General features: G+C 33.8%; 60 protein-coding genes. 48 read left to right on the top strand and 12 right to left on the bottom strand.

The annotated features are described in order from the left end of the window. Positions 1–96: 96 nt before the first annotated feature. The 5 genes from trmD to FLACOL7796_RS14695 all read left to right on the top strand — a co-directional run bounded on the left by trmD (position 97) and on the right by FLACOL7796_RS14695 (position 6,553). On the top strand, positions 97–777 hold the full coding sequence (gene trmD, locus FLACOL7796_RS14715) for a tRNA (guanosine(37)-N1)-methyltransferase TrmD (RefSeq protein WP_072956684.1): 681 nt from the start codon (positions 97–99) through the stop codon (positions 775–777). An 87-nt stretch (positions 778–864) separates the two neighbouring features. Next, the gene (locus FLACOL7796_RS14710) at positions 865–1,722 is read left to right on the top strand and encodes an AraC family transcriptional regulator (RefSeq protein WP_173971521.1); all 858 of its coding nucleotides are present in this window, start codon (positions 865–867) and stop codon (positions 1,720–1,722) included. 68 nt (positions 1,723–1,790) lie between these two features. Further along, entirely contained in the window at positions 1,791–2,912 is a 1,122-nt protein-coding gene (locus tag FLACOL7796_RS14705) for an agmatine deiminase family protein (protein ID WP_173971520.1), read from the top strand. A gap of 206 nt (positions 2,913–3,118) precedes the next feature. Continuing rightward, the gene (rplS, locus tag FLACOL7796_RS14700) at positions 3,119–3,469 is read left to right on the top strand and encodes a 50S ribosomal protein L19 (RefSeq protein WP_173971519.1); all 351 of its coding nucleotides are present in this window, start codon (positions 3,119–3,121) and stop codon (positions 3,467–3,469) included. Positions 3,470–4,330: 861 nt separating this feature from the next. Next, on the top strand, positions 4,331–6,553 hold the full coding sequence (locus FLACOL7796_RS14695) for an NADP-dependent isocitrate dehydrogenase (protein WP_173971518.1): 2,223 nt from the start codon (positions 4,331–4,333) through the stop codon (positions 6,551–6,553). Positions 6,554–6,688: 135 nt separating this feature from the next. Here FLACOL7796_RS14695 and FLACOL7796_RS14690 read toward each other — a convergent pair whose 3' ends face one another. Continuing rightward, entirely contained in the window at positions 6,689–7,645 is a 957-nt protein-coding gene (locus FLACOL7796_RS14690) for a helix-turn-helix domain-containing protein (protein ID WP_173971517.1), read from the bottom strand. A gap of 102 nt (positions 7,646–7,747) precedes the next feature. Here FLACOL7796_RS14690 and FLACOL7796_RS14685 point away from each other — a divergent pair, with 102 nt between their 5' ends. The 11 genes from FLACOL7796_RS14685 (at position 7,748) to uvrB (ending at position 19,418) form a co-directional block, all read left to right on the top strand. Continuing rightward, positions 7,748–8,968 (top strand): macrolide family glycosyltransferase, encoded by a 1,221-nt coding sequence (locus tag FLACOL7796_RS14685; RefSeq protein WP_173971516.1) that lies wholly within the window; start codon positions 7,748–7,750, stop codon positions 8,966–8,968. A gap of 109 nt (positions 8,969–9,077) precedes the next feature. Further along, complete coding sequence (locus FLACOL7796_RS14680) at positions 9,078–11,459, top strand: TonB-dependent receptor (RefSeq protein ID WP_173971515.1); 2,382 nt, start codon at positions 9,078–9,080, stop codon at positions 11,457–11,459. Positions 11,460–11,494: 35 nt separating this feature from the next. Then, positions 11,495–12,316, top strand: a complete 822-nt coding sequence (locus FLACOL7796_RS14675) for a DUF4249 domain-containing protein (RefSeq protein WP_173971514.1) — start codon at positions 11,495–11,497, stop codon at positions 12,314–12,316. A gap of 8 nt (positions 12,317–12,324) precedes the next feature. Further along, complete coding sequence (locus FLACOL7796_RS14670; protein ID WP_173971513.1) at positions 12,325–12,807, top strand: GyrI-like domain-containing protein; 483 nt, start codon at positions 12,325–12,327, stop codon at positions 12,805–12,807. Between the two features lie 4 nt (positions 12,808–12,811). Further along, positions 12,812–13,252: a DinB family protein gene (locus FLACOL7796_RS14665; protein ID WP_173971512.1), complete on the top strand. Its 441-nt coding sequence runs from the start codon at positions 12,812–12,814 to the stop codon at positions 13,250–13,252. 169 nt (positions 13,253–13,421) lie between these two features. Beyond that, positions 13,422–13,880: a RidA family protein gene (locus tag FLACOL7796_RS14660; RefSeq protein ID WP_173971511.1), complete on the top strand. Its 459-nt coding sequence runs from the start codon at positions 13,422–13,424 to the stop codon at positions 13,878–13,880. A gap of 273 nt (positions 13,881–14,153) precedes the next feature. Further along, the gene (locus FLACOL7796_RS14655; RefSeq protein ID WP_173971510.1) at positions 14,154–14,816 is read left to right on the top strand and encodes a thiamine diphosphokinase; all 663 of its coding nucleotides are present in this window, start codon (positions 14,154–14,156) and stop codon (positions 14,814–14,816) included. Between the two features lie 145 nt (positions 14,817–14,961). Continuing rightward, a complete protein-coding gene (gene rlmF / locus FLACOL7796_RS14650; RefSeq protein ID WP_173971509.1) occupies positions 14,962–15,909 on the top strand; it encodes a 23S rRNA (adenine(1618)-N(6))-methyltransferase RlmF in 948 nt (315 codons plus the stop codon). Positions 15,910–15,987: 78 nt separating this feature from the next. Beyond that, the gene (locus FLACOL7796_RS14645; RefSeq protein WP_173971508.1) at positions 15,988–16,224 is read left to right on the top strand and encodes a uroporphyrinogen decarboxylase; all 237 of its coding nucleotides are present in this window, start codon (positions 15,988–15,990) and stop codon (positions 16,222–16,224) included. An 82-nt stretch (positions 16,225–16,306) separates the two neighbouring features. Then, positions 16,307–17,248, top strand: coding sequence for an alpha/beta fold hydrolase (locus tag FLACOL7796_RS14640; protein ID WP_173971507.1), 942 nt, complete (start codon positions 16,307–16,309; stop codon positions 17,246–17,248). Between the two features lie 178 nt (positions 17,249–17,426). Further along, complete coding sequence (gene uvrB / locus FLACOL7796_RS14635; RefSeq protein WP_173971506.1) at positions 17,427–19,418, top strand: excinuclease ABC subunit UvrB; 1,992 nt, start codon at positions 17,427–17,429, stop codon at positions 19,416–19,418. Here the strand turns inward: uvrB and FLACOL7796_RS14630 are convergent. Then, entirely contained in the window at positions 19,415–19,816 is a 402-nt protein-coding gene (locus FLACOL7796_RS14630) for an excinuclease ABC subunit B (protein WP_173971505.1), read from the bottom strand. The genes uvrB and FLACOL7796_RS14630 overlap by 4 nt on opposite strands. Before the next feature lie 55 nt (positions 19,817–19,871). Here FLACOL7796_RS14630 and FLACOL7796_RS14625 point away from each other — a divergent pair, with 55 nt between their 5' ends. From FLACOL7796_RS14625 to FLACOL7796_RS14610, 4 genes are all read left to right on the top strand, one after another. After that, the gene (locus FLACOL7796_RS14625) at positions 19,872–20,672 is read left to right on the top strand and encodes an alpha/beta hydrolase (protein WP_173971504.1); all 801 of its coding nucleotides are present in this window, start codon (positions 19,872–19,874) and stop codon (positions 20,670–20,672) included. 22 nt (positions 20,673–20,694) lie between these two features. Further along, on the top strand, positions 20,695–21,705 hold the full coding sequence (locus FLACOL7796_RS14620) for a dipeptide epimerase (protein ID WP_173971503.1): 1,011 nt from the start codon (positions 20,695–20,697) through the stop codon (positions 21,703–21,705). Between the two features lie 5 nt (positions 21,706–21,710). Next, complete coding sequence (locus FLACOL7796_RS14615) at positions 21,711–22,736, top strand: aminotransferase class I/II-fold pyridoxal phosphate-dependent enzyme (protein ID WP_173971502.1); 1,026 nt, start codon at positions 21,711–21,713, stop codon at positions 22,734–22,736. Between the two features lie 168 nt (positions 22,737–22,904). Beyond that, positions 22,905–23,369 (top strand): DUF1456 family protein, encoded by a 465-nt coding sequence (locus tag FLACOL7796_RS14610; RefSeq protein WP_173971501.1) that lies wholly within the window; start codon positions 22,905–22,907, stop codon positions 23,367–23,369. 223 nt (positions 23,370–23,592) lie between these two features. On the opposite strand, the gene FLACOL7796_RS14605 is transcribed toward FLACOL7796_RS14610, so the two are convergent. The 3 genes from FLACOL7796_RS14605 to FLACOL7796_RS24810 all read right to left on the bottom strand — a co-directional run bounded on the left by FLACOL7796_RS14605 (position 23,593) and on the right by FLACOL7796_RS24810 (position 25,536). After that, positions 23,593–24,297, bottom strand: coding sequence for a LytR/AlgR family response regulator transcription factor (locus FLACOL7796_RS14605; RefSeq protein WP_173971500.1), 705 nt, complete (start codon positions 24,295–24,297; stop codon positions 23,593–23,595). Between the two features lie 4 nt (positions 24,298–24,301). After that, on the bottom strand, positions 24,302–25,342 hold the full coding sequence (locus FLACOL7796_RS14600; protein WP_173971499.1) for a sensor histidine kinase: 1,041 nt from the start codon (positions 25,340–25,342) through the stop codon (positions 24,302–24,304). Positions 25,343–25,410: 68 nt separating this feature from the next. Next, positions 25,411–25,536, bottom strand: coding sequence for a hypothetical protein (locus tag FLACOL7796_RS24810; protein ID WP_262889165.1), 126 nt, complete (start codon positions 25,534–25,536; stop codon positions 25,411–25,413). 26 nt (positions 25,537–25,562) lie between these two features. Between FLACOL7796_RS24810 and FLACOL7796_RS14595 the strand changes: the two genes are divergently transcribed. Then, on the top strand, positions 25,563–26,366 hold the full coding sequence (locus FLACOL7796_RS14595; RefSeq protein ID WP_173971498.1) for a DUF5694 domain-containing protein: 804 nt from the start codon (positions 25,563–25,565) through the stop codon (positions 26,364–26,366). Between the two features lie 404 nt (positions 26,367–26,770). Here the strand turns inward: FLACOL7796_RS14595 and sucC are convergent, their stop codons facing one another. Further along, positions 26,771–27,964, bottom strand: coding sequence for an ADP-forming succinate--CoA ligase subunit beta (gene sucC, locus FLACOL7796_RS14590; RefSeq protein ID WP_031453708.1), 1,194 nt, complete (start codon positions 27,962–27,964; stop codon positions 26,771–26,773). Between the two features lie 415 nt (positions 27,965–28,379). Here sucC and gltB point away from each other — a divergent pair, with 415 nt between their 5' ends. The 3 genes from gltB (at position 28,380) to lysA (ending at position 35,972) form a co-directional block, all read left to right on the top strand. Then, positions 28,380–32,897, top strand: coding sequence for a glutamate synthase large subunit (gene gltB, locus FLACOL7796_RS14585; protein WP_173971497.1), 4,518 nt, complete (start codon positions 28,380–28,382; stop codon positions 32,895–32,897). 95 nt (positions 32,898–32,992) lie between these two features. Continuing rightward, a complete protein-coding gene (locus FLACOL7796_RS14580; RefSeq protein ID WP_173971496.1) occupies positions 32,993–34,447 on the top strand; it encodes a glutamate synthase subunit beta in 1,455 nt (484 codons plus the stop codon). 301 nt (positions 34,448–34,748) lie between these two features. After that, positions 34,749–35,972, top strand: coding sequence for a diaminopimelate decarboxylase (lysA, locus tag FLACOL7796_RS14575; RefSeq protein WP_173971495.1), 1,224 nt, complete (start codon positions 34,749–34,751; stop codon positions 35,970–35,972). Between the two features lie 332 nt (positions 35,973–36,304). Here the strand turns inward: lysA and aac(6') are convergent, their stop codons facing one another. Further along, positions 36,305–36,760, bottom strand: coding sequence for an aminoglycoside 6'-N-acetyltransferase (gene aac(6'), locus FLACOL7796_RS14570; protein ID WP_232067382.1), 456 nt, complete (start codon positions 36,758–36,760; stop codon positions 36,305–36,307). 275 nt (positions 36,761–37,035) lie between these two features. On the opposite strand from aac(6'), the gene FLACOL7796_RS14565 reads away from it, so the two are divergent. From FLACOL7796_RS14565 to FLACOL7796_RS14470, 20 genes are all read left to right on the top strand, one after another. Further along, positions 37,036–37,572, top strand: coding sequence for a hypothetical protein (locus FLACOL7796_RS14565; RefSeq protein WP_173971494.1), 537 nt, complete (start codon positions 37,036–37,038; stop codon positions 37,570–37,572). A gap of 59 nt (positions 37,573–37,631) precedes the next feature. Beyond that, on the top strand, positions 37,632–38,237 hold the full coding sequence (locus FLACOL7796_RS14560; protein ID WP_173971493.1) for a hypothetical protein: 606 nt from the start codon (positions 37,632–37,634) through the stop codon (positions 38,235–38,237). Between the two features lie 138 nt (positions 38,238–38,375). Next, a complete protein-coding gene (locus FLACOL7796_RS14555) occupies positions 38,376–38,711 on the top strand; it encodes a hypothetical protein (RefSeq protein ID WP_173971492.1) in 336 nt (111 codons plus the stop codon). A 38-nt stretch (positions 38,712–38,749) separates the two neighbouring features. Continuing rightward, the gene (locus FLACOL7796_RS14550; protein ID WP_173971491.1) at positions 38,750–39,199 is read left to right on the top strand and encodes a hypothetical protein; all 450 of its coding nucleotides are present in this window, start codon (positions 38,750–38,752) and stop codon (positions 39,197–39,199) included. Positions 39,200–39,289: 90 nt separating this feature from the next. After that, positions 39,290–39,670, top strand: a complete 381-nt coding sequence (locus FLACOL7796_RS14545) for a hypothetical protein (protein ID WP_173971490.1) — start codon at positions 39,290–39,292, stop codon at positions 39,668–39,670. A 75-nt stretch (positions 39,671–39,745) separates the two neighbouring features. Further along, positions 39,746–40,108, top strand: coding sequence for a hypothetical protein (locus FLACOL7796_RS14540; protein WP_173971489.1), 363 nt, complete (start codon positions 39,746–39,748; stop codon positions 40,106–40,108). 75 nt (positions 40,109–40,183) lie between these two features. Next, positions 40,184–41,227: a hypothetical protein gene (locus FLACOL7796_RS14535; protein WP_173971488.1), complete on the top strand. Its 1,044-nt coding sequence runs from the start codon at positions 40,184–40,186 to the stop codon at positions 41,225–41,227. Between the two features lie 52 nt (positions 41,228–41,279). Further along, the gene (locus FLACOL7796_RS14530; protein WP_173971487.1) at positions 41,280–41,747 is read left to right on the top strand and encodes a DUF1572 domain-containing protein; all 468 of its coding nucleotides are present in this window, start codon (positions 41,280–41,282) and stop codon (positions 41,745–41,747) included. Positions 41,748–42,095: 348 nt separating this feature from the next. Continuing rightward, entirely contained in the window at positions 42,096–43,181 is a 1,086-nt protein-coding gene (locus FLACOL7796_RS14525) for a DUF6688 domain-containing protein (RefSeq protein WP_173971486.1), read from the top strand. An 18-nt stretch (positions 43,182–43,199) separates the two neighbouring features. Continuing rightward, positions 43,200–43,919: a PA3715 family protein gene (locus FLACOL7796_RS14520; RefSeq protein ID WP_232067381.1), complete on the top strand. Its 720-nt coding sequence runs from the start codon at positions 43,200–43,202 to the stop codon at positions 43,917–43,919. 36 nt (positions 43,920–43,955) lie between these two features. After that, positions 43,956–44,327 carry a DUF5071 domain-containing protein gene (locus FLACOL7796_RS14515; RefSeq protein WP_173971485.1) on the top strand — a complete coding sequence of 124 codons (372 nt, stop codon included), beginning with the start codon at positions 43,956–43,958 and terminating at the stop codon, positions 44,325–44,327. Between the two features lies 1 nt (position 44,328). Then, complete coding sequence (locus FLACOL7796_RS14510; protein WP_173971484.1) at positions 44,329–44,775, top strand: DUF3592 domain-containing protein; 447 nt, start codon at positions 44,329–44,331, stop codon at positions 44,773–44,775. Between the two features lie 90 nt (positions 44,776–44,865). Further along, entirely contained in the window at positions 44,866–45,255 is a 390-nt protein-coding gene (locus FLACOL7796_RS14505) for a VOC family protein (protein ID WP_173971483.1), read from the top strand. Positions 45,256–45,494: 239 nt separating this feature from the next. Then, the gene (locus FLACOL7796_RS14500; protein ID WP_173971482.1) at positions 45,495–46,682 is read left to right on the top strand and encodes a hypothetical protein; all 1,188 of its coding nucleotides are present in this window, start codon (positions 45,495–45,497) and stop codon (positions 46,680–46,682) included. Between the two features lie 170 nt (positions 46,683–46,852). Continuing rightward, positions 46,853–47,563 carry a M949_RS01915 family surface polysaccharide biosynthesis protein gene (locus FLACOL7796_RS14495; protein WP_173971481.1) on the top strand — a complete coding sequence of 237 codons (711 nt, stop codon included), beginning with the start codon at positions 46,853–46,855 and terminating at the stop codon, positions 47,561–47,563. 170 nt (positions 47,564–47,733) lie between these two features. Continuing rightward, positions 47,734–48,060: an ArsR/SmtB family transcription factor gene (locus tag FLACOL7796_RS14490; protein WP_173971480.1), complete on the top strand. Its 327-nt coding sequence runs from the start codon at positions 47,734–47,736 to the stop codon at positions 48,058–48,060. Continuing rightward, on the top strand, positions 48,050–48,550 hold the full coding sequence (locus FLACOL7796_RS14485; protein WP_173971479.1) for an SRPBCC family protein: 501 nt from the start codon (positions 48,050–48,052) through the stop codon (positions 48,548–48,550). Before FLACOL7796_RS14490 ends, FLACOL7796_RS14485 begins: the two co-directional genes overlap by 11 nt. 52 nt (positions 48,551–48,602) lie before the next feature. Then, complete coding sequence (locus FLACOL7796_RS14480; RefSeq protein ID WP_173971478.1) at positions 48,603–49,094, top strand: SRPBCC family protein; 492 nt, start codon at positions 48,603–48,605, stop codon at positions 49,092–49,094. 211 nt (positions 49,095–49,305) lie between these two features. After that, positions 49,306–50,175 (top strand): alpha/beta hydrolase, encoded by an 870-nt coding sequence (locus FLACOL7796_RS14475; RefSeq protein WP_173971477.1) that lies wholly within the window; start codon positions 49,306–49,308, stop codon positions 50,173–50,175. Positions 50,176–50,192: 17 nt separating this feature from the next. After that, a complete protein-coding gene (locus FLACOL7796_RS14470; RefSeq protein ID WP_173971476.1) occupies positions 50,193–50,879 on the top strand; it encodes a GNAT family N-acetyltransferase in 687 nt (228 codons plus the stop codon). 57 nt (positions 50,880–50,936) lie between these two features. On the opposite strand, the gene FLACOL7796_RS14465 is transcribed toward FLACOL7796_RS14470, so the two are convergent. From FLACOL7796_RS14465 to nrfH, 4 genes are all read right to left on the bottom strand, one after another. Continuing rightward, positions 50,937–51,740 carry a cytochrome c biogenesis protein gene (locus tag FLACOL7796_RS14465; protein ID WP_173971475.1) on the bottom strand — a complete coding sequence of 268 codons (804 nt, stop codon included), beginning with the start codon at positions 51,738–51,740 and terminating at the stop codon, positions 50,937–50,939. A gap of 54 nt (positions 51,741–51,794) precedes the next feature. Beyond that, complete coding sequence (locus FLACOL7796_RS14460; protein WP_173971474.1) at positions 51,795–53,042, bottom strand: cytochrome c biogenesis protein ResB; 1,248 nt, start codon at positions 53,040–53,042, stop codon at positions 51,795–51,797. A gap of 110 nt (positions 53,043–53,152) precedes the next feature. Then, complete coding sequence (gene nrfA / locus FLACOL7796_RS14455; RefSeq protein ID WP_197913329.1) at positions 53,153–54,619, bottom strand: ammonia-forming cytochrome c nitrite reductase; 1,467 nt, start codon at positions 54,617–54,619, stop codon at positions 53,153–53,155. Positions 54,620–54,678: 59 nt separating this feature from the next. Beyond that, positions 54,679–55,299, bottom strand: a complete 621-nt coding sequence (gene nrfH, locus FLACOL7796_RS14450; protein ID WP_173971472.1) for a cytochrome c nitrite reductase small subunit — start codon at positions 55,297–55,299, stop codon at positions 54,679–54,681. Positions 55,300–55,536: 237 nt separating this feature from the next. Between nrfH and FLACOL7796_RS14445 the strand changes: the two genes are divergently transcribed. From FLACOL7796_RS14445 to FLACOL7796_RS14430, 4 genes are all read left to right on the top strand, one after another. Further along, on the top strand, positions 55,537–55,902 hold the full coding sequence (locus tag FLACOL7796_RS14445) for a hypothetical protein (protein WP_173971471.1): 366 nt from the start codon (positions 55,537–55,539) through the stop codon (positions 55,900–55,902). A 25-nt stretch (positions 55,903–55,927) separates the two neighbouring features. Then, positions 55,928–56,296, top strand: a complete 369-nt coding sequence (locus tag FLACOL7796_RS14440) for a nuclear transport factor 2 family protein (protein ID WP_173971470.1) — start codon at positions 55,928–55,930, stop codon at positions 56,294–56,296. A 53-nt stretch (positions 56,297–56,349) separates the two neighbouring features. Then, positions 56,350–56,586: a hypothetical protein gene (locus tag FLACOL7796_RS14435; protein ID WP_173971469.1), complete on the top strand. Its 237-nt coding sequence runs from the start codon at positions 56,350–56,352 to the stop codon at positions 56,584–56,586. 99 nt (positions 56,587–56,685) lie between these two features. After that, positions 56,686–57,384 carry a DUF1963 domain-containing protein gene (locus tag FLACOL7796_RS14430; RefSeq protein ID WP_173971468.1) on the top strand — a complete coding sequence of 233 codons (699 nt, stop codon included), beginning with the start codon at positions 56,686–56,688 and terminating at the stop codon, positions 57,382–57,384. 54 nt (positions 57,385–57,438) lie between these two features. On the opposite strand, the gene FLACOL7796_RS24690 is transcribed toward FLACOL7796_RS14430, so the two are convergent. Continuing rightward, positions 57,439–57,671 (bottom strand): hypothetical protein (locus FLACOL7796_RS24690; RefSeq protein ID WP_232067380.1); only part of this gene is annotated, 233 nt, incomplete at its 5' end.

Genomic DNA, 57,671 nt, shown 5'->3' with positions numbered 1-57,671 from the left:
TTAATTATTCGTCAAGATTCTTCATTTTCTAAAACTTTAAATTTCTCAAAAATTAACTTTGTATCTTTGCCGCTTAGAACTATTTGAAGAAAAAAAATGCGAATTGACATTATAACGATTTTGCCTGAATTATTAAGAAGCCCTTTTGAGGCTTCGATTATGAAACGTGCCATAGACAAAGGCTTGGTCGAAGTACACTTTCATAATTTACGTGACTATACTACAAACAAACAAAAAAGCGTAGACGATTATCCTTTTGGAGGTGGCGCCGGAATGGTAATGACTGTTCAGCCTATCGATGCGTGTATAACACATTTGAAAAGTGAACGCGAATACGACGAAATCATTTATATGTCGCCTGATGGAGAAACGCTAAATCAAAAAATGGCCAATACCATGTCGATGTATGAAAATATCATCATTTTATGCGGACATTATAAAGGTGTAGATCAGCGAGTTCGTGATCATTTTATTACCAAAGAAATTTCGATTGGTGACTATGTTTTATCCGGAGGAGAACTGGGAGCTTTAGTTTTATCTGATGCTTTAATCAGACTTATCCCTGGTGTTTTAAGTGATGAAACTTCAGCACTAACAGATAGTTTTCAGGATAATTTACTTTCAGGACCTATATATACAAGACCAGCAGATTATAAAGGATGGAAAGTTCCTGAAGTTTTAACCAGCGGCCATTTTGCAAAAATCGACAAATGGCGCGAAGATATGGCGTATGAACATACCAAAAACAGACGCCCAGATTTGCTTGAAGGACATTAAGAAAGTTTTCAGTATTCAGTCTCAGTTTTCAGTCTCAACGTTCTGAAAAGTGTGATTCTAAACTGGGACTGAATACTAGATAAAATAATGAGTGATTTTAATCTAAAACGTATTTATAATACACGGAATTTCATTGAGATGAATTACAATCAAATCATCTCAATAAATTCTCTTGAAGATATTTCCAGCTATTCCTACAGAAACCTACAGCGCGTTTTTTATTCTTTATTTAAAGAAACAATTGGCGCTTACCAAACCCGACTGAAAGTCGAAAACGGATACAAGAAACTTTTGTATTCTAATGCACAAATTTCAGATATTGCGCTTGAAGTGGGATTTGCAGATGTACAATCTTTCTCGAAAACTTTCAAGAAACATTTCAATTGTTCGCCTTCTGTTGCGCGAAATCAAAAAGAAGCTTTACTTAATGACATTCATCCGCAGGAAACTATTTCCAGCAATCTCAAACCTGAAATTCTTTTTATTCCCGAAATAACAGCTTATTATTCGAGCTGTAAAACTTCGTATATCAATCCTGAAATCGAAGATCTTTGGGATGCATTGTTAGAGAATGAAATAACCACTATTTCGGACTTTTTTGGCATTATTACAGATGATCTCGTGATTACCGAAAAATCGAAATGTACTTATGAAGCTTGCATTGTTACCGAAACTGTAATTAAAAATCTTCCTTCAAAAAAGCTTTTTGGCGGTAAATACGCTCGATTTCTTCATTACGGAAGTTATGAAACGTTAGAAGATACTTACCAGCAAATCTTTGGCGCATGGTTTCTTAATAATGATATCGAAATATCGCATTTGCCCGTTATTGAGCAGTATATAAAAAACGATTCAAATTGTAGTACATCAGCCGATTATCTTACGGCGATTTTATTTCTCTTATTTAATTTGTCCATTTTGGACAACTACGCAATTATGCTTTAGAAATACATTTGTACCGTCAAGTTATCGATACAAAATGACGCTAAACATTTACAATTAAATCAACTAAGATGAAAAATCTATTTCTAACATTATTATTCCTTCCTCTTCTTTCCTCTTGTCAGGGAGATGAAATAAACGCGATTACAGACGAATTAAAAACTACCGAAGTTATGTATACAATGCCCGAAGAATCTGCTCCGCATGAAGGAACGTGGTTGCAATGGCCGCACCAATATCAATACGGAATTGATCATAGAAACGATTTAGATGCTACATGGATTGCCATGACTAAATCCTTAATACAAGGCGAAAAAGTATTCATTATTACTTACGACGCCGTTGAAAAAAACAGAATTAAAACCTTATTACAAGAATCGGGAATTTCTTTATCTTCTATAGAATTTAAAATATATAAAACCGATGATGTCTGGGTACGAGACAACGGACCTATTTATGTCAAAGACAAAAACAATCAATTAGTGATTCAGGATTGGGGATTTAATGGCTGGGGTAAAAAAGCTGATTTTTTAAATTGTAATACAATACCTATGCAAATTGCAAAAGATCAAAAAATCAAGGTTTTAGATTTAAATACCACTATGATTAATGAAGGCGGCGCTGTAGAAATAGACGGAAACGGTACTTTGATGGCGACAAAAAGTTCGATATTAAATTCGAATCGCAATCCCGGAATGACGCAACAGCAAGCCCAAGCGTATTTTAAAAAGTATTTAGGAACAACAAATTTTATTTGGCTTGAAGGAAAAGCAGGAAGAGAAATCACCGATATGCATATTGATGGTTTTGCACGTTTTGGCAACACAAATACTATTGTAACCATGAACGAAAATGATTTGTTGTATTGGGAAGTTCCGCAAAATGATATTACTACTTTATATAATTCAAAAGACAAAAACGGAAAAAATTATACTTTTCTAAAACTGCCTTTATCTAAAAACAATGTAGTAACCACTTACGGCAAAAAATTGGGTTATAAAGGCTCGTATGTTAATTTTTATATAGGCAATACAGTTGTTTTGGTGCCTAACTATAATGATCCAAATGATATCGTTGCTAATAATCTGATTCAGAGTTTATATCCATCCAGAAAAGTAATTGGTATTGATGTTCGTAATTTATATGCCAATGGAGGAATGATTCATTGCGTTACGCAGCAGCAACCGAGATAAGTAAAACAAATTCCAAATTCTACAAATTCCAAATCACAACGTATCAACCAGTTACACAATTGGAATTTGGAATTTATTCTCATTAGAATTTGATTTTAATTTATTGGAATTTAATTTATTTTAATTACATTTGCACCCGAATTAGACTAACCTCTGGCGAGATCCGTGAATGTTGCTCTATATAAAAAACATAATTACAAGATATCATGGCAGATTTATTAAAATTCGTTCAAACCGAATTAGTTGCTAAAAAAGATTTCCCTGTTTTCGGAGCTGGAGATACTATCACAGTTTACTACGAAATTAAAGAGGGTGAAAAAACAAGAACTCAGTTTTTCAAAGGAGTTGTTATTCAAAGAAGAGGTTCTGGTAACACAGAAACTTTTACTATCCGTAAAATGTCAGGTGCAATTGGAGTTGAGCGTATCTTCCCAGTAAACTTACCAGCTTTACAGAAAATTGAAATCAACAAAAAAGGAGCTGTACGTAGAGCTAGAATTTTCTACTTCAGAGAACTTACTGGTAAAAAAGCTAAGATTAAAGATAAAAGAAGATAATCATTTATCTAAATGTTATAAAAAACTCGTTTCAATTGATATGAAACGAGTTTTTTTTATGCCTGTTTTTAAAATTTTCAGAAGCTAGATTTCCACTTCTATCGTGGCTAGGACAATCGTTTTCATAAGAGCTTTTAGTTTACTTTTGGCTTTCTTGTTCTGTCAAATACAACTGTAGATACCCTTGTCAAAATTTAAAACTTTGACAAGGGTTTAGGTTATCTAATATTCGCAATCTTGAATTCGCAATCTTGTCATTTCGACCGATGGGAGAAATCACACTAGAAAATCCGCAATCAAAACCGCCAATCTTTGCCGAATCCCGCGTGTGATTTCTCGCTCCTCTAAATAACAAACTCTACGGATTACTTTCCAGCTTCGGAACGCAATCAAAATCGTCAATCTTTGATGAGTTTCTTACGAAGAGTTCTCGTTCGAAATGACAAGATTGCGAGATAATTATGCTTAATAACCCAAAAAATATTGTTATACCGTTTGCGTGAGGGATAGAAGTGGAAAGACGGATAGCCCGACCCGGAGGAATACGCCCAAAATAAAAAACCGACATTCATAAAGCATCGGTTTGTATTTTAATGAAAAATTGGTGTTCTATTTTTTCAATAGTTTTTCGAAATGTTCTGCTTTTACTTCTGATTCATCAAAACTGTAATTTTTTAATACCAAAATCATCGATTTGATAATTTAAAGACCTCGAAATAACAATCTGATAATTTCGGCATTTCTCAGGAAAACTACACCGTTTTCGGACTGTTTTTATTATATTTGCTCCGCTCATTCTGAGCCGACTATACCTTTTACATCGCTGCATCCTGGCGATACGATTATAAAAAAAAAAAAAAAATGACACAGAATTCAAAAATCTATTACACCTTAACTGATGAGGCGCCATTATTAGCGACTTATTCTTTTTTACCTATTGTTCAGGCATTTACTGCTACTGCTGGTATTGCAATTGAAACTAGAGACATCTCTTTGGCAGGTAGAATTTTATCAAATTTTCCTGAAGTCTTAACAGATGCTCAAAAAACAGGAGATGCTTTGGCTGAACTGGGTCAATTAGCTACACAGCCTGAAGCTAACATTATCAAATTACCAAACATTTCTGCATCAGTACCTCAATTAAAGGCAGCTATTGCTGAATTACAATCTCACGGTTACAAAATCCCTGATTTTCCGGAAGATCCTCAAAACGATGCTGAAAAAGAAACTAAAGCTAAATATGCTAAAGTTTTAGGTTCTGCTGTAAACCCGGTTTTACGTGAAGGTAACTCTGACCGTAGAGCACCAAGAGCAGTTAAGAACTTCGCAAAAGCAAATCCACACTCAATGGGTCCATGGTCTGCTGATTCTAAAACTAAAGTAGCTTCTATGCCAAATGGTGACTTCTATGGAAGTGAAAAATCACTTACAGTTGCAGAAGCTAATGATGTAAAAATCGAATTCATAGCAAAAGATGGTACAACGACTGTTCTTAAAGCAAGTACTCCGCTTAAAGCTGGTGAAATAATAGACAGTTCTGTATTGCACTTAAAAGCATTAAAAAGCTTTGTTGCTGATGCAATCGCTGATGCTAAAAAAGAAGGTGTTTTACTTTCTGTGCACTTAAAAGCTACAATGATGAAAGTTTCAGATCCAATTATCTTTGGCGCTATCGTTGAAGTATATTTTGCTGATCTTTTCAAAAAATATGCAACTTTATTTACTGAATTAAACATTGATACAAGAAACGGTTTAGGTGATATCTACGCAAAAATTGCCGGAAGACCTGAACAAGCTGAAGTTGAAGCTGACATTACGAAAGCTATCGAAAACGGACCAGCTCTTGCAATGGTAAATTCTGACAAAGGAATTACAAACTTACACGTTCCGTCTGATGTTATTGTTGATGCTTCTATGCCGGCAATGATTCGTACTTCTGGACAGATGTACAATAAAGAAGGAAAACAACAAGATACTCTGGCTGTTATTCCGGATCGTTCTTACGCTGGAATTTATACTGCAACTATCGATTTCTGTAAAAAACACGGTGCTTTTGATCCTAAAACAATGGGAAGTGTTCCTAACGTAGGTTTGATGGCTCAAAAAGCAGAAGAATACGGATCTCACGACAAAACTTTCCAGATGAAAGCTGATGGAGTTGTTCGTGTTGTAGACAACAAAGGAACAGTTTTAATGGAGCAAAACGTTGAAGCAAACGACATTTTCAGAATGTGTCAGGCAAAAGACGCTCCTATTCAGGACTGGGTTAAATTAGCCGTAAACCGAGCTCGTTTATCTGATACTCCTGCTGTTTTCTGGTTAGACGAAAACAGAGCGCATGACAGAGAATTGATCGTAAAAGTTCAAAAATATTTAAAAGACCACAATACAACGAATCTTGATATTCGTATTTTAAACCCTATTGCTGCAACTGAATTTACTTTAGACAGAATCATCAAAGGCTTAGATACAATCTCTGTAACAGGAAACGTTTTACGTGATTATTTAACTGATTTATTCCCAATTTTAGAATTAGGAACTTCAGCTAAAATGTTATCTATCGTTCCGTTAATGAATGGTGGTGGATTGTTTGAAACTGGTGCCGGAGGTTCTGCTCCTAAACACGTTGAGCAATTTACTGAAGAAGGATATTTACGTTGGGATTCATTAGGAGAATTTTTAGCTCTTGGTGCATCTTTAGAGCATTTAGGACAAACTTTAGACAACTCTAAAGCAATTGTTTTATCTGAAACTCTAGACGAGGCTAACGATAAATTCCTTGCTAACGATAAATCTCCAGCTCGTAAAGTTGGTCAGATTGATAACCGTGGTTCTCATTTTTACCTTGCTTTCTATTGGGCACAAGCATTAGCTGCTCAAAATAAAGACGCAGAATTAAAAGCAATCTTTACTCCAATTGCTGCTCAATTTGAAGCTAACGAAGCTAAAATCGATGCTGAATTAATTGGTGCACAAGGAAAACCTCAGACTCTTGGTGGTTACTACCAACCAACTCCTGAGTTATTAAGCAAAGCAATGCGCCCAAGTGCAACATTTAATGCAATTATTGCTGAAATAAAATAATATAGAATTTGATAAGGACTCAAATAAATACGCACTAACTGTGCGTGTCTAAAGAGAAACCTTTGAATCTTTGAGTTTTAAAACCTCAGAACCTTTATAAAAAAGATAACTTTAAACGGTTGTCTTTTTTTTGTTTTAAGAAGTAGAAACGGCAGAATATTTTTTAGGTTTAAGACCAATATGTTTTTCAAATATTCTGGAAAAATGACTCAAATTCGAAAATCCCAAACGATAACCGGTTTCAGAAACGGATAGTTTTTCTTCCCGTATTAAATAAGCAGCTTCGTTCATTCGTAACGCCTGGTAGTAATTGTAGATACTATTTCCGAAAATTTGTTTGAATAATTTATTCATTTTGCTTTCGCTCATGTTCGAAATAAAAGCAAGATGAGTTAAATCAGGCGGATTACTAAGATCAGAACACAAAGTCTCTTTTATCGCATACATTGCTTTTACGTCGGCAACATTAAGCGGATAATTGGTAATCGTTTCTCGTTTTGATAATTCGGATAAAAAAAGATAAATCATTTCTTCGGTTTTCAATTTCAAATAAAAATGGCTCAATTCTTCTTCGTTATTTACTAAAGCTATTTTACTCGCCACTTGTTCGATTTCATTCGAAATAATCTGATCGTACAAATAAGGTTTATCGCTTAAAGTAATAGTATTCAAAAACTTATTTTCGGCTTTATCACTAATCCAGCTTTTTAATAAATCCATGTGAATGGTAATCACAATGGTATTAATTTTTGTTTTCTCCGGAATAATAACCTCAATATCTATATCGCCTGCAGACACTTGTACAGAAGGCATTGCAATACTTCGTTTAAGAGCTAAACCTTCAGGATTTTGTGTTTTATCCTGCTGAAATAAATTTCTAAAACTAAAGGTAATTTCATCTTTTCTGGAATTTCCTCCTGCCCTTTTTATGATCATTTCTTCTTTAAACTCACATTGACTGATCATCATGTTGAGTTGAGTTCCAAAATTAAAAGACTTGATATATCCTTCGCCATAAGTTTCAGGCAAGATAAACAATCCGTCATCTGACTTGCTTTTTGTAAATTCTGCTAGTTTTTGAATTAAGCTCATATTCAATTATAAAATACCGTTTACGACTATTTTTAAAACAAAAGTAGCTATTTAATACGCTTGTTGTATTTTAATATTGTACTAACTAAAAATTTAAAAATCATGTCAAAAGTATTATTTCTAAGTATTCCGTCTCACGGACATATGAACCCGATGATGGGTTTAGCCAATGAATTAGTAAATCAAGGTGAAGAAGTTCTCTTTTTCAGTTCTGAAGAATTCAAAAAACCAATCCAAGAACTGGGCGCCGAATTTAAATGTTACAAAGAAGATCTAAATATTTTTCAGAAAAAAGAAGAAAAACCAGTCGAAGATGCTTCAAAAAAGAAATCCTTAACAGGACTTGCAAGCGCTCTGTTGCATCCTGAAGTGTTCATTGATGCTATTTTAGAAGAAATTCAAGGTTTACAATTCGATTATATTGTTTTCTCAGCGGCATATCCTTACGCAAAATTAATTTCTCAAATATTACAAATTCCTTCTGTTTCCTCTTATGCCGTTTTTGCCACCAAAGAGGATCTTTTTAATAAAAAAGCAAGTCCCGGAAATGAACCTCCCAAAAAAGGCCCTTTTGGATTAAGTCCGGAAATTATGAAGGAATTTCAAACAGTTAGAGAAAATTTAATCGAAAAGTATAAAATAAAACTGCCTGAAAACATGATGGATTTATTCTTCAACAAAGGCGATTTAAACATTGTTTACACGTCTAAATACTTCATCAAAAACATTAACAATTACGACGAAAGTTTCCTTTTTATCGGCCCTCCTATCTATAATAAGAAATACAATGTCGATTTTCCTTTTGATAAAATTGAAGGTAAAAAGGTTGTCTATATTTCTCTGGGAACCATTTTTAGTAACCATTCAAAAGACTTAAACAATTTGTTTTTCGATGCCTTTGCAAACACAGATTATGTGGTAGTTATGGCTGCGCACAAAGTAAATCTGGATCAGTATAAAATACCGGCGAACTTCATTATCAGAGATTATGTTCCTCAACTGGAAATTCTAAAACATACAAACGTTGCGATAACTCATGCCGGAATGAATAGTATGGGTGATTTAGTCTATAATAAAGTTCCTTTTGTTTCTATTCCGTTAGGAGCAGATCAGTTTTTCCTGGCAAACAGAGCCGAAGAATTAGGCGCAACAATTGTTCTTGACGTCAACACTTTAACCTCTGAAAGTATTAAAAATACAGTCGAAAAAGTAAATACAGAATCAAGCTATGCAGAGAATATTGCCAAAATAAGTAATTCATTTATTGAAGCCGGCGGATACAAAAAAGCAGTTGAAGAAATTTTCAGGCTAAAAAGCAAGTAAAGCATTGAAAGCCTGTAACAAAATCCTAATATTCTTAACTAATGTTTAACAAATGTTCTGCAACAATATTTAGTAAGAATTATTAACTATGTACTTCAAATACAAGACAATGATTACAAAAAAAATTGGCCTTATTTTTATCCTCCTTATCACCACTATATCTTCATTTTCTCAGGAAAAATTTACTTTAAGCGGAACGATCACTGACTTTAAAAACAATGAAACCCTAATTGGTGTAAATCTTTACATTCCTTCCTTAAAAATAGGAACAACCACCAATGAATACGGTTTCTATTCGCTTACCGTTCCTAAAGGTCAGTATGAAATCGAAATTAGTTACGTTGGCTATCAAACCATTCAAAAAACAGTAGTTTTAAACCAAAATACCAAAAATAATTTTGCTATAAACGAAAGCGGCGAAGAACTTCAGGAAGTTGTAATTAAAGACAATCGAGGAAAAATAAACATCAAATCGCCAGAAATGAGTGTCAATAAGCTCTCTATTGCCACCATAAAAAAAATGCCCGTTGTTATGGGCGAAGTCGATGTTCTTAAATCTATTTTATTACTACCCGGCGTTACCAATGCCGGCGAAGGAGCTTCAGGATTTAATGTGCGTGGTGGCGGAGCCGATCAAAACTTGATTTTATTAGACGAAGCTACAATTTTTAACTCCTCTCACGTATTTGGTTTTTTCTCTGTTTTTAATCCCGATGCGATCAAAGATCTTAAATTATACAAAGGCGGAATTCCTGCTCGTTATGGCGGAAGAGCTTCGTCTGTTCTGGATATTTATCAAAAAGACGGAAACAGTAAAGAATTTCATGTAAACGGAGGAATTGGCTTAATTTCAAGCCGACTTCTTGCCGAAGGTCCTTTGGTAAAAGACAAAGGATCGTTCTTAATTGGCGGAAGAGCTTCTTATGCCCATTTATTCCTGAAATTATCTGAAGATCAAAAAGACAACTCGGCTTATTTTTATGATTTAAACACAAAATTAAGTTATAAAATAAACGATAATAACAGTTTGTATTTGTCCGGTTATTTTGGCCGCGACGTATTTAGCCTGAATAAAAGTTTTACCAATATCTACGGAAATGCGACATTAAACCTGCGTTGGAATCATTTGTATTCTGATAAATTATTTGCCAATTTATCTTTGATTTACAGCGATTACTATTATGGTTTAGATCTTGATTTCGTAGGTTTTAAATGGGATTCGGGAATCAAAAATTACAATATCAAATACGATTTCAAGAATTACATCTCAGATAAATTCAAACTTAACTATGGTTTAAACGGAATTTACTATGAATTCAATCCCGGAACCATCAAACCCAGCAATGATAAATCAGGAATTAATCCTGATCAATTAGATAAAAAATACGCTTTTGAACCGTCTGTTTATATTGAAGCAGAAAATCAGCTTTCGAAAAAAATCACAATTTCTTACGGATTACGCTATAGTTTATTTTATCGCTTAGGCGCTTCGACAATCAATTATTACGATAATAATGAACCTGTTATCTTCAATACTGATATGCAGATTTACGAAAAAGCGACGCCAACTTCAACCAAATATTTTGGTAAAAACAAAGAGATTCAAAGTTATAACAATTTAGAACCGCGATTCTCTGCTTCTTATCAATTAAATGATGACCAAGCCATAAAAGCGAGTTACAACAGAATGGCACAATACCTTCAATTGATTTCGAATACATCATCGCCTACGCCGCTTGATGTCTGGATGCCAAGTGATAATTATATCAAACCACAAATTGCAGATCAGGTAGCATTGGGTTATTTTAGAAATATTAATGATGGAGCCTATTCTTTAGAAGTTGAAACTTATTACAAGAAAATTAAAAACAGATTGGATTATATCGATGGCGCCGATTTAATTGCCAATGATGCTATTGAGCAAGTTATCCTAAACGGCCGTATGCGCTCTTATGGCGTAGAATTTATGGTAAAGAAAAACGAAGGAAAACTGAACGGATGGATTTCCTACACGCTATCAAAATCCCAACAACAAACCCCGGGAAGAACTCCTGAAGAAACCGGAATCAATAACGGACAATGGTATAGTTCTGCTTACGACAAAACACATAATTTAGCTGTTACTTCTGCATATACATTAAACGAAAAATGGTCTTTTGGTGCTAACTTTGCGTTGCAATCCGGTCAGCCCGTTACGTATCCAAACGGTCAGTACGAGTATTTAGGCATTACGGTTCCTAATTACGGACAAAGAAATGAAAATCGTTTGCCTGCTTATCATCATCTGGATATTTCGGCAACTTTAACACCAAGAAAAAACAAAGACAGAAACTGGAAAGGCGAATGGGTTTTCAGTATTTACAATCTGTACAATCGTCATAATGCTGCTTCAATTAACTTTCGTCAAAATGTTGATACCGGAGCAAATGAAGCCGTTCAAACCTCTATTTTTGGAATTGTTCCTGCGGTGAGTTATAATTTTAAATTTTAAGCAACTTTCTGTAAAAAGAAAACAAAAGATATATCATGAAAAAAGTAACCTTATTCATCGTCCTTTTTATCTCGGCTTTCTTTGCAAGTTGCGAAGAAGTTGTAGACGTCGATCTCGATACTGCGCCGCCAAAATTAGTAATCGAAGCCGCTATAAACTGGCAAAAAGGAACCGCAGGAAAACAACAAACTATAAAATTATCTACCACAACGGGATATTTCGAAAACGTAATTCCAACAGTTTCCGGAGCAAGCGTATATGTAACAAACAGTAAAAACCAGCAATTCTTTTTTTTAGAAGTTCAAAAAACCGGGCGATATGTATGTTCCAACTTTATTCCCGTAATCGACGAGAATTACACTTTAACCGTAATTAGTAACGGAAATACCTATACGGCAACCGAAACAATGAAATCAGTCGCGCCCATTACCCGAATTGAACAAAACAATGAAGGAGGTATTACAGGAGATGAAATCGAAGTACGCGCTTTTTATAACGATCCTGCTGATGCAGATAATTTTTATCTGTACAAATATGTATATTCAAATAAAGTTACCTCAACCTACTATGTTAGCGAAGACAAGTTTTTTCAGGGTAATGAATATTTCAGTAAATCAGACGACGATGATTTAAAAATTGGTAATGAAATCGAGATCACACATTACGGAATTTCAAAACAATACTATAACTACATGAGCATTATGGTAAGTATTGCCGGCAGTAATGCTGGCGGACCTTTTCAATCGCCACCTGCAACCGTAAAAGGAAACATTATCAATACTACCGACAAAGCCAATTATCCGTTAGGTTACTTTTCGTTAAGCGAAATCGACACAAAAAAATTCAAAATACAATAATCAGAAGTATGGAAGCCAGAATTGAAATTTTACCAGAAAAAAAACTAATTGGGAAACACATAGATATGTCGTTTATCGAAAATAAAACGTTTCAACTATGGAGTTCCTTCATGCCAAAACGGAAAGAAATTAAAAACGTAATCGATTCCAATTTATATTCCCTTGAAGTTTTTCCTGAAAAGCATTTTGATAATTTCGATCCTAATAATAGCTTTCAAAAATGGGCCGCAGTCGAAGTTGCTGATTTTGATACAATTCCTTCAGAATTTGAAACTCTAATAATCCCAACCGGATTATACGCTGTTTTTGTGCATAAAGGTCCGCAAAGCGAAGGCCATAAAACCTATCATTCTATTTTCGTAGAATGGCTTCCTAACTCCGAATATACAGTAGACGAAAGACCACATTTTGCTGTAATGGGAGAACAATACAAAAAAGAAGATCCTGATTCTGAAGAAGAAATCTGGATTCCGATAACCCTTAAAGCTTAGCATTATGTTGATCGAAACCCTGAAATCGCTTTTCAATAGAGATCTCAATCAATTAAAAGTCGAAATAGAATCATATCAAAACGAAAGTCAGCTTTGGGTAATTGACAAAAACATCTCCAATTCAGGAGGAAATTTGTGTTTGCATTTAATAGGCAACATTAATACCTACATTGGAGCGGAAATTGGCAAAACAGACTACATCAGAAATCGTCCGTTAGAATTTTCATTAAAAGATATTCCCAAATCAGAACTAATCAATAAAATTGAAGAAACAATTCTAGTTGTAAACAAAGCCCTTGATAACCTAACCCAAGCCGATCTGGAAACCATTTACCCGCAAATTGTTTTCGAAAAAGAAATGACAACAGGTTTCTTTCTCGTTCATCTCTCCACACATCTCGCCTATCATTTAGGACAAATCAATTACCACAGAAGGTTATTTTAAGTTTGCATTCGCAGTTTTCAGTTTTCATTCACAATTTGGAAATTCTAAACTTTGAATGAAAACTGAGACTGAGACTGAAAACTGAGACTAAAAAAACCCTCAACATATGTAAAGGTTTAGAAATTAGAATTGTGCAAACTTTGCATCATTAATTCAATATTTCGAAAACATGAAACATGTACTTTTTACCCTATTTTCACTTTTTGCCTTTACCACAAAAGCGCAAACCTTTAAAAATCCCGAATCGTTATTCGATCCCACACCATACGGTTTTAGCCACGCATCATCGGTTTCCGGCCCTGGAGAACTGGTTTACATTTCCGGACAAAGCGGCGCTTTAGGAAAAGAACATACTTTAAGCAACAGTTTTAGAGAACAAACCAAAGTAGTATTACAAAACATCGTAACCGTTTTAGACACCTACAATCTAAAACCCGAAAACATTATGAAAATCACGATTCTAATCGTAGACCATTCGCCAGAAAAACTAAAAATATGGAACGAAGAAATTAGAAAAGTCTGGAAAAACAAACCTTTTCCCGCAAGCACATTAATTCCCGTTTCCAAACTAGCCATCGACGGAATGCTAATCGAAGTTGACGCTACAGCTTTTAAAGCATCAAAATAGTTTTTCACCATTAAGATATTAAGGAAGTTAAGTTTGGATATCAAACCCAAACCATTTAAAAATCCTTTTAATCTTAATAATCTGTGGCAAAAAAAATCTAACCATTAAGACATTAAGTCTCATTAAGCAAAAAAACTTAATTTTCTTAATATCTTAATGTTAAAACAAAAACATAAACCCCAACTTTTGGTAAAAAAAATCTAAAATCTAAAATCTAACCTCAAAAATCGTATCCTTTCGTACATTTACGGCACATTTCAAATCAAAAACTAAATGTCTTCACACCATATCGTACGCGACGACCAGGAACCCGCTTTAATTATTGCCAACGGAGCAGCATGCAATCCTGAATTATTAGGACAATTGCTCGAATGGTCGCCTCTTGTTATCGTGCTCGATTCTGCCATCGAAAGAGTGATTGATTTAGGCATAAAAGTCGATGTACTTTTAGGCGATTTTGATCATGGATTTGATCCTGAAATTTACAAAACATCACAATATCCTATCGAAATTGTCCATACCCCGGATCAGGATAAAACCGATCTGGAGAAAGCTTTTGATTATTTAATCGACAGAAAAATCCCTGCCGTAAACGTTGTTTGGGCCACCGGAAAACGTGCCGATCATACCATTACAAACCTTACCAATATTGTTCGTTATCGCAATTTGCTTAAAATTGTTATTCTCGACGACCATTCTAAAATATTCCTGTTACCAACAAAATTCGAGAAATGGTATACGGCAAAAACCCCGATTTCATTGATTCCAATTGGAGTGGTAAACGGAATTAATTCCACCAATTTACTCTATCCTCTAAAAAACGACACCTTAACAATTGGTTATCGAACCGGAAGCAGCAATTCTGTTCTTCAGGACGGTTTGGTCAGCATTACCCATACCGATGGCGATTTATTGTTAATGGAATGCATGGATTAGGAGCTATTTGCTGCTGTCCACTATATCTTTTCCTGGCTAAAGGAGCCAGAAAAAGGATGCCGCTCCCATCAGGGCTAGGGCAATCGTTTTCATAATTATCATTTCCCGGAAAAAGAATGCCTATCTTTGCACGGAAATTTAGAAAATGAAAGCAACAGACAATTCCGAAAAAAACAATTTACATCCTCGAAACCTACACCGTTCCCGTTATGATTTCGAACTTCTTATTGCAAATTGTCCTGAACTAAAACCACAGGTGGCCATAAACGTTCACGGAATCGAAACTATTGATTTCAGTAATCCTGTTTCGGTAAAATTGCTTAATAAAGCCTTATTACAAACCTACTACGACATACAAAACTGGGATATTCCTAAAAATTACCTTTGTCCTCCCATTCCCGGAAGAACAGATTATATCCACTATCTGGCTGATTTATTAGCCGAAACCAATAACGGAATCATTCCGCAAGGATCTTCAGTTTTAGGTTTAGATATAGGAACAGGCGCCAATTGCATCTACCCTATTTTAGGAAATGCCATTTACGACTGGAGTTTCGTAGGCACTGATATCGAGGAAAAAGCAATCGAAAATTGCAGTAAAATCATCGAGGCCAATCCAAAATTAATTGATGCGATAAGCTTACAGCAACAAACAGAATCTCGTTTTATTTTCAAAAATATTATCACGCCCGAAGACCGTTTTACCTTCACGATGTGTAATCCGCCTTTTCATTCTTCTGCCGAAGATGCGAATCAAAGCACTGTGCGTAAAGTTTCCAATTTAACCAAAGAAAGAAAAAAAACAAATCCTGTTTTAAACTTCGGAGGTCACAATGCCGAATTATGGTGTGATGGTGGAGAAATTGGTTTTATTACCCAAATGATTTACGAAAGTGCAAAATTTGCCATGCAAACTTTGTGGTTTACCACCTTGGTTTCAAAAAGAGAAAATCTTTCGAGCATTTATAAAACCCTAAACAAAGTAAATGCCTCTTCGATAAAAACAATCGATATGGCTCAAGGCCAAAAAACAAGCCGTATTGTAGCCTGGACTTTTTTAAGCGAAAGCCAAAAAAAAGATTGGAAGTTTTAAAATACTGACCTTAAATACAAAACATTGAGTTTTATTATTTGTTTTTAGTAAATTTACTACAAAATAAATTAATAAACTATGGCAGAATATATTGGTTATCTCGCATCCTTTTTTATTGTTGGAGGTTTTTTGTTAAAAAACCTTAGAGCAATCCGGTTCATTAATATGTTTGGTTGTATTTGCTTTGTAATCTATGGTATTTTTTTAAATGATTACCGGGATCTTAACCAATGGCTTTTACCTGTAATCATTCCAAACGCGATTTTAGCTTTGGTACAAGTGTATTATTTAACATCAAAAAAGGCACAATCTTAAAATTATGATACTTTAAAAGAAAATTTTGATACATAGTTGATGTACTATAATCGTAACTTTAAGTCTCAAAATTAAATTTACTATGCCTAAATTATACTTCAGGTTAGCAGTATTGCTGCTTTTAATCACAAGTTGTGCTTCGACCAAAAAAGCGAAATTTGATGATTACGTTTTTAAAACCAAAAGCGAAAAACAAGCTTATATAAGTTCGTACGATAAAGCCCTAAAACTTTGGGACATTCCATATTCCGAAGAAAATATCAAAACCACTTACGGAACCGCACACGTGATTATCGCTGGTCCCAAAAACGGAAAAGATCTGGTTTTACTTCACGGAATGGACGCCAGTTCTACCATGTGGTATCCAAACATCAAACCTTTAGCCAAAAACCATCGCATATATGCCATCGATTTCATGATGGAACCAGGAAAATCTACCCTGACTTCAAAATCGCTTTCATTAGAAGAAATCGCGATTTTATACAACGAAATTTTCGATCATTACAAATTAAAGAAATTTGACATCGTAGGCGCTTCCCGCGGCGGCTGGATTGCCACTTTATTAGCCACTCAAAAAAATAATTCGATAGATAAAATAGTCTTATTGAGTCCGGCGCAAACCTTCAAATTTATAGATAAAGTGGGCAAAACAACATCGGCATTAATGCTAAAGCTTTTCCCCAGCGAGAAAAAATTCGGCAAGACATTGAATACATTTTCTACCCATCCTGAAAAAATTAGTCCGGTGTACAAGCGACAATTTTATCTGGCCAATAAATATGCAAAATCAAATTCAAGCATGCTTAAAATGCATCCTTTTTCTGATGACGAATTAAAATCGATTACCAATCCTGTTTTGGTTTTAATTGGCGATCATGATGTCATCAATTCAGACGAAAGTCTGGAAAGAGCAAACAAATATTTAGCTAAAAGCAAAACTCAAATCATAAAAGACGCAGGGCATTTTTTATCCATCGATCAGGCTAAGATTGTAAATGATGCGATGATTATTTTTTTAGAATAATATCTTAAAATTTGCCACGAATTCACGAATTTATATCAGTTTGAATTAGATTTAATTCGTGAATTCGTGGCTATTTTTTTAAATAAAAAATCGGGGAATTCGTGTAATTCGCGGCAACTCTTTTTTATAGAATTCAAACTTTGTATCTTTACAAAACTAATCTTTTCATCATTCAAAAATGAATTTCCAAGTATCCTCAGAGTATAGTCCAAAAGGTGATCAGCCACAAGCAATCGAAAAACTTTCGCAAGGTGTAATAGATGGCGAAAAGTACCAGACATTATTAGGAGTTACCGGATCCGGAAAGACATTTACCGTTGCCAATGTTATTCAGGAAGTTCAAAGACCAACCCTGGTTTTGGCTCACAATAAAACTTTGGCAGCGCAATTATATTCTGAGTTCAAACAATTTTTCCCCAATAATGCGGTCGAATATTTTGTTTCCTACTACGATTATTACCAGCCCGAAGCTTTTATGCCTGTAACAGGGGTTTTTATCGAAAAAGATTTATCTATCAACGAAGAGCTCGAAAAGATGCGTTTAAGCACTACTTCTTCCCTCCTATCCGGACGTCGTGATGTTTTGGTTGTCGCTTCTGTTTCGTGTTTATATGGTATTGGAAATCCCGTTGAGTTTAAGAAAAACGTAATCGAAATTTTCAGAGATCAGGTTATTTCGAGAACCAAACTACTTCATAGCCTGGTTCAAAGTTTATACGCCAGAACCGAGGCCGATTTTAATCCCGGAACCTTTAGAATAAAAGGAGACATTGTAGAAGTATATCCTAGTTATGCCGATGATGCTTATAGAATTCACTTTTTTGGAGACGAAATCGAAGAAATAGAATCATTTGATGTTAAAACTTCTCAGGTTATTGAAAAATTTAAAAGACTTACCATTTATCCCGCCAATATGTTTGTGACTTCTCCGGAAGTTCTGCAAGGCGCTATTTGGGAAATTCAGCAAGATTTGGTCAAACAAGTCGATTATTTTAAAGAAATAGGAAAACATCTCGAAGCCAAACGTTTGGAAGAACGCACCAATTTCGACTTAGAAATGATACGAGAATTAGGCTATTGCTCCGGAATCGAGAATTACTCAAGATACCTTGACGGAAGACAAGCTGGGACAAGACCATTCTGTTTATTAGATTATTTCCCAAGTGATTATTTGATGATTGTAGATGAAAGTCACGTAACTGTTTCTCAGGTTCACGCCATGTATGGAGGCGACAGAAGCCGTAAAGAAAATCTGGTTGAATACGGTTTCCGTTTACCTGCTGCAATGGACAACAGACCTTTGAAATTTGAAGAGTTTGAAGCCATACAAAATCAGGTAATTTACGTATCGGCAACTCCGGCAGATTACGAATTACAAAAGACAGACGGTATTTATGTCGAACAAATTATTCGTCCAACAGGATTATTAGATCCAATTATCGAAGTACGACCAAGCTTGAATCAAATTGATGATTTAATTGAGGAAATTCAGGTACGTTGCGAATTAGACGAAAGAGTTTTAGTAACTACGCTGACTAAAAGAATGGCCGAAGAATTAGCCAAATATTTAACCAAAGTAAACATTCGTTGTCGTTACATACATTCTGAAGTTGACACGCTGGAACGTATTGAAATCATGCAGGATTTACGAAAAGGTATTTTTGATGTTCTTATTGGAGTCAACTTACTTCGTGAAGGACTTGATTTACCCGAGGTTTCGCTTGTTGCAATTCTTGATGCCGATAAAGAAGGTTTTCTTCGTAATCACAGATCGCTAACGCAAACTATTGGTCGTGCGGCAAGAAACTTAAACGGGAAAGCAATTTTGTATGCCGATAAAATTACGGCAAGTATGCAACGAACAATAGACGAAACAGAATATCGCAGAACCAAACAGATCAATTATAATACAGAACATGGAATTGTACCGCAAGCTTTAAATAAAAAGATCGACAGCGCTTTTACCAAAAATCCTTTGGTAGAATACGAATTGGGTCACACATTAGCTGTTGCTGCAGAACCTGAAACGGCCTATTTATCCAAAGCTGACTTAGAAAAAATGATCCGCGAGAAACGTAAATCTATGGAAAAAGCGGCGAAAGAACTTGACTTTTTGCAAGCGGCCAAATTGCGTGATGATATTAAAAAACTACAGGAACAATTGGCTTAATTGTGTTGTTCCTGAAAAACTCTCAACAACAAATTGGGGTCAATAATAGCATTTGGTGCATTTTTCATTAAATCTAAAACACGTTTGGTCGCATTAGGATTCAATCCCATTTCGATGGCAATTTGCTGAATGGCTTTGGCTTCTTTTTCATGCAAAATTCCGTCGCAATACATAATCAAAGCCAGTCTGTAGAATTGCTGAATACGCTGAAATTCTGATTTTATAATTGAAGTGGTGTTTTCCTGATGAAATAAATCATGAAATTCATCCAAATCGATAGACAATTCCTGAGCCACAAGCCACAAAAAATCATACTCTCTTTTGTGCAAATGCCCATCAACAGTAGAAAAAGCAATCATTTCTAAAAGTAAACTTCTCTTTTCTGTTTCGGTATTCATCAATTTATTATTTTTAGCTAAAATATTGTTTTTAAATCTAAAATGCAAAGAACTCATGATTAGAGGATTCTTCTTTTTTATAATGCTTTGGATAACCTCTTTCACAAGCGCGCAAGAAAGTACGGCTTCAAAAAATGTATCGACCTTTACGATCGAAGCGCCTCAACTAAAAACCACAAAAAAAATCTGGATTTACCTTCCTAAAGATTATTCGGCTACAGCCAAAAAATATAGCGTGATTTATATGCACGATGCTCAGAATCTATTTGATGCCAAAACCTCTTTTTCAGGAGAATGGAATGTCGATGAAAAACTGGACAGTCTGAAAGCACCAGTAATTGTAGTAGGAATCGAACACGGAAACGAAAAACGCATCGACGAGTTAACGCCATTTAAAAATGAAAAATATGGCGGAGGAAATGCCGATAATTATCTTGATTTTATTGTAAAAACCCTAAAACCTTACATCGATAAAAATTACAGAACTAAGCCAAAAGCCAAAAAGACCATTATTATGGGAAGTTCACTTGGCGGATTGGTTTCGTATTATGCCATTCTAAAATATCCCGAAATATTTGGCAAAGCAGGAGTTTTTTCGCCTGCATTCTGGTTTTCGAATGACATTTATACTTTAACAGAACAAACTCCAAAAATCAAAACTAAAATTTATTTTTTATGTGGAGACAAAGAAAGCGATGATATGGTCAAAGACATGACCAAAATGGAACGTTTGCTCGACACAAAACGCTGTTATTGCTTGCATCTAACAAAGTCTAAAATTGTAAAAGGCGGTGAGCATAATGAAAAACTTTGGCGGGATGGTTTTGTAAAAGCATTTCTTTGGCTCGGATATTAAACAAAAAACAATCAAACTCACAATGGAACTAATTTTAAGAGAATACAATCTAAAACTAAAACACACTTTCACTATATCCAGAGAATCGATTGATTTTCAACCTTCTTTAATTGTTGAGCTTAAAAGCGAGGGTTTTTCAGGTTTTGGAGAAGCCACTTCAAATCCGTATTATAAAACCACCGTTGCGATGATGATGCAGGATTTAGAGAAAATCAGAACGATTATTGAAACTACCGAAAATGAAACTCCTGATGCATTCTGGGCAAAAATATATCCGTATTTAAAAGACGATATGTTTGCTTTATGCGCTTTAGATTTGGCTTATAATGATCTTTATGCCCGTAAAAAAGGAAAGAAATTATATGAATTATGGAATTATACCATCAAAAATAATCCGCTTACAGATTACACAATTGGAATTGCTTCGATAGAAAAAATGGTTTCGAAAATGCAGGAACTTCCCTGGCCAATTTATAAAATTAAATTAGGCACCAAAGAGGATATTGCCATTGTAAAAGAACTCAGAAAACATACCAATGCCATTTTTAGAATTGATGCCAATTGTGGCTGGGGTGTTGAGGAAACTATAAATAACGCCGTTGAATTAAAAAAACTTGGCGTAGAATTTCTAGAGCAACCAATGAAAGCTGATAATTGGGAAGCACATAAAGAAGTTTTCAAACATTCGGTATTACCCGTTATTGCTGATGAAAGCTGTATTATAGAAGAAGACGTGGCTAAATGTTTCAATCATTTTCATGGTGTAAACGTAAAATTGGTAAAATGCGGCGGATTGACTCCTGGAAAACGCATGATTGAAGAAGCTAAAAAATTAGGACTAAAAACAATGGTAGGCTGCATGACCGAATCGACTGTAGGAATTTCGGCAATTGCGCATTTGTTGCCTCAATTAGATTATGTAGATATGGATGGCGCTTTGCTTCTTGCAGAAGATATCGCTACTGGCGTAACGATAAAAAATGGGGTTATTCACTATTCTGAAGGTAACGGAACCGGAGTTACTTTAATCTAAATGCTATGAACGTCAGCCAATTTCCCGACAGAATTATCGAAATCGACCATGAACAATATTTGTATTTTGGAGGAACTGCCTATTTGGGTTTACCAACGAATAAAGACTTTCAGGAATTGGTCATTAAAAACATTCAGAATTGGGGAACCACTTACGGAAGTTCCAGAAGCGCGAATATAAAACTAACGGCGTATGAAAACGGCGAGAATTTTTTAGCCAAACACATAAAAGCTGAAAGTGCAGTTACGGTTTCGTCTGGAATGCTCGCAGGAAAATTGGTAATTGATGAACTAAAAAAACAAACGGATTCTTTTTTTCATTTTCCCAACACGCATCCGGCAATTCAAATTAAAGATAGTTCGCCTGTATTTTTAAATGGAAGTATCAACCCTCGTTTACTGGATTCTAAAACAGAAAAAATTACGCTTTTAACCGATGGTGTTTCCGGCTTTCAAACCAAGGCTATCGATTTATCTGTATTAGCAACAATTCCCAATCATAAAGAGATTACTTTACTCATTGATGAATCGCATTCTTTTGGAGTATTAGGCGAAAATGGCTGCGGAATTTATTCTGAAATTAAACTCCCAATCAAACGAAAAATCATGATTTCTTCCTTAGGAAAAGCGTTTGGTTTAAATGGCGGGGTTATTGCCAGCGATGCGGCTTTCATTCATCAAATAAAAAATCTCGACATTTTTATTTCTGCCGCCGGAATGAATCCTGCTTTCGCTCAGACATTGGCAGATGCTGCAGATCTTTATAAAATTCAACATCAAAAATTACTGGAGAATTTAAATTATATCGATCAAAAGTTAATTAAAAATGCCACCATTAAGTTTGACAAAAACTATCCTTTGATTTATTTAGAAAACGAAAATCTGATAGATATTTTAAAAGCCAACAAAATCATTATTGCCAATTTTAAATATCAGGAAAACGCCAATAATCTCAATCGGATTGTAATTACGGCGAATCATTGGCGTGAAGATTTAGATAAATTAGTCAATATCTTAAACGAAAATAGTTAAAATAAGTAGTAAAAAGGTTGCCACGAATGGTACTAATTTTCACTAATTGTATTGCGGTAAAGTTTTAATTCGTGAAAATTCGTAAAATCCGTTGCAAAAAAACTTAGCTCAACTCAATAAATTGTAATCAAATTACTTTTAAAACGTACCTTTGTAAAAAATTAAACGATGACAAACAACGATATCCTGAAAAAACTGCGCGTGGCTTTGATGCTCCGTGACGACCAAATAGTTGAAATTTTAGAATTAGTAGATTTTAGAATTTCAAAATCAGAATTGGGCGCTTTTTTTAGAGCCGAAGATCATGAAAATTACATGGAATGTGGTGATCAGGTTTTGCGTAATTTCTTAAACGGATTGGTAATTCATTTAAGAGGAACGAAAGAAAACCCGAAAAACCCAAATGACGTTTTAGCCAAACATAAAGCTGAAATTCCGAAGAAAGATAACACAAAAGAAAGACCTGAATTTAAAGCTACCACAAAAGATGCTGAAAGAGGAAGAGGCGACAAAGCTCCTTCTAAATCGGGTTCGGCAGCTGGAAAACCTAAAAAGAAAGAATTCCCTAAAGGAAATGGAAAAACATCTGTTGTAGAAAAAGTGGTTTACAAAAACGGAAAAAATAAAAAATAATCTAACCGCAATCCCGATAGCTATCGGGATCAAAGTTTTTTCAGCCACGAATTCACGAATTATTTCATAATCTTGAAAATAAAAATTCGTGAATTCGTGGCTATTATTTTAAACCTGAAAAGTTCGCAAAGCATTACCTATATAGCTTTGCGAACTTTGCGTTTTTATTTAAAATCTATATAAAAAAATCGTAGCGCGCTTTGCGGTTAAATCACCACCAAACCTAGATTTTATTCTGATCAATTCTTTCAAAAAAAGCATCTTTAAACGTTGCTCCTATTGGCAATTCTTTTGCATTAATAAAGACCGAAAAACTATCAGTAGATTCTATTTGTTTTAAAGCAATTACATGCGATTTATGAATTTGAACAAAATCTTTTTCAGGCAATGATTCAATTACATTTTTTAAAGACGAATGCGTTATAATTTGTTGCTTTTGGGTATGAATACAAACATAATTCTGAAGACTTTCTACATATAAAATCTCTTCTAAAAACAACTTCTGAAATTTATTTTTACCATCGGTTTTTACAAAAATAAAATCAGATGAATTCCTTGGTGTTACTTCTGTTTTGGGTTCTGCATTCAGTTTTGAAACTGCCTGATAAAAACGCTCAAATGCAATTGGTTTCAATAAATAATCAATGGCATTTAGTTCGAAACCTTCTAAAGCAAAATCCGGATAAGCGGTCGTAAAAATAACTTTAATATCTTTTGAAATTATTCTGGAGATCTGCAAACCTGTTAATTGCGGCATTTGAATGTCCAAAAAAATAACATCAACACTTTGTGCATTCAGAAATTCTAATGCCTTTAATGCATCATTAAAAACCCCTACTTTTTCGAGAAAAGATACTTTATCGATATAATTTTCCAGTATGCGGGTTGCTGGCGGTTCATCATCAACAATGATACATTTAAAGTTCATGGAATTATTTTTTTAGTGGTATTTTTAAATAGGTTTTAAAGGTATTATTTTCTGCTGTTTTTTCTAATATAAATTGATCCCTATAAGCATATTCTAATCGTTTGGTGAGATTCTCAAAACCAATTCCGGTAGATGAATAATTCTCCCCTCCCACATTATAATTAAAGGTTGATAGTTCTAAAAAGTCTCCCTTTATTTTTATCGAAATGAGCGCTTTTTCATCCGGATTATTCAATTTTGCGTGTTTAAAAACATTTTCGATAAAATGAATTAAAGCTGACGAAAGAATTTTTTCGCTTGCATAACTTCCATCAATTTCAAAGTCTAAATAAAGCTGGTCTTCAAAGCGTTTTTGCTGCAAATGAATATAGTTTTGTACAAACTGAATTTCTTTACAGAGCAATACTTCATCTTTTTCTGTCTCTGTGATAACATAACGCAACAAATCAGACAAAACCAAAATATCCGAAGCCATTTTATCGTCTTTCAAAATCAATTGACTATAAAACGAATTTAAGGTATTAAATAAAAAATGCGGACTCACCTGCGATTTAAGCATTTGAAGTTGCGCTTTTTTATTTTCTAATAACAATTCCTGATTTTCCTTATGTGCATTTTGAAATTGCCAAAATAAATAACTCAAAGCACTTAAAATTATAGCCGGCAAACCAAAGAAAAAATTATCCCTAATATAGTATCCAATCCTGCGCGTTTCCTCGCCATAATTATGAATTCCGGTAATTTCGAACACAACAACTTCCTGCAAAAAATAACGGACTCCGGCAAAAATGAACAATGAAACCGGAATACTCAGAAAGTACAATAAAATCTTTTTTCTATTTAAAAACCAATCGCAAAAAAGATAAAAATTTAAAAGATAAACGATAAAAATAGACAGTATAAAGCCTGTATTAAAAAAGAAATACATACTGCTGAAAACAGACTCCAATTTTCGATTACTCACTCCAATATCCCAAAGATAAAAGGTTACAAACAATCCTAAGAAAAGAAGAACATGGTAATAAAACGGAATTTTTAGCTTCATGATAATGTTGTTATGATTTCAAAAATACAACTATGGCTTTATATGAATACTATATTTATATAAAACCTCTATTTTCTGTGACCAACCATCAAAAACGATACACGAAATTTTTCGGCAGCAAATTCTAAACGTTTGCAATTTAAAACCTGAAGTTCATCAAAAACTAAAAATTCACCTGAAATGCTGCTATACATTTGTCATGAATTTAAAACAAATCATCATGAAAAAAATCGCTTTATTACTCGTTTTTACAATTGCATTAACAACCGTTTCTGCTCAGACCAAAAAGAAACAAATTTTATTATTAGGAACTTTCCATTTTGAAAACCCGGGATTAGATGTTGCTCAAATAAATACGTTTAATGTAATGTCAGATAAGAGTCAGAAAGAACTGGAAATCATTACCGATAAAATTAAAAAGTTTGGTCCGAATAAAATTTTTGTTGAATGGAATTATCAAAAGCAGGACAAACTGGATAAATTCTACAATAGAAACACGGATAGTTTACTGCACAAAAAAGCAGACGAAATTGTACAACTTGCTTTAAGATCTGCTAAAAAACTAGGTCACAAAAAGTTATACGGAATTGATTATAACGATGCTGATTTTCCTTATGATAGTCTGGTAAAAGGAATGACAGCAGCCAAGCAGTTTGATTTAATCAAGAAAAATGAGGAATTAATGAAAAAGTATGAAACAGATCAAAACAAAAAAATTGCAAAATATTCTTTGACTGAATTACTCTTGGATGTTAATACAAAAGCCGCTAATGAAGATAATATTAGCTGGTATCTTGAAACAGCAATAAAAGGCGGTAAAACAGATAATTTTGTAGGTGCGTATTTGGTATCTGAATGGTACAGAAGGAATCTTTATATGTATGCTTTAATTCAGAAATTAACTGAGAGTAAAGACGATAAAATAATGGTTTTATTAGGCGCAGGTCATACGGCAATGATTAGAGAATTTGTAGAACATAATTCTGAATACGAAATTGTAGAATTGGCTACGGTTTTGAAATAGTTCTCTAACCGCTAAGAGATTTAACCGCAAAGAGCGCAAGAATTTACGCAAGGTTCGCAAAGCTATTTCAGATATAGCCTTGCGAATTTTGTGTTTTAAAAAAGGTCATAATAACAAATTCAGTTGTAAAATATAGCCAGTGGTTTCAACCACGGGAACACAAAGCATATCATAATCTGTATATCCCCGAGCGTACCCGTGGTTGAAACCACGGGCTATGTTTCTAAAAAAATCGAAAAGCTTTATCAAGTATAGCTTTGCGAACTTTGCGTTGATATAGATTCTTATATTAAAAAAAACTTTGCGTGCGTTGCGGTTAAATCTCTTAGCAATTAAATTAACCTCAAAAAAAAATCCCTCCGAATGATCGGAAGGATTTTCTATATAATTGATTTCTTATTTGATTAAGAAAGTGCAGCTTTAACTTGATCAGCAGCTTCTTGAAACTGAACAGCTGATAAAATTGGCATACCTGAATTGTCAATTAATTCTTTTGCAATTTCAGCATTTGTTCCTTGCAAACGAACAATAATTGGCACATTGATAGCATCACCCATGTTTTTGTAAGCATCAACAACACCTTGAGCAACACGGTCACAACGAACGATTCCTCCAAAAATGTTAATCAAAATAGCTTTTACGTTAGGATCTTTTAAGATAATTCTAAAAGCAGTTTCAACACGTTTTGCATCAGCAGTTCCACCAACGTCTAAGAAGTTAGCAGGCTCAAAACCAGCGTATTTAATTAAATCCATAGTTGCCATTGCAAGACCTGCTCCGTTTACCATACATCCTACAGTACCGTCAAGATCTACATAGTTCAATCCTACTTCTTTAGCTTCAACTTCAATTGGATTCTCCTCACGGATATCTCTCATCTCAGCATATTTTGGTTGTCTGTATAAAGCATTATCATCGATATTTACTTTAGCATCTACAGCCATAATTTTATTATCTGAAGTTTTCAAAACCGGGTTGATTTCAAACATAGAAGCATCAGAACCAATGTAAGCATTGTAAAGTGCATCGATGAATTTCACCATTTCTTTGAAAGCATTTCCTGAAAGACCTAAGTTAAAAGCAATTCTTCTTGCCTGAAAACCTTGTAATCCAACAGAAGGATCAACTTCTTCAGTAAAAATTAAATGAGGAGTGTGCTCAGCAACTTCTTCAATATCCATTCCACCTTCAGTAGAATACATAATCATGTTACGACCAGTAGCTCTATTTAATAAAACAGAAACATAAAATTCAGAAGTTTCACTTTCACCAGGATAGTAAACATCTTCTGCAACTAATACTTTGTTTACTTTTTTACCTTCTGCAGAAGTTTGAGGTGTAATCAATTGCATTCCGATGATTTGTCCAGCAATTTCTTCAACTTGTTGCAAGTTTTTTGCTAACTTAACTCCACCACCTTTTCCACGACCACCTGCGTGAATTTGTGCTTTTATTACGTGCCATCCTGTACCAGTCTCGGCAGTTAATTGTTTTGCAGCAGCCACAGCTTCGACTGCATTGTTAGCCACAATTCCGCGTTGAATGCGTACTCCGTAACTTGCTAAAATTTCTTTTCCTTGATATTCGTGTATGTTCATAATATAGAATTTGTCTGGTTCTGAATTTATTTCAGAATAAAAGTGCGACAAAAGTAGCAAAATTCAACTGAATAGTAAAATCTTTTTCAATTAAAAAACGAATGAGATATTTATAAAACGTTTATTATTTTTCAATGCAAAGAAATAGTTAACTAAACAATTTGTTAATATTAACTGAAATCCACTAAAACGTTTGATATTTAACAAAAACATCACCGTATTTGCTAGCCTTACGGCGATTTTTCTTAATATATTTTAAGAGCCGTTATCATTTTATCAATTCGCAATGGTTAATATAATATTATTATCAATTAAGAAGCGCTTTTCTAATATTACAATAAAAATGTAAGTCAAATTACAATTCCACTACATTATATTTAACGAAATCTTTATTTTTGTAGAAAAAATATCAAGAATGAAAGTTAAAGAACAAGGGCTTTATTTGCCTGAATTTGAACACGACAATTGTGGTGCAGGATTTATTTGTAATTTGAATGGTATTAAATCTAACGATATTATTCACAAAGCATTGGATATCTTAATAAAATTGGAACATCGTGGTGCCGTTAGTTCTGATGGAAGAACTGGAGACGGGGCTGGAATTTTATTCGATATCCCACATGATTTTTTTAAAAAGGTATGTGACTTTGAAATCCCTGAAACACGTGAGTATGCAGTAGGAATGGTTTTTTTACCAAAAAGCAAAAACCAGGTTTCTTTTTGTATCAACACTTTCGAATCAACTATTAAGGATCAGAACTTAAAGATCCTGGGTTGGAGAGATGTGCCTGTTGAAGTAGAAAATTTAGGGCAGATTGCCGCAGAAAAAGAACCAACAGTTAAACAGGTTTTTGTTAGCAAAAACGGTCAGGATTTAACTGAAAACGAATTTAATGCAAAACTTTTTGCAGCTAGAAAAATTGCTGAACATGCCGTAAGAGGATCTAAAACCTCTGAAAGTCATATGTTTTATTTCTCTAGTTTATCGACAACTACCATAATATATAAAGGTCTATTGATGCCGGAAGACATCAGCCGTTATTATGTTGACTTAAAAGATCCGGATTTAGTGACTCGTTTGGCGTTAGTGCACCAACGTTTCTCTACCAATACTTTCCCTTCATGGGAGTTAGCGCAGCCGTTTAGATACATGTGTCATAATGGTGAGATCAATACACTTCGTGGAAATGTAAGTCGTATGCGTGCTCGTGAAGAATTAATGGAAAGCAAGGTTTTCGGAAATGATATCAAAAAACTATTCCCAATTATCTTAGAAGGAAAATCAGATTCTGCTTCTATGGATATGGTGGTTGAACTATTATTAATGACAGGTCGTTCATTGCCAGAAGCGATGATGATGGTTGTTCCTGAAGCTTGGGAAAAACACCAGACAATGTCTCCTGAGAAAAGAGCGTTCTACGAATTCAACTCTTGTATCATGGAGCCTTGGGATGGTCCTGCTTCTATCCCGTTTACAGATGGTAACGTAATTGGTGCGTTATTAGACAGAAATGGTCTTCGTCCCTCTCGTTATACTTTAACAAAAAGCGGTTTTGTAATCATGTCATCAGAAATTGGTGTACTTGATGTTGAGCCCGAAGATGTAGTACAACACGGTCGTTTAGAGCCAGGAAAAATGTTCCTTGTTGACATGAACGAAGGTCGTATTATTGAAGATGATGAGATTAAAAAAGCAATTGTAACCAAACGTCCTTACCAGGAATGGATCGATGCTAACTTGTTGCAATTATCTCAAATTCCGTATACCAATAATCCTACTCCGGTTGAAAAACTTGATTTTCATACCAGACAAAAATTATTTGGTTACACGATCGAAGATTTAAAAACAATCATTAACCCAATGGGAGCTCAGGGCGCTGAAGCCATTAGTTCTATGGGTAACGATACACCACTGGCTGTTTTATCAGATCAGCCGCAATTGTTGTACAACTATTTCAAACAATTATTTGCTCAGGTTACCAACCCGCCTTTGGATGGTATTCGTGAAGAAATCATTACAGATATTAGTTTAGCAATTGGTGGAGATTTCAATATTTTCGAAATTGAATCGAAACAATGTAAAAAACTAAAAATCCAGAATCCGGTTATTTCGAATGAGGATTTAGATAAAATCAGAAACATTGATCACGCAGATTTCAAATCGGCTACTATTTCTACTTTATACAAAATAGAAAAAGGAGTTAACGGTTTAGAGCGCGCCCTTGAAAAATGTGTTCAGGCAACTTTTAAAGCTGTTTCTGAAGGATGCAATATCATCATTTTATCAGACAGAGGCGTAAGCGAAGAATTGGCTCCAATACCAATGTTATTGGCTTGTTCTTACATTCACCACTCTTTGAATATTTTACAGGTACGTTCTAAATTCGGAATCATAATCGAATCTGCAGAACCTCGTGAGCCACATCATTTTGCTTTATTGTTCGGATACGGTGCAAGCGCCATCAACCCTTACATGGTAAACGAAATCATTCACGATCAGGTAAACCAGGGATTCATTACAGGAGTAAAAGCAGATTATGCTATTGTAAATTACAATAAAGCAATTGCAAAAGGTATCCTTAAAATCATGAACAAAATTGGTATCTCGACTTTACATTCGTACAGAGCTGCTCAAATTTTCGAGATTTTAGGTTTAAATAAAACTTTCACTAGTAAATATTTCCCTTACACTCCTTCAAGAATCGAAGGAATTGGTTTGATGGAAGTAGAAAAAGAAGTGAAGAAACGTTTCCAAAAAGCATTTCCAAATTCTAAAATTGCCAACTTGCTTTCTTTAGAAATTGGAGGTATTTACAGATGGAGACGTGGAGGAGAAAAACACATGTTTAACCCGACAACTATCTCTAAATTACAACAGGCAGTTCGTTTAAACAGCCCTGAAAGTTATAAAGAATACTCTAACATGGTCAATGAGCAAAGCTCAAACTTAATGACAATTAGAGGTTTATTCGAATTCAATAATTTAGATCCAATTTCTATTGATGAAGTAGAGCCTTGGACAGAAATTGTAAAAAAATTCAAAACCGGTGCAATGTCTTACGGATCTATCAGTAGAGAAGCACATGAGAATTTGGCCATTGCCATGAACAGAATTGGCGGAAAAAGTAACTCTGGAGAAGGTGGAGAAGATCCTAAACGTTTCCAGAAAGAAATTAACGGAGATTCAAGAAACAGTGCCATCAAACAAGTTGCATCAGGACGTTTTGGTGTTTCGATCAACTATTTGACAAACGCTAAGGAAATCCAGATTAAAATGGCTCAGGGTGCAAAACCTGGAGAAGGTGGTCAGTTACCTGGAGAAAAAGTTGTGCCTTGGATTGCTGAAACCAGAAACTCTACGCCTTATGTAGGTTTGATTTCGCCTCCACCTCACCACGATATTTATTCTATTGAGGATTTATCGCAATTGATTTACGATTTAAAAAATGCGAATCGTGAAGCGCGTATCAACGTAAAATTAGTTTCTGAAGTTGGAGTTGGAACCATCGCTGCCGGTGTTGCCAAAGCAAAAGCTGACGTAATCCTGATTTCAGGTTATGATGGAGGAACTGGTGCTGCACCATTGACATCGTTACAACACACAGGTATTCCGTGGGAGCTTGGATTGGCTGAAGCACAACAAACTTTGATCTTAAATGATTTAAGAAGCCGTGTAGTTTTAGAGTGCGACGGACAATTGAAAACAGGTCGTGACGTAGCTATCGCTGCATTATTAGGAGCCGAAGAATTTGGGTTTGCTACTGCCCCACTTGTTGCTTCTGGTTGTATCATGATGAGAGCTTGTCACTTGAATACTTGCCCGGTTGGTATTGCTACCCAGGATCCTGAATTGAGAAAAAATTTCAAAGGAACTCCGGAGCACGTTATTAACTTCATGTATTTTATTGCTGAAGAATTAAGAGAAATCATGGCGCAATTAGGTTTCAGAACCTTAAAAGAAATGGTGGGTCAGTCACAAAAATTAAATGTGAACAAAGCCATCAAACATTACAAAGCAAATGGTTTAGACTTATCATCAATTCTATACAAACCTGAAAAAGCGAAAACACAGCCAATTCACAATACAACTGAGCAAGATCACGATTTAGACAATGTATTGGATTTTGCCATTATCAAAGAAGCAATTCCTTCTATTTATAGAAAAGAAAAAACAAGAGTTACATTTAAAATTAAAAATACAGACCGTTCTGTAGGTGCTATTTTGAGTAATGAAATCTCAAAAATATATGGCGCACAAGGTTTACCTGATGACACTATTTTAGTTGATTTTGAAGGTTCTGCCGGACAAAGTTTTGGTGCTTTTGCCACAAACGGATTGTCGTTTAAAATTCACGGAAACTGTAATGATTATTTAGGAAAAGGTCTTTCTGGAGGAAAACTAATTGTAAAAGTACCTCCTACAGCAACTTTTAGCCCTGAAGACAATATCATTATCGGAAACGTTGCCCTTTACGGAGCTATTACCGGAGAGGCTTATATTAATGGAATAGCTGGTGAGCGTTTTTGTGTAAGAAATTCTGGAGCAACTGCTGTTGTTGAAGGAATTGGAGATCACGGATGCGAGTACATGACTGGTGGTACAGTGGTTGTTTTAGGAAAAACAGGAAGAAACTTCGCAGCAGGTATGAGCGGTGGTGTTGCTTATGTTTACGATCCGCATCAAAAATTCGATTCTACAGTATGTAACATGGAAATGGTTGCATTTGACCCAATCGAAGAAGAAGACGTAATCAAACTAAGACGATTGATCAAAAATCATTCATTGTACACTAGCAGTCCATTAGCAAAAAGAATTTTAGCAGACTGGGAAAATGAACAAAACAATTTCGTAAAAGTAATGCCAACTGATTACAAAAAAGCATTACAACGAATTGCAGAAGAGAAAAAAATAGAAGAATTAATAGCTGATTAAAAGGTTCTGAGTTAAAGGTGCAGAGGTACTAAGGTTGAGTTTCTCAACTCACTTCTCACATTTCACATCTCACAACTAAATTTAATAAAAATGTCATGGGTAAAATAGGCGGATTTAAAGAATATAACAGAGCCGACGAAAGTAATTTAGCAGTAGCAGAACGTGTTTCGAACTACAATGAGTTTACCATTCCGTTAGCAAAAGATAAAATAAAAGAACAAGGTTCAAGATGTATGGATTGTGGTATTCCTTTTTGCCACAGTGCTTGTCCGTTAGGAAATTTAATTCCTGACTTCAACGACATGGTGCATCAGGAAGAATGGCAAAGTGCTTTAGAGATTTTACAATCTACCAATAACTTTCCGGAATTTACAGGTCGCTTATGCCCTGCTCCATGTGAGAAATCATGTGTATTAGGTATCATTAAAGAACCAGTTGCAATCGAAAACATCGAGAAAAACATCATCGAAAGAGGTTTTGCTGAAGGATGGATCAAACCACAAGCGCCAAAAACCAGAACAGGAAAAACTGTAGCCGTGATTGGTTCAGGTCCTGCAGGTTTAGCAGCAGCTCAACAATTAAACAGAGCCGGTCACACGGTAACTGTTTTTGAAAGAGATAATGCAATTGGAGGTTTATTGCGTTACGGAATTCCTAATTTTAAATTAGAAAAAGGAATTATCGACAGACGTGTAGCTATTCTTGAGGCTGAAGGAATTACTTTTAAAACAAATGTAAACGTTGGGGTTAACTTTAGCGTAGACGAACTAAACGCTTTTGATTCTATCGTATTATGCGGTGGAGCAACAGAAAGAAGAAGTTTACCAACTAAAGGTATCGAAAGCAAAGGCGTTGTTCAGGCAATGGATTTCTTGACTCAGCAAACTAAAGTTTTATTTGGAGAATCAGTTCCAGATCAGGTTATGGCAACCGGAAAAGATGTTATTGTAATTGGTGGTGGAGATACAGGATCTGACTGTATTGGTACATCAAACCGTCACGGAGCAAAATCGGTAACAAATTTTGAGATTTTACCAAAACCTCCGGTTGGAAGAAGCGAGTCTACACCATGGCCTTTCTGGCCGTTGCAATTAAAGACTTCATCTTCTCACGAAGAGGGCTGCGACAGAAACTGGTTAATCAACACTAAAGAATTTTTATCTAACGAAAAAGGAGAATTAGTAGGATTAAAAACCGTTGAAGTACAATGGAAAATGACTCCGGGTCAACGTCCTGAATTAATAGAAAAAGAAGGTTCAGAGAAAATCTGGCCTTGCGATTTGGCCTTATTGGCTTTAGGATTTACAGGTCCTGAGAAAACTTTAAGCGACCAATTAGGTCTTGAAGTTGATTTTAGAAGCAATTACAAAGCAACTAACTATCAAACAAACGTTCCGCACATTTTCACCGCTGGTGATATGCGTCGCGGACAATCATTAATTGTATGGGCTATTTCAGAAGGTCGCGAAGCAGCAAGAGAAGTAGATTTGTTCTTAATGGGCTCTACTAACTTGCCAACCAAAGGAAACGGAGACTTACCAAGTTTGTAATTCCTATAAACAACATAACTACTAACAAACCCTTGAATTTATATTCAGGGGTTTTGTTTTTTAAATTAGCCAACGGATTTCAAAGATTAAACAGATTTACGCGGATTTTTTTTATCTTTATTGTAAATAAGTGTTGATCACTTTAATCCCTATAATAGCTGGCCCACAATATAATTTTATAAAAATCCGAAATAAAGCACTTTTTGTTTAAAAACAAACAATTTGTTATAATTTGTTATTTTTCTACAATTAATTTGTCGTTAGTCAAAAGTGTAATAACTTTGCTCAAAATAGTTTAAAAATGCAAGCAAAAGATTTACTGCAGTTAGCAGACCAATTTGGAAGTCCATTATATGTTTATGATGCCGAAAAAATCCAATCTCAGTACAATAGGTTAACTAAAGCTTTCTCTAAGGTAGAAAACTTAAGAGTTAATTATGCCATGAAGGCATTGTCAAACGTTGCGATTCTTCAGTTATTAAAGAACATGGGGTCTGGTTTAGATACTGTATCAATTCAAGAAGTTTTATTAGGACTTCATGCTGGCTATGATCCTGACAAAATTTTCTTTACACCAAACGGAGTTTCTCTTGAAGAAATCGAAGAAGTTGCCGCAATGGGTGTACAAATCAATATTGACAACTTATCTATTCTGGAGCAATTCGGAACAAAATATCCACAAATTCCGGTATGTATTCGTATCAATCCGCACGTAATGGCCGGTGGAAATGCTAATATTTCGGTAGGACATATCGACAGTAAATTCGGAATCTCTGTTCACCAAATTCCGCATATATTGCGAATTGTAGAGAACACAAAAATGAGCATCGTAGGAATTCACATGCACACAGGATCTGATATCCTAGATATCGAAGTATTCTTATACGCCGCCGAAATCTTGTTTGATACTGCAAAACACTTCAAAGATCTTGAGTTTTTAGATTTCGGAAGCGGATTTAAAGTTCCTTACAAAAAAGACGATATCGAAACCGACATCGAAGAATTAGGTAAAAAATTATCAAAAAGATTCAACTCTTTCTGTACAGAATACGGTAGAGATTTAACCTTGATTTTCGAACCAGGAAAATTCCTTGTGAGCGAAGCAGGTCATTTCTTAGTAAAAGTAAACGTAGTAAAACAAACAACATCAACAGTTTTCGCTGGAGTTGACAGTGGTTTCAACCACTTAATTCGTCCAATGTTGTACGGATCTTCACATCATATCGAAAACATCTCTAACCCAAAAGGAAAAGAGCGTTTTTACTCTGTAGTAGGATACATTTGCGAAACTGATACATTTGCCAACAACCGCAGAATTTCAGAAATTACCGAAGGTGATATTCTTGCTTTCAGAAACGCAGGAGCATATTGTTTCTCGATGTCTTCGAACTACAATTCGAGATACAAACCAGCCGAAGTTTTATGGATGAACGGTCAGGGAATCTTAATTCGCCAAGCCGAAACATTCGAAGATTTACTTAAAAATCAAATTCCGTTGCCACAAGAAGTTGCTGCAACAGTTTAAAAATAAAAAAAAAGAGAATATCTATTGAATCCCGTTTCTTAATTGAGATGGGATTTTTTTTTAGATCTTTAAATCTCTTAGACTTTAGACTTCTTAGACTTTCTTAAAAACCGATTGTCAGGCTGAGCGAAGTCGAAGCCCAAGCAAAGTAACCACAACGTTTGAAATTTGGAATTTAAAAAAATTGGAGATTTTAATACCTTGAGCGTCTCCCTCCGGGCCGTCCCGATAGCTATCGGAATTAGGCTATATCTTTTGTTCCGTTTCACTTCAGAATACCACCTCTTTCCCTGACGCAATCCACTATTGAATACAATGCAAAAGTACTTATCTTATAAATTCTTAATGAAACATACAATTCGTTCCACTTCGGTAAAACCACTTTTTGTATGAAAATCAATGCTTCCCAAATTACCCGATTCCGTGTCAGAAGCAATTTGCGTAAATCCTTTTTCTTTAACCCAATTTTCAGCAATTTTCACTAACTCCTTTGCAATACCTTGCTTCTGATACGCTGGTTTCACATAAATACCTTCGACATAAGCAACTGGCAAATTTTCCGCACCTTCAACATAATCATTTCGTGTACTTAAATGTACAAAGGCAATATAATGTTCATCGTGCTTAACAACATAACAAATTTCATCTTCCGAATCTATAATCGATTTATAACTTTCCAATTCTTCCTCAAACAAACAGTCGTTCCAAAACTCTAAAACTAATTCAGTAAGTTGATTTAAGTTTTGCAATGAGAGTACTTCAATGTCGATTTTAAAATTGCTTTTCATGTTTTTATATGAATAATGAATCTAAATTTCTCTTTGCATAATTTAAAATAATTCAATCAAAATTATAAAAAATTCCTATAAGATATTTGGTAAAAAGCACCAAACCATTAAACACTTTCTCTTAAACAATTAAAAAAAAAACATTTCTAATTATACCCATGTTTTTTCTTTTCATTTTTAAAATCTTTGTTAGCCAGACTTTTCTTTTGTAAGAATATACAAGTAAAAATTACATTATAAATTATTACATTTATAGTATTAATCAAGCCGTAAATATGCAACTAAGAAAAGAAATAGAACCACAATTAGACATTGCAGAAAAATTCTATTCAGAGATACTAAAATCTATTACGGACTATACAAACTTTTGCGATAAAAATGGAGACGAGGAAAATATCGAATATCAAAAACTAGAAGACAAACTTCATAAATTAACAGGAAAAGATATAACTCAATTCAATCTTTGGGAATGGTGGGAAGATGAAGGCGTAGAAGTTCTTTCTTTCAGAATTGCATTACCTGCCCCTCCCAAAGTTGAAAATATCACCAAAGCAGAACTTTCAGAAATCGTTTGTAACCGACTTGAATGTTTTGATAATTGGCCAACAAATAGAGATCAAAATGATCGCAGTTTCGAAGCACAGTTCTTCCCTTACTTAGATACATATTATCATGATTTTTTAAGAATAAATTTCAAAAGAACATATAATTATCAAAAAATATTCTGCACCCAAAAAGATAAAGACAAAAATTCATTCGAACTTTCTGATGAAACAAAAGTTGACAAACTTTGGAATGATGGAAAATTTTAATGATTACTAATATTTTTTTTAACCTTCAGCAAAAATCATCAAACCATAAATACGTTAAAATGAAAAACATCATCTCTATTTTTTTTCTATTAATCTTAAATATTAATTACGCTCAAAATTATGGATCTCCAGAATATCAAAAAACAAGAATTGACGAGGCAATGTATTGCATTAAAAATAATGAACTTGAAAGAGCAACTTCAATTTTATATTCTGTAAATAAAATAAATAGTAAAAATGAACTAGGGAAATTGGCATTAAAAAAAGCAGATTCATTACTTCCAATCGTTCAGCAAAAAATAATTAGAAATTTAATTGGAACTTGGACTTTATTTGAAAGTGGTTCTAATTGGGGTTTTAAAACTGAAAAAGATACTTTAATAAAAAAAGTATTAATCATAACTGATAAAAATTTTCAATTTTATGAACAAAATTTAAAAACCAAAGAGAACAAATTAATAAAAACCGAGAAAACAACATTTACTAAATATGAAGACATGAGTGATAACCAATTTGATTTTGTCTTTACTGACAAATCAATTTGGGCATTCTTTATAAACAAGGAAACAAATGTCTTAAGACAAATAAATACTGGAGAAGAAACTGATGAAGGTAGAACTGAAATAGTTTGCGGCAATAGTGAACTAAATTATAAGAAAGATTAAAAAAAAATCTACAAACCCAGTAGCGAAAGCGTCATGCTCGTGAATACAAGCTATTTAAAAAATGAAATTGAAAAGAAAAAAAAAACTAAAAAAACACAAATATCTTTTTTATTTTGTGCTTTTTTTATAAACTAACCTATGAAAAAACTAACCATTATTTTATTTCTGATTTTATTTTCTTTTACAAACAAAGTAAATGCACAAAATCCTCAAGCAATCTTTCTGGAAAACCTCGAATCATTTGAAAGATTATCTAAAAACGAAAATGAATCGATAAGTTTAAACATGGTTTACGAAGCTCGAAAGTTTTTGATAGATATAACCGGCATTACTTACAAAATGGAAAAGCCATTTGATATGCCTGTATTCCCGCCAGATAAAACTATAAAAAAGTGGAGATCTTGGTTTGAAAAAAATAAAGATCTTTTATATTATGACGAAAAAGAGAAAGAAGTTAAAGTAAGAAAAAAATAAAAAACTATTTTAGCTCAAAAAACCTAACCCAAAAAACCATGAAAATTACGATTGCCCTGTCGGTATTATTCTTGTCATTTACTACTACTATGTTCAGCCAGACACTTGCTGATTTAAAACTAAAAAACAAAGAAATCCCTAAAGGCTATACTTTTAACGACGGTAATATCTGCGTTACTCCTCAGGCCTGCAATTTTTATACTGATATCGAAACGTACAGCAACATTGTTGGAATCGTAAAAAGCAAACAAATTCAAAGTTTTAAAAACAAAGCCGATAGCGGTTCTATCATGTATTTTGAATTCGAACATACCTTTAAAGGCGATAGATTTCTACAAGGATTATTGTGGGGAAAAGACGGTCAGCCTACTGATGAACGCCCGGAAGAATATCTTGCAAAAGGAAAATTCCTGATCATCTGGAGTTTTCATCCCGATAGTAAAATCAAAGAAAAATCAGAAGCTAAAATAGAGGCACTTTTGCAATAATTAAGTTTATACACTAATACTCAAAATTGAATGCAAATAAAATTTATACTATCAATTCTATTTATTTTCTTTTCGCTTTCAATTTTCAACATGAATAAGTCAAAATCATCAAGAGACACAATTCAAAATGAAGAGAAATATTCAAATGAAAGCATACAGCTAAAAACAGAAAGAGTTGAAAAGAAACGAAAATCTCTTTTTTGGAAATTGCCTCATAAAAAGATAATAATTACTGATCGGGTAATTACTACAGATCGAAAATTAATAGTAAAGACTCGTTCTATTCATATTTGTTCTCTCGACGCTTGCGATACTAGAAAATTTCGTCGTATAAAAATTATAAAGAACGAAATATGGATATTTCGATATAACGCAGACCCAGAAAAAGCGATAATAAAACGATATGATTCTTATGGAAAATTTTTAAGTACGGAAAATTGGGATCAAAAAAAATCTTTTGAAGATTATTAAAAACCGTTTTTTAAATCTACCTTAATTACAGCTTCATTTTTAATTCGTAATTTCGCCAAAGCAAAAAATCATAAAATGAAACCACAAATCCGAATTCTAATTTACTCTATCTTATTTTTTCTATATCTTTCTACAACTTCATACTTATTGTCTTTGGGAGAATTATTAAAAACGGATCCCTATATTACTTTAGGATGTGGTTTTGCAGTTTTAAATATTCTTTATGCTTTCTTCGCCCTAAAGTGGAAACCTTTATTAAATATCATTTGTTCTATTGCAATTGCAGCATCAGCTTTATTTCTGGCTGTACAATTTGCCAATTTGCATTTGTTGGCAAAATACGATCCTTATTTGGTTAAAACAGCGATATTTAGCAATGCTATCTTATCAATATTATTTTGGGAAATTGTTTATCAAATAAAAATTAGAAAATCATAAATACATTCAAATAGTAGTGACTGTTTTTTTATTTTTACTTTTTAATTTCTAAAAAACAATACGAACTAACTTTTTATGTCTCAACTAAAAACAGTTTCAAAATTTAAAACTTTCAATAGAATTCTTTACATTTTTGGAATTCTTTTTTTTTGTTTTTTAAGTTTTCTTTCCTTTTCTAAATACAATCCTAATCAAGCCAATACATTCCCGAATTTAATCCCCGGAATTGTATTTATTCTTTTTGCGTTATTCGTTTTTTACTGTATTACTTCTTTACCCACAATTTATGCTTATTCTGATAAAATAGAACTGCATCGTCATTTAGGGTTATCAAAACGAACTGTATTTTTTAGCGAAATAGAAAACTATATTACCATACCAAAAGAAAGTAAATATGGTAATTACGAAGAGTTGTATCTTACTTTAAACAACAAAGAAGTAATTAAATTAAGTAGTTATGATTACGCTAATTTTCACGAAGTACAGGCCGACATAATTCGAAATAAGCCTAAAAACATTGCATTGGAAAAGCAATTAGATAAGAAAGAAAATATAAAGTATGCTATTATTTTTTTAATTATTGGCGTTCTCTTCATTTACATCGCATGCCAGTTTTACAAAGACACAAGTCTTACCAGAAACGATGTTTGTGTTATAAATGAAAAATTAGCCGATGATATTAAATTAGAACGCAGTAATAAATCGAGATCTTTAGTTTTTAAGCTTGAAAATCTTAGCGATTTTAAATTTAAAATTGGTAGTCTGGCCTTAAAGGAAACTTATTATGAGGATTTAATGAGCGATTTTAAAAAAGGCGATCTCATTTATCTTACGATCGAAAAAGAACAATATCAAAAGAAAATAAGTAAAAAGACACCAATGTCAGTTGTAGACGAATACTTTCATTACGAAAAAATTGATGTTGTCGAAGTAGAAAATAAAACCTTTAAATATCTATCCTTATCGGATTATAATAAAGTCAATCGCCAAAATGATTATTGGGGAATTGGATTTTTTGGCATTTTCGGACTAGCGCTAACCATTGCCGGAATTTGCATTTATTTAAAATCAACCCGAAATTTAAAGGTTACACAAAGCCATAAAACCACAAAGCATTAAAACAGAGGAAGAGAATATTTTTTATTAAATTTAGTTTCTAAATTTTTTAAAGATGAAAAAGACTTCAGAAATTGCCAACCGTTTTAAGGAAACTATTTTAAACGGAACCTGGATTGCAAACACCAACTATAAAGATCAGCTTGAAAATTTAGACTGGAAAATTGCAACCACTCAAGTAAAAAATCTTAATACCATTTCGCTTTTAGCCCAGCACATTCATTATTACATCAACGGAATAAATAATGTTTTCAAAGGCGGAACATTAGATATAAAAGATAAATTCAGCTTTGATTTCCCTCCTATTAATTCGCAGCAAGAATGGCAAGATTTTTTATCTAAATTCTGGAATACAACCGAAGAATTTGCTTCTTTTGTAGCACAAATGCCAGACGAAAACTTAGATGAAGTTTTTGTTGATGCAAAATACGGAACCTACCAAAGAAATATCGACGCTATGATCGAACATAGTTATTATCATTTAGGTCAAATTGTACTGATCAAAAAAATAATAACCAATTAAACCAAAATCCTGATTGACGAAATTCATAAAGATAAAATGTGCTATAGAAGCGCTTTAACTTGATAAAGTTGTTGGGCGTCTCACCCCGGGCCGGGCTTTCGGCTATATTCCCAATTAACAAAAACTACGGCTAAAAAGCCTTGTTTTTCTAAATTGCGAGATGACGACTCTATCCCTGACTCGGTCTTGTTTTCATAAGAAATTAAATTCTACATTATGTTTTGTAAGAATTATTTTTGATATTTTTACAAACACGAAAACGGATATTCTGTGAAATAATTTGTTCAAGGCAACAATAAAAATATAAGATTTCGATTTTTTATATTAAACCAAACCCCAAACCTCGATATGATTTTTTTATTTGCCTCATTGATCGCCATAGCCATCATCACGACTGTAGTGGTCGTTTTAAAAAGAATAAAAAAGGACATTTCGATTGTAGAGTTAATTTTGGCTATTGGTTATGTCTTTTCATTCCTATTGCTGTTTTTCGGATTAACAATGCACGATAATGAATATTACACGGCTATTGATCCTGTCGATGTTGAATGTTATATTCCCTTTGGCGATAAACACATTCTTTCTTTACTATTTTATTTTATAGCTTTCAATATATCAGTGGTATTGATATGGCTAAAAGGCAATAAATTACCTCCTTTAGCCCAGGTTTTATCCTTTAGCTTTCTTATCATTGGTACCATTATTTCTTTGTTTGTTCTCCTGCAAGTATCAGAACACAATACCGAAAGCATAGATATGTATGACAAGACAGATCATATCCTATTTTTTATAATGGCTCCGGTAGTAAGTCTTTTTGTTTCAGTAAGCCTTATAATACAAACCGTGACAAATACTATGATTGTTGCGAATCAAAAAACGTATTCTAATCAATACCTGAATAAGCTAAATCAGTTTTTCGCTCAAAAAAGCAATTTACCACTTTGGGGCATTATCATGATCATTCCGTTATTATTAGTGATAACAATTATCCTTATTTTATTTGGTCAGGATTCTAATTCGCTTATAAAAGTATTTACCCAGACAACTACCTGGAGATTTTCGCAACAAATGCATCCGCCCATTCTGGATCATAAAGGGCATTATTTGTGTACGGTTGCAGCATCAGGAAATCCTGCAATTGTAAAACCTCTACGACTGGGAAAAAGAAATGGAAACACCATAATTGTTAACCGACAATTGCAGATTGCAAATGCATTTGAAGAAATGATTCAGGATTTCTCGCCCAAATTACACCGTTTTATACGCCGCAATTATGATCATTACGGCTATAATTTATCTCTAAAAATAAACACCAATCTAAGATCTAATTTTACTTATTTAATAATGAAACCTTTAGAATGGATGTTTTTATTTTGTCTTTATTTGTTTTGCGAAAAACCCGAAGAAAGAATTGGCAGACAATATAAAATCTAAACACGCAATACAATCTAAATGAAAAAATACTTCTTTGCTTTAATACTCTGTTTTCAGATTTCGTTTTCTCAAAGTACAGATCACTTAAATACTGTTTTAAAACAGCTTAAGATTAAAAAAAGCGAAATACACGAGAAACTTTTCACTCAAAAAATATTACCATACGATAAGAGTAAAAGTGTTTTGGTTATTCCTAAATATGACATTAACGAACAAGACAATGAAGGCCATGACTATTTTGTTTTAGATGCCTATATAGTGGTCATCGATAATGCAACAGGAAAAATAATCTGCAAATTTATTGAACCCAACGCGTGGACATCTGATGCATTAATGCTTAACGGAATTTCGATTGATACCGGATTGTATCATCTTAATAGCACTACAAGGGCGTTTGGCGTTAGAGTCGATTATACTGGCAGCAGCAGGCCAAATCCTTTTAGCGAAACCCACTTATCATTATACGTTGCAGACAAAAATTCGTTGAAGCAAGTGCTTAAAAATTATTCAATTTCGCGATCTGGAGGAGAATGGGACACCAATTGTGCAGGAGAATTTGAAGACCGCAATTCGACTTTTGATATAGCCCAAGTGCAAACTAATAATTATAATAATATTATAGTTAGGAGTACAATTGTAAAAAGTGTAAGTACGCCAACAATTGATGATTGTGTCTCTAAGGAAACGACTAAAAAAACAACATCAAAATTAATTTTTAATGGAAAAGAATATAAATAAATTATAAGGCACATAAAAAATTCTATTATTTTGAAAATGGATATTAAGACCTTAATCCCAAAAGACAAATTTGATTTTGAAACGGTTGAAAAACTAACAAAATATTCTTTTAAAGATATCGAACCCATTGTTCCGGATTTACTAGAATGGCTACAGGATATAAATTGGCCCATTAGTCAACCTATTGCCGAATTTTTAATTCCGTTTTCTGAAGAAATTGCACCCGAGATATTGAAAATATTAAAAGGCAAAGATGAAATCTGGAAGTATTGGATTCTTACAACTTTTGGAAAAAACATTAAAAACGAGTTGGTTCTTCAGGAAATTAATAGAATTGCCAAAAATCCAACGCAGGATGAAATAGATGAGGGAGTTGATGAGATTGCAAACGAAATAAACGATAACTAATTTGGAAATTATATCATTAATCTGGGAATCACTTTGGGATCTTTTACTTGTTGTTATTGGTTTAACCTTAATGGTTGTGGGGATTCGGGTATTTATCAAACAACGAAGAATTCAAAAAAACGGAATAAAAACAATGGCAACCGTTATAGGTTTTAGCAATGAAAAGTCTTTGGCAGAAGATGAAGCACCGCTCAAAATACCACTTTTTATATTTTATGACAGCTCAAATAATCAGATTAGTATAAAAGGAAAAAGTAATTCGATTTGCACGATGTACGAAACCACTCCTGTTTACTACAATCCTGAGAAACCTGAAACGGAGTATTATTTGCCTAATAAAGATTTTATGGTAAAGCATTTATTCTTTTTTGTTGGTTTGTTTTTCCTGAGTTTAGGCGTCTACTATTTACGCAAACATAATATGGAATATAATCCCTTTTTAAAATAAGGGTTTCATTTTGTGATAGATGCTTTTTTAAATCATAAATTTACTGGTACATTATTTTAATGGTTAAATTAATTTTTTAAAATAAATATTATGAAAACTACAAAAATATGGGCCAATTTTGGTGTAGAAGATTTGGCGAGAACGACCCAATTTTATAGCGAATTAGGTTTTAAACCGAATGGTAACAATGAAACGCTGACAAGTTTTACGTTTGGAAAAGACAATTTTATCATTCACTTTTTTATAAAAAAACAATTTAAATGGGCTGTTAATGGCGAAATGTCTGACTTGAATCTTGGAAATGAAATTATATTTTCTCTCTCGGCCGAAAGTATAGATGAAGTGCATCAATGGCTACTCGCTGTTAAAAATGCAGGTGGAAAAATATTTGCAGAACCACAAAGCTTTGAAAAGGGATATTTCTTTGGGTTTTCTGATCCTGATGGTCACAAATTTAATGTGTTGTATTGGCCGGAATAAAATAATGTGTTGCTTACTATTCGACGCATTGCTGCGCTTTGTGCGGTTTAACTTCTTATAAAAAATACATCCTGTAATCTAGCCCCGATAGAGCCGGTAATGGAGAGATAAAGGTGAAAGCGGGACGACTGGTTCTTTTGAAAACAACAATTTCTGCTTCTGAAATTTAAATTTTACATGATCTGAATTCTTCTAAAAACTGATATATTTACAGCTTCAAAATCAATTGGTCTTTTAGGATGAAAAAAATTACTTTACTGCTTTCTATATTATTTTTAGCACTTTGGTCATGTGGCGTAAAAACTACTCAGTCGTTGCTAAGCGACGGAAATTATGATGCTGCAATAGATCGTGCTGTAGAGGCATTGAGAACCAAAAAAGATTCGAAAGGAAAACAAGATTATGTGTTTTTGCTCGAAGAGGCTTTTGCAAAAGCAAAGGACAGGGATTTGCGTGATCTTGATTTGATGATCAAAGAAGCTACGCCAACCAATGCTGAACGTGTTTATAATACGTATTTGCAACTGAATAATCGTCAGGAAAAAATCAGGCCTTTGTTACCCTTGCCTTTATTAAAGCAGGGCAAAAATGCTACGTTTGCTTTTGATAATTACTCCAACCAGATTGTGAGCAGCAAAATTGCACTTACAAAATATTTATATGACAATGCTTCGGCTCTTTTAAAATCGAAAAATAAGCTGGATTTCAGAAAGGCGTATGATGATTTTGCATATTTGGAAAGTCTGAGTCCAAATTATAAAAACACCAAAAAACTGATGGAAGATGCACAGTTTAAAGGGACTGATTTTGTGGATGTTTATGCCAAAAATGAGACCAATATGGTGATTCCAAAACAGCTCCAGGATGATTTGCTTGATTTTAAAACCTACGGATTAAACGACAAATGGACGGTGTATCATAATTTGAGACAAAAAAATGTAACGTATGATTATAGTCTGGTGATCAATTTTAGACAAATAAATATTTCGCCGGAACAAATTAAGGAAAAAGAGTTTATTAAAGAAAGACAGGTTAAGGATGGTGTAAGAACACTTTTAGACAGTCGCGGAAGACCTGTAAAAGATAGTCTGGGTAAGGAAATAAAAGTAGACAATTATAGATTGCTTCGTGCAAATGTTTATGAATTTAGACAATTTAAATCGTGTCAGGTAACAGCTCAAGTAGATTATATTGATGTGAAAACAAATCAGTTATTGCAATCGTTTCCGGTAACAAGCGAATTTATTTTTGAGAATATCTACTCTACCTACAAGGGAGACAGAAGCGCTTGTGAGGACAATTATATGTCGTATTTTAATAAACGCGCCGTGCCTTTTCCTAATAATGAGCAAATGGTGTTTGATACAGGAGAAGATCTAAAGGCAAGACTTAAAAATATTATTGTCAGCAATAAATTTAGAGGATAATCTATTTTTAAAAATTTATCTCTGATCTGAAATCTAACTTCATTTATTCAACAAATAATAGTATGACCACTAGAATTCTGGTAATTATTACACTCCTTTTTATATCTTGAAAATACAAGTGGATTCAGCAGGAATAAACCATTATAAACAAATATTATAAAAGCCCATTTATGAAGAATATTGTCGTTGTATACCTGTTACTTATTGTTTTTTCCAGTTGTAAATCAGATAAAAAAGAGTCTTTACAAGAATCGGAAGTTTCAGGATCAGCAGCGTCTCAAGAATATTCTTTGGTTGTAAATAAAATTGATTCTACTCAATTTCCTGCTTCTATAAAATATGAAGGTTTTATAAAAAATGCAGTTCGCTGGAAAGATAAATCCGGAGATAACATTGTACTGACTACTGAAACCGGAATATATCATAATGATAAACTAAAACACGAATTTGATGATAGCAGCGATGCTGAATTGTATGCCTATCATTTTATAATATCAGATAATAACGCCAGGCAAACCTGGAGAGTTAAGGATTTTATTGCCGATTGTCCGGTTGATATTACGGCTTCTTTTGTAAAAAACACTTTTAAAATTACAGACTTAGATAAAAACGGAATTGCAGAAGTATGGCTAATGTATAAAACTGTTTGTCACGGCGATGTGAGTCCGTCTAACATGAAAATAATCATGTACGAAGGAAATCATAAATATGCTATGCGCGGAGAAAATAAGGTTCAGGTTGGAAGCGATGAAAATGATAAAACATCATTTATTGGCGGCGAATTTAAGCTGGATGCGAACTTTAAAAATGCTCCGAAAGTATTCAAAGAATATGCTCAAAATTTATGGAAAGAGAATATAATGGAAAAATGGGATAACTAAAATAATCCGGAAATATTCCAAACTGGTATTCTTAAAAGACGCACACAATAGTGTGTCTTTTTTTGTTTAAAAAAATCTGGTTCAAAAAAAAATCACTAAAAAAAACCTATGAATCAATACTTTATCTATATTTGCAACTGATTGGTTGCGTATACAAATAAAAATTAAAGATGAAACGAGATATTTTTCAGGCAATTGCTGATCCAACCCGCAGGGCTATTTTAGTATTAATTGCTACAAATGCCCTCACGCCTAATGCTATTGCAGAGCAATTTAATACGACAAGACAAGCCGTTTCTAAACACATTAAAATTCTTAATGAATGTGAGTTATTGGCTGAAAAAAAAATAGGCAGAGAAATATATTATCAACTTAAAATTGATAAAATGAAAGAGGTTGACAAATGGATGGAACAGTTTAAAGAAATTTGGGAAAACCGTTTCAGCCAACTCGATAAGGTATTAATGAATTTAAAATCTAAAGAAAATGAAATCTGATCTTTTAATGAATTTTTCCGTGAACAAAGAAACCATCACGGTAAATATAAAACGTGAGTTCAAGGCACCGCTTGCCAATGTTTGGTCAGCATGGACAGAAGCTGAAATTTTAGATCAATGGTGGGCACCCTCACCTTTTACATCTAAAACAAAAAGTATGGAATTTGTAGCAGGAGGAAAAAGATTGTACGCCATGGTTGGGTCTGAAAATCAGGAACGATGGGGCCGCATTGATTATACTTCGATTTCTCCAAAAACCAATTTTAAATATGCGGCTACTTTTTGCGATTCTGAAGGTAATCCGGATTCCACTTTTGGAAGTTCGTATTGGGATATTAATTTCTCTGAGCAAGGAGATGCTGTAATTGTTGATATTGAAATCAAACGCGACAGCTTATCTGAGTTAGAAAAAATAATCGAAATGGGTTTCAAAGAAGGATTTACAAGCACTATGGAAAGTTTGGATAAAATCCTTGAAGCACAAAAGTAAAAACAACGGTATTAAAAAAGTCAAATAGTAATAAATTTAAAAAACTTAAAAAATGAAATCTAATTTATTAATGAATTTTACTGTAGACAAAGAAACAAGTACAGTAAATGTAAAAAGAGAATTCGATGCCTCACTTGCTAATGTTTGGTCAGCATGGACAGAACCTGAAATTTTAGATCAATGGTGGGCCCCTGCTCCATGGAAATCTAAAACAAAACGTATGGATTTTAAAACTGGCGGACAAAGACTTTATGCCATGATTGGGCCTCAAGGCGAAGAACATTGGGCTTTGGCTGATTTTACTTCTATCGACCCAAAGACAAATTTTAAATATCTTGATGCTTTTTGCGATAGCGAAGGCAATCTAAACCATGATTTTCCGCGCTCAAACTGGGATGTAAGCTTTTCAGAACAAGGAACTACCACTTTTGTAGACATTGCTATAAAACATGAAAACCTATCCGATTTAGAGAAGATGATCGAAATGGGATTCAAAGAGGGTTTCACGATTGCGATGGAAGGTTTAGACAAAATATTTGCTTAGAAATAAACTATCGTCATTCTCAACAAAAACTAAAAAAGGTGCATAAATTCTATATTTTATGCATCTTTTTTTTGACTGCAAGTACTATCAAATTTTCTTTTTTTTAAACATTTTCATGTTCCTAAAAATTTCAGAATGTCTTAAATTTGTAATCCAGCCTTTAGATACTTTCATAAAAGTTCAAAAACGCAAACAAATTAAACACCACAAAATGAATAAAATTCTTGCCTTTACATTATTATTTTTTACCTCAACATTATCATTTAGTCAAACCAGTAAATCCAAATCAACAGATTCCAGCAAACCTTTTGTATTAGGCGTTATTGATGAAATACAATCGAAAGAACTGGGCGAAAAAAGAATCCTGAATATTTATCTTCCTGAAGGTTATAAATCAGAAGATGCTACAAAATATCCCGTAATTTATTTATTAGATGGTTCTGCTGATGAGGACTTTATACATATCACAGGCTTGGTACAATTTAATAGTTTTGAATGGATCAATCAGGTTCCTAAATCTATTGTTGTTGGAATTGCAACGGTTGACAGAAGAAGAGATTTTACATTTCCTACCACCATCGAAAAAGATCAGAAACGTTTTGCAACTTCTGGACATTCAGATAAATTTATTGCTTTTATCGAAAAAGAGTTGCAACCTTTTATAGATAAAAAATACAAAACAAATGATTCTAAAACCATTATCGGGCAATCGTTAGGCGGATTATTAGAAACAGAAATTTTATTAAAGAAACCAACTCTTTTTAATAAATATGTCATTGTTAGTCCAAGCATTTGGTGGAACAATGGTTCTATACTAAATCAGGACAGCATCATTTTTCAGGAAAATTTTCATCAAAAAACAGAGATTTATATCGCTGTAGGTAAAGAGGGATTAACACCTACAGAAATCCCAAGAGTGATGGAAGTAGATGCTAACCTGCTTGCCGAAAAAATTAAAGCAACAAAAAGTAAAAACTTAAAAGTTTATTTTGATTATTTCCCTCTCGAAAATCACGGTACTATTTTGCATCCCGCAGCAGCAAATTCATTTAAATTCTTTTATCCAATAGAGAAAGAATAACGGCAACATTTACAATAATGAAAAGTATACAAGAAAATAAGCTTGACAATCCCGTTTGGAATTCATTATCAGAAATCCACACAGCATTTGCAATTGATTATAACGGAACTAAATTCTACAATCCTGATTATTGTCCTTTTGGAGGTTTTGACCTATCTGAAAGTACTTTAAAGGCCGTCAACCAATATTCGGCATTATCAGAGAAGTTTTTCATTGTGGGCGAAAAACCGGAAATACCCAACTCTTTAAAAATTGAAAAAGAATTGGTTTGCCTGCAAATGATTGTTTATGATAAAATAGAGCTACCTATAACTGATGAAATCGTAAAACTTACTGAAGAACATAATGATGAATTAGTACAATTGGTCAATTTAGTTCAGCCAGGATATTTTAAAAATAAAACCGCCTTATTAGGTAATTACTACGGAATTTTCAAAGAAAATCAATTAGTAGCAATTACAGGAGAACGAATGAAAATGGATCATTTTACAGAAGTCAGTGCCATTATTACCCATCCTGATCATACCGGAAAGGGTTACGCAAAACAGCTGATTGCACAATGTGTAAATGCGATTTTTGACGAAAATAAAACGCCTTACTTGCATGTCGTCGAAAGTAATATTGGTGCAATTGCATTATATGAAAAGTTAGGTTTTGTAACGAGAAGAAAAATGAGCTTTTGGAATATATCCAAGAATGAGTAACGATATTTAATAAAAAAAGGAGCAGAAATTTAGTTGTGAATTTCTGCTCCTTTTAATTTATCCATTGGTATAAGTATGCACACTTTGTGCTGAAGATGGCATATAATTTACTCCAAACCAGCAAAGCAGCAGTACTACAAATGCCAGAGCCAAAGTGATCAAAACAGGTTTAACACTTTCCGGATAACGATAATGAATATGTATATAAATTAAATATCCTAACCAGGTAAGCATTGCCCAGGTTTCTTTAGGATCCCAGGTCCAATAATGCCCCCAGGCTTCTTTTGCCCATAAAGCTCCAAACAATAATCCTAACGAAAGAAAACCAAAACCTACATAAACCAAATTATTGGCCAATTCAAGTATGGTCTTTTTATACTTGCCTCGATAATATTCAAATAAGCCGTAACACGCCACAATTGAGGAAGCAGCAAGTAGAGCATACGAAAATATATACACTAAAACATGGGGTACAAACCAAACACTTTGTAAAGCCGGCATTAAGGCTTTGTTATAAGTGTCAGGATTAAAATAATTAATGGCCAAAAATACAGTTGCCATTACCAAACTATAGTTGAGCAGCCATTTATACTGCCACCTTATATATGTTATAATACCAATAACAGGCAAAAAAACGGCATACCAAAGTCTGGTTTCACCAAGGGTACGCATTGGCGGACGCCCTAAGTTTTGCCATAAGTTATAGGTAAAGACAATCATAGACAAACCTCCTAATGCTGCAAAAAGCAAAATAGGTAACATTTTATTGCGCTTTAACTTTATAACCTGAAACAACATACAAATTAGCCAGCAAATAATAGCTACAAATGCATAATGAGAAAAATAGATCCAGTAATTCATTTAAAAAATCTTTAATTATATATAATTCAAACGTTAATTCATACTCGTAATGAGCTAAATCACAGTCCCTCTTCCTTTAAAAATCAAATAGGCTGCTCCAATAATCATCATAAAAATACCGGAGTATACAACAGGCAACCAGGGATCACGAACCAATTCTACAACACTTAATTTAGACCATTTTCCAAATTTTTCGTCGTAACTTAATTGGTATACTTTCCAGCCTCCAACCTTATAAGGCTTGTTAACTTCGATTACAGTTTTATCATTTTTACCATCTTTAACATAGACATTTACATGCGAACTGTACTTTTTTGCTTCTGGTTGTAGCATTACAATGGCTTGTTTATCATTCAACTGCAAATAAGAATATTCAGTTGCAAAACTTCCGCAGCTAATCCAGGCAGTAGTGTCTATTGTTGCTGATTTTACTTCGACTAAAGCAGCAGGAGTTGCACCTTCTTCGTTAACAGGAAAATAACCATTTCCGGTAAACTTACTGTCTTCGATATAGTTAACAATTTTAATTTTGTACCCTTTATAATCATAACTGTCGCCTTTGGTAATCATGCGCAGCGCATTGACTCCTTTTGTCTCAATACTGTTATTGGTAATATCTGCTAATGCCAATTTTGGCGTAAAGGTTTCCATATCAAAACTTGTAAGTTCAAAAGCAATAGGCATTGGCACCATTACACCTTCTTCATTTTCGGCTCCCCAAACTAATTGGTTCTCATAAAGCTTCATTGTGTAACGTTGCAGATCCCCGCTTCCAAGAATACCGGCAGTCATTGCAATAAAAAGACCTAAATGATTCAGTATAAATCCCCAGTTTTTCCATTGCCATGGTGTCATTCTGTTAAGAGTTGCAAGACCAAGAGTAGTAAGAAAATACAATTGCGCGATTATAAATGGCCAGCTGGTTAGAACAAAAGAAAAACCAAACAAATCCGGTTTTACCCCTTCGACAAAATTTTGCTGAGGAAGTGTCCCCATAATAATGGCCTGAATTAAGACTAAAACAATAGCACTAACGGATGCAGGAACAGATCTTAACCATTTTACCCAGGGATGCGTTCTACTGGTAAAATGCAGTAATAACAACATCACTATAAACAAACCGCCAATAATATAATTTACGGGCGCACTTACAGCTTTTATACTTGTCCTTGTCGTAATTTGTAATAAGTATCCTGTTATCAGTAATCCCCCAGCAATTATAAATGATTCTTTATAATCCCAGGGAAACTGCCAAAGCTTCTTTTTAAAAACTTTCTGATTTTCTAAATTAACTATTCTCATTCTTATTTTGAATTTGAAACATTTAACTTGAAAAGGGGTTCATACAGTTAAGTGAAACTTGTATGAACCCTCTTCAAATATATTTTATATTTATTTGCTTAAAATAGCAATTATTTTTTCTTTGCTTGTTCGAGCCATTGCGGTAAAAGCGTTTTTTTGAATTCAGCTTTATTAGCTCTTTCTTTAGCCATATCCAGACCTATAAATTGCTGTGCTTTTGCTTTGGTCGAAATATCAGGATATTGTATTGGTCCTGTTTGTCCTAAAGAAACTAGTACTTTACCCAAAGCTATTCTTGCCTCGGCTGCTTTGTTCAGACCATTGGTAATTACTCTGGCAGTTTCTAAAGGAGCGTGGAATGATCCTCCGTGTGATGCTGCAGTAAAGTCCCAACGCCATTGAGATTGACGAATTAACTGTAGAATATTTTTCATCTGAGTTTCTGTTGCTCCTTTATCCCATGCTAATTTTGCCTCAATATGTGCTTTTACTAATTGATCTTCAAGCTCAATACGGATTTGATAAATTTTATCCTGACGCTCCGTTACGTTTGCTACCAATGTTTTTTCTTCTTCACGGTGACAAACCTGACAAGAATTGGCTACGTTATTAAGAGGTGATTGTATCTTATGATCTGTAAATTTTTGTCCGCCTTCACTTTTGTATGGCATATGACAATCTGCACAAGAAACTCCTCTTTGGCCGTGAATACCCATTTGGTGAATTTCGTAATCAGGGTGTTGTGCTTTAAGGATTGGAGCTTTACTCAAGGCATGTGTAAAGTCTGAGAATTCAATACCATCATAATATTTTTCCATATCCTCTACTGTCATACCGTTTTTCCAAGGGAATTTTACCTTAGCAGCACCTTCTACAGATTTTTTATCAAAGTAATATTCTACGTGACATTGTGCACAAACCAATGAACGCATTTCGTTATGAGTTGCTTTGGTAATATCTTTTCCTTGTTCTTTAAAAGCTTCGATTAAAGCAGGACGTGTAATTTTCAGGTTCATGGTTTTAGAATCGTGACAATCCGCGCATCCAATTGGGTTTACAATTTCTGGCCCTAAAGCAGCCCATGTTTGTTTGTAAAACTCATCGATACCTAATTTATCCATCATACGTGGCACATCCGGAGATTTACATACCCAACAACTAGCAGGTTGAGGTCCATCCTGAGGTCCTTTTGGAGCTCCCGTTCTTAAAGTATTGTAAATATCTTCTAATGCATAAAAGTGTCCTCTACCCTGACTGTAATCTTTAGAGAAAGCATATCCAGCCCAAAGTACTACCATACGCGGATCGTCATGCAACATATCTTTCATTTTTCCACCACCGTATTTACTTGCAAAAGTAGTATCGGCAGTTTGGTAATAGGTTTGAAATTCACGAGGATAATTGGCTCCCCAAACTTCATTTTTAGATTCGAACTGACCAACAGGAGCTAATACTTTGTTTACAAATAAAGCTTCTGTACGACGTTCCATTACACTATTTACCAGTAATCCCAGCATAAATACAACCAGCATTGTAAGGCCAAACATTACCCATCCTATCCATGGTTTGCGTTTTATAGTTTCTTTTAGTGGTGCCATAATTATATCTGTATTTAATTAATTTTTTAGTTTGTTTTTTATTTAGTTTGTTTTGATTCTTTCTGTTTTTCTGTTGCCGTACTATCGGTTTGTTTTTGCAGCCATTCCGGAATTGGAGATTCTAATAAAGGAACTCTTGCATTGGGCACAGAGGACAAACTGTTTACTTTGCCATGCGGAACTTCGCGATGACAATCCCAGCATAATTTTCCTTCGCCATGACTCTTGCTCTGCAGTGTAACTCCTGTTGTCTTAACATTTGCATTAAGATCTCCGTGACAGCGCTGACAGTTTTTCTGAACCACATCTGTTCCTGCTTCTTTAATATGAATTACCTGTGGTTCTGCACGCCATGTAAATACGGTTGCATGATAAATACCATCTTTTGCTTTAAAAAAATATTTATTAAAAACGTTATTATGAGGTACGTGACAATCATTACAAGTGGTTACGCGCCCATGTGAGCTATGTTGCCAGGTGGCATAAAAAGGGGTCATTACATGGCAATTCACACATGTTTTAGGATCATCTGAGAGATAAGAAACTGCATTCGAAACATATAATAAGTAAGCAAATAATCCCGTTCCTACTCCAACTGCCACTATAACAAAGGGTACCCATTTACGTGGAGGCAATAAATAATTTAAAATCTTGATCATAATAATTTCCCTTAATTTTACGATCAAAATTACATGGTGAATTCCTACAAATAAATGATAATTATCAGAAAAAGCGAAAACCACCATAAAAATCATATGCAAAGCTTTTTTTATTGAGAAAATGCTTTCTTATCTGATTATTTGCAATCGAAATTCTAAATGTAAATTTTACTTAATCTACACATACAAAACATATTAATTATTAATTTTATATTTCAATACATAATTTCTTCAATGATGAAAAAAATATTTTTAATCGTAATTTTTTTAATAGGACTCTCGGTAAATGCTCAAACTTCTAAAGAACTTGTAGGAAAATGGCAATTGGTAAAATGGACTAAAAAAGGAAAAGAAAAGAGCATTCAGGAGTATTATAAAACCGATCAGGTGTATCAGGTTTTTAAAGAAAATGGAGATTTTGAAAGTTTAGTTGGAGAAGAGACTCATAAAGCAAAATGGAAACTATCAAAGGATAATGCTGAACTTACCATTATTCTGGTTATCATGCCCGTAAAATTCTCTGTTGATTATTTTGATGCCAACAAACGTATCATTACCACGCCACAAATGGGAACTTTTGAATATAAAAAAGTGACTGAGTAATTATTAACTTTTATTAAGGACAGACATGACACTAAACAAAGAAACTGTAAATGAATATATGGCTGCTTTTAGAGTAAGCGATCATGAAAGAATACTTGCCTGCCTCACCGAAGATGTGATTTGGGAAATGCCGGGTATTTACCAGCATATTGGTAAAAAAGCGTTTGATAAAGAAATTGAGAATGATAATTTTGTTGGAAGCCCCTCTATTCAGATTATAAAATTGATAGAGGAAAATAATATTGTCATTGCAGAAGGTGCTGTGCAGGGAAATATGAAAAACGGCAATATTCTTGACGCTGTTTTTTGTGATGTTTTTGAAATGGAAAAAGGAAAAATAAAAAAACTAACCTCGTATTTGATGTCAAGAAATGCTAGTTTAAAATTTGAATGAGATTTTTAACTGTAATCCCAATAGCTATGGGGAGCAAAGTTTTATAATAGATTATGTTAGCAAACCACAGAGTTCGCAAAGCTGTGAGAGAAATGAATTTATATGATTTTATTGACTTTGTTGCCAACGACTTTTATAACTTCTTGCTTTTTTATACTTACCTCGATCAAAAAATTCCTTTTATTGAAAACGAAATTAGTATTTATAAAGATGGTGGATTTCCGTGTGGCTGGAGAGGGAATTTCCCAAATGGAAGTTTTGTTGTTTTTTCGTCCTGTTTCATTCCGTAAATTATGGAAATACTTTCTAAAATATAACTGGAAATACAGAAAAAGCATTATTTTCGGAAACAATTTACTACTTAAAGAACTCTGTACTTTATCTTAATAATGAAAGATCTTAAAATAATTAAAAACCAACTTGCAAGAAAAGCAACAGAATTTACATCTGGTGGTTTTAAACCAACTAACTCAATTACAGAAAGTTGGATTGGCAGAATCTACTTATATCACGAAGATGAAGAAATCCCATTAGATAATGATGGAGAATTGATGCTTCCTTTATTTCAATTATGCTTTAATGATTTACCTTTTGTACCAGAGATTTTAAAAGAATCTAAGATTATTACCGTTTTCATTTCTAAAAAATTTCCAATGGACTTAACTGCTAATGGAAATAATTGGGTTTTACGTGAATATAAAAGCGTAGATAATATTGTAGTTAAAGATTTAAAAAATGACACTTCATTTATAAAACCTTTTCCTTTATCAAATAGACTTATTGAGGAAGATTATCCGGTTTGGGAAGATCCTGAAATACCAGACGATATATCAGATAAAATCAATCAGCTTGAAGACTCGGGAATTATTGATTCTTATTACGATATTATCGAAAACAATTATAGCCACAAAATTGGCGGTTACGCAACATATTGTCAATCAGGAATTAATTTTGGAGAAGATTTCGAATTTGTTTTCCAAATTGCTTCTGACGGGAAAGCAAATTTAAATATTGTAGACAGCGGAAATATTTATTTAGCCAAAAATAGAAAGACTCAAGAGTGGGTATTTTATTGTGATTTTTATTAAAAATTAAATAGAACTCAAACCAATTTTACTAGTATAATTTTTTTTTCCTTAATTTTATTTGAGTAAAATTTTAACATTTTCTATGTTAGGCCAAATATCCCTTACCATTGATTTGCGAATTTGCTCAATCCAATATTCTTCATGTATAATAGTATCTAAATCGCTAAATTCATTGAAATTTTCTGTTAAAAATTTCGTGTATATTAACGCCAAAACATTCTTTGTGATTTTTAAAGATTGTAAATTTTCAGGAAGAATGTCTAATGTAGAAAATAATGAAAAACATA

It is taken from the genome of Flavobacterium bizetiae (assembly GCF_902804475.1).
Classification (GTDB): Bacteria; Bacteroidota; Bacteroidia; order Flavobacteriales; family Flavobacteriaceae; genus Flavobacterium; species Flavobacterium bizetiae.
This window is presented reverse-complemented; position numbering and strand designations above follow the sequence as displayed.

Excerpts from the sequence above, each read along its gene's own strand:
- trmD (WP_072956684.1), top strand. The coding sequence starts at position 97 with ATGCGAATTGACATTATAACGATTTTGCCTGAATTATTAAGAAGCCCT.
- FLACOL7796_RS14710 (WP_173971521.1), top strand. The coding sequence starts at position 865 with ATGAGTGATTTTAATCTAAAACGTATTTATAATACACGGAATTTCATT.
- FLACOL7796_RS14705 (WP_173971520.1), top strand. The coding sequence starts at position 1,791 with ATGAAAAATCTATTTCTAACATTATTATTCCTTCCTCTTCTTTCCTCT.
- rplS (WP_173971519.1), top strand. The coding sequence starts at position 3,119 with ATGGCAGATTTATTAAAATTCGTTCAAACCGAATTAGTTGCTAAAAAA.
- FLACOL7796_RS14695 (WP_173971518.1), top strand. The coding sequence starts at position 4,331 with ATGACACAGAATTCAAAAATCTATTACACCTTAACTGATGAGGCGCCA.
- FLACOL7796_RS14690 (WP_173971517.1), bottom strand. The coding sequence starts at position 7,645 with ATGAGCTTAATTCAAAAACTAGCAGAATTTACAAAAAGCAAGTCAGAT.
- FLACOL7796_RS14685 (WP_173971516.1), top strand. The coding sequence starts at position 7,748 with ATGTCAAAAGTATTATTTCTAAGTATTCCGTCTCACGGACATATGAAC.
- FLACOL7796_RS14680 (WP_173971515.1), top strand. The coding sequence starts at position 9,078 with ATGATTACAAAAAAAATTGGCCTTATTTTTATCCTCCTTATCACCACT.
- FLACOL7796_RS14675 (WP_173971514.1), top strand. The coding sequence starts at position 11,495 with ATGAAAAAAGTAACCTTATTCATCGTCCTTTTTATCTCGGCTTTCTTT.
- FLACOL7796_RS14670 (WP_173971513.1), top strand. The coding sequence starts at position 12,325 with ATGGAAGCCAGAATTGAAATTTTACCAGAAAAAAAACTAATTGGGAAA.
- FLACOL7796_RS14665 (WP_173971512.1), top strand. The coding sequence starts at position 12,812 with ATGTTGATCGAAACCCTGAAATCGCTTTTCAATAGAGATCTCAATCAA.
- FLACOL7796_RS14660 (WP_173971511.1), top strand. The coding sequence starts at position 13,422 with ATGAAACATGTACTTTTTACCCTATTTTCACTTTTTGCCTTTACCACA.
- FLACOL7796_RS14655 (WP_173971510.1), top strand. The coding sequence starts at position 14,154 with ATGTCTTCACACCATATCGTACGCGACGACCAGGAACCCGCTTTAATT.
- rlmF (WP_173971509.1), top strand. The coding sequence starts at position 14,962 with ATGAAAGCAACAGACAATTCCGAAAAAAACAATTTACATCCTCGAAAC.
- FLACOL7796_RS14645 (WP_173971508.1), top strand. The coding sequence starts at position 15,988 with ATGGCAGAATATATTGGTTATCTCGCATCCTTTTTTATTGTTGGAGGT.
- FLACOL7796_RS14640 (WP_173971507.1), top strand. The coding sequence starts at position 16,307 with ATGCCTAAATTATACTTCAGGTTAGCAGTATTGCTGCTTTTAATCACA.
- uvrB (WP_173971506.1), top strand. The coding sequence starts at position 17,427 with ATGAATTTCCAAGTATCCTCAGAGTATAGTCCAAAAGGTGATCAGCCA.
- FLACOL7796_RS14630 (WP_173971505.1), bottom strand. The coding sequence starts at position 19,816 with ATGAATACCGAAACAGAAAAGAGAAGTTTACTTTTAGAAATGATTGCT.
- FLACOL7796_RS14625 (WP_173971504.1), top strand. The coding sequence starts at position 19,872 with ATGATTAGAGGATTCTTCTTTTTTATAATGCTTTGGATAACCTCTTTC.
- FLACOL7796_RS14620 (WP_173971503.1), top strand. The coding sequence starts at position 20,695 with ATGGAACTAATTTTAAGAGAATACAATCTAAAACTAAAACACACTTTC.
- FLACOL7796_RS14615 (WP_173971502.1), top strand. The coding sequence starts at position 21,711 with ATGAACGTCAGCCAATTTCCCGACAGAATTATCGAAATCGACCATGAA.
- FLACOL7796_RS14610 (WP_173971501.1), top strand. The coding sequence starts at position 22,905 with ATGACAAACAACGATATCCTGAAAAAACTGCGCGTGGCTTTGATGCTC.
- FLACOL7796_RS14605 (WP_173971500.1), bottom strand. The coding sequence starts at position 24,297 with ATGAACTTTAAATGTATCATTGTTGATGATGAACCGCCAGCAACCCGC.
- FLACOL7796_RS14600 (WP_173971499.1), bottom strand. The coding sequence starts at position 25,342 with ATGAAGCTAAAAATTCCGTTTTATTACCATGTTCTTCTTTTCTTAGGA.
- FLACOL7796_RS24810 (WP_262889165.1), bottom strand. The coding sequence starts at position 25,536 with ATGTATAGCAGCATTTCAGGTGAATTTTTAGTTTTTGATGAACTTCAG.
- FLACOL7796_RS14595 (WP_173971498.1), top strand. The coding sequence starts at position 25,563 with ATGAAAAAAATCGCTTTATTACTCGTTTTTACAATTGCATTAACAACC.
- sucC (WP_031453708.1), bottom strand. The coding sequence starts at position 27,964 with ATGAACATACACGAATATCAAGGAAAAGAAATTTTAGCAAGTTACGGA.
- gltB (WP_173971497.1), top strand. The coding sequence starts at position 28,380 with ATGAAAGTTAAAGAACAAGGGCTTTATTTGCCTGAATTTGAACACGAC.
- FLACOL7796_RS14580 (WP_173971496.1), top strand. The coding sequence starts at position 32,993 with ATGGGTAAAATAGGCGGATTTAAAGAATATAACAGAGCCGACGAAAGT.
- lysA (WP_173971495.1), top strand. The coding sequence starts at position 34,749 with ATGCAAGCAAAAGATTTACTGCAGTTAGCAGACCAATTTGGAAGTCCA.
- FLACOL7796_RS14565 (WP_173971494.1), top strand. The coding sequence starts at position 37,036 with ATGCAACTAAGAAAAGAAATAGAACCACAATTAGACATTGCAGAAAAA.
- FLACOL7796_RS14560 (WP_173971493.1), top strand. The coding sequence starts at position 37,632 with ATGAAAAACATCATCTCTATTTTTTTTCTATTAATCTTAAATATTAAT.
- FLACOL7796_RS14555 (WP_173971492.1), top strand. The coding sequence starts at position 38,376 with ATGAAAAAACTAACCATTATTTTATTTCTGATTTTATTTTCTTTTACA.
- FLACOL7796_RS14550 (WP_173971491.1), top strand. The coding sequence starts at position 38,750 with ATGAAAATTACGATTGCCCTGTCGGTATTATTCTTGTCATTTACTACT.
- FLACOL7796_RS14545 (WP_173971490.1), top strand. The coding sequence starts at position 39,290 with ATGAATAAGTCAAAATCATCAAGAGACACAATTCAAAATGAAGAGAAA.
- FLACOL7796_RS14540 (WP_173971489.1), top strand. The coding sequence starts at position 39,746 with ATGAAACCACAAATCCGAATTCTAATTTACTCTATCTTATTTTTTCTA.
- FLACOL7796_RS14535 (WP_173971488.1), top strand. The coding sequence starts at position 40,184 with ATGTCTCAACTAAAAACAGTTTCAAAATTTAAAACTTTCAATAGAATT.
- FLACOL7796_RS14530 (WP_173971487.1), top strand. The coding sequence starts at position 41,280 with ATGAAAAAGACTTCAGAAATTGCCAACCGTTTTAAGGAAACTATTTTA.
- FLACOL7796_RS14525 (WP_173971486.1), top strand. The coding sequence starts at position 42,096 with ATGATTTTTTTATTTGCCTCATTGATCGCCATAGCCATCATCACGACT.
- FLACOL7796_RS14520 (WP_232067381.1), top strand. The coding sequence starts at position 43,200 with ATGAAAAAATACTTCTTTGCTTTAATACTCTGTTTTCAGATTTCGTTT.
- FLACOL7796_RS14515 (WP_173971485.1), top strand. The coding sequence starts at position 43,956 with ATGGATATTAAGACCTTAATCCCAAAAGACAAATTTGATTTTGAAACG.
- FLACOL7796_RS14505 (WP_173971483.1), top strand. The coding sequence starts at position 44,866 with ATGAAAACTACAAAAATATGGGCCAATTTTGGTGTAGAAGATTTGGCG.
- FLACOL7796_RS14500 (WP_173971482.1), top strand. The coding sequence starts at position 45,495 with ATGAAAAAAATTACTTTACTGCTTTCTATATTATTTTTAGCACTTTGG.
- FLACOL7796_RS14495 (WP_173971481.1), top strand. The coding sequence starts at position 46,853 with ATGAAGAATATTGTCGTTGTATACCTGTTACTTATTGTTTTTTCCAGT.
- FLACOL7796_RS14490 (WP_173971480.1), top strand. The coding sequence starts at position 47,734 with ATGAAACGAGATATTTTTCAGGCAATTGCTGATCCAACCCGCAGGGCT.
- FLACOL7796_RS14485 (WP_173971479.1), top strand. The coding sequence starts at position 48,050 with ATGAAATCTGATCTTTTAATGAATTTTTCCGTGAACAAAGAAACCATC.
- FLACOL7796_RS14480 (WP_173971478.1), top strand. The coding sequence starts at position 48,603 with ATGAAATCTAATTTATTAATGAATTTTACTGTAGACAAAGAAACAAGT.
- FLACOL7796_RS14475 (WP_173971477.1), top strand. The coding sequence starts at position 49,306 with ATGAATAAAATTCTTGCCTTTACATTATTATTTTTTACCTCAACATTA.
- FLACOL7796_RS14470 (WP_173971476.1), top strand. The coding sequence starts at position 50,193 with ATGAAAAGTATACAAGAAAATAAGCTTGACAATCCCGTTTGGAATTCA.
- FLACOL7796_RS14465 (WP_173971475.1), bottom strand. The coding sequence starts at position 51,740 with ATGAATTACTGGATCTATTTTTCTCATTATGCATTTGTAGCTATTATT.
- FLACOL7796_RS14460 (WP_173971474.1), bottom strand. The coding sequence starts at position 53,042 with ATGAGAATAGTTAATTTAGAAAATCAGAAAGTTTTTAAAAAGAAGCTT.
- nrfH (WP_173971472.1), bottom strand. The coding sequence starts at position 55,299 with ATGATCAAGATTTTAAATTATTTATTGCCTCCACGTAAATGGGTACCC.
- FLACOL7796_RS14445 (WP_173971471.1), top strand. The coding sequence starts at position 55,537 with ATGAAAAAAATATTTTTAATCGTAATTTTTTTAATAGGACTCTCGGTA.
- FLACOL7796_RS14440 (WP_173971470.1), top strand. The coding sequence starts at position 55,928 with ATGACACTAAACAAAGAAACTGTAAATGAATATATGGCTGCTTTTAGA.
- FLACOL7796_RS14435 (WP_173971469.1), top strand. The coding sequence starts at position 56,350 with ATGTTAGCAAACCACAGAGTTCGCAAAGCTGTGAGAGAAATGAATTTA.
- FLACOL7796_RS14430 (WP_173971468.1), top strand. The coding sequence starts at position 56,686 with ATGAAAGATCTTAAAATAATTAAAAACCAACTTGCAAGAAAAGCAACA.